A 54,879-nucleotide genomic window follows, 5' to 3' on the forward strand; every position below is an offset into this window, starting at 1 on the left:
CGGGCAGGCTGACCACGAACGCCGCGCCGTCGGTGTACCGCGGATCGTGGTCCACGTCCCCGCCGGCGGACCGGGCCAGGCGCCGCGCGAGCGGCAGACCCGGCTCTCCGGAGAGGGGACTCCTGGGTGGAGAGGCGAGCCCTCAGCCCGCGGGCAGGCTGACCACGAACGCCGCGCCGTCGGTGTACCGCGGATCGTGGTCCACGTCCCCGCCGGCGGACCGGGCCAGGCGCCGCGCGAGCGGCAGTCCCAGGCCCGCTCCGCCGTGTCCGTCCCCCGGATCGGCCCGGCGGCCGGGCTGGAACAGCTGCGCCACGAACGACGCCGGTACGCCGGGACCGTCGTCGGTGACCTCGACGCGTACGCCGCCGGGCTCCCCGTGGGCCAGGATCCCGACCCTGGTGCGCGCGTGCCGCAGCGCGTTGTCGAGCAGGGGGCTGACGATCCGCTCCAGAAGGGCGTCCGGCACCCCGGCCGACAGGGCGGCGTCCGGAGCGGTGACGACGACCTCCACCCGCTCGCGCGCACTGCCGAGACGGTCCACCAGACGTCCGAGCACCGGCGCCACGGCGGCCGTGCCGGGCGCGGTGGCCGCGCTGTCGCGGGCCTCGTCGAGCAGGGTGTCGCAGATCGTGCGCATCGACAGGGCCGCGTCGGCGATGGCCGCGTGGACGGCCAGGGTGTCCTCGGCGGAACGCGGACGGGCCTGCCACCAGTCGAGCTCGGCGACGATACGGGCGAGCGGATTGCGCAGCTCGTGCGACAGCTCCCGGGTGAGCTGGCGCTCGTGGCGCAGCAGTGCCCGGATGCGGTCGAGGAGCGCGTCCAGCGAACCGCCCAGCCGCGCCAGTTCGGTGGGGCGGGGCACGCCGCCGAAACGTTCCTCGGAGGTGATGGCGCTCCACTGGGTGGCCTGCTCCGTCATCGTGCGTACGGGGCGCAGCGCGCGTCCCACCGCCAGCCGGGTCAGCCCGTACGTGCAGGCGAGCATGGCGGCGTCGAGGACCAGGGAGGCGAGCAGCAGGGTGTCGGCCGAGCCGCGGTAGGGGGACAGGTCCAGCGCGGTGACGACGGCCGCGGTGCCGTTCCCGCCGGGCACCGGCTGCGCGCACAGCCGGACGGCGTCATGACCGGAGGCGGTCTCGCAGTGCCGGCCGCCGCGCGCCGCGAGCCGGCCGGCCGCACGGGTCAGCGGACCGGTGACGGTGGCGGACGAGGGCTTTTCGAGCAGCCTGCCGTCCGCGTAGATCCAGACGTTCGCGTCGAGGAGCTCCTCGCCCGGGGTCTCCAGGACCCGTACCCGCGAGGTGCTGGTGTCGACGGTCGCCGCGACGGCGGTGGCGCGGGTGCGCAGCTCGTCGTCCGCCTGGTGCTGGAGGTGATGCCGTACGACCGTGTTGAAGGCGACGGTGAGGATCACCATGAGGAGCGTCGCGGTGGTGAGCGCGACCAGCGAGAGCCGGCCGCGCAGGGTGCGCGGCCACCAGCGGGAGACGACGTCCCTCATGAGAGACGGTGGCCGATGCCGCGCGCGGTGGTGACGGTCAGCGTGCTGCCGCCGTCCCGGAGCTTGCGGCGCAACCGGGTCAGATACTGGTCCAGCGTGTTGTCGCTGACCTGGGCGCCCTCGGGCCAGCCCGCCCTGATCAGCTCCCGCCGCCGCACGATGTCCCCGGAGCCCGCCATCAGCGCGGCCAGCAGCCGGAACTCCGTCGGGGTGAGGGCGACCCGGGTACCCCGGACGGTGAGGCCGTGCCGGACCGGGTCGAGGACGACGTCGCCGGCCGTGGGCGACGGGAGGGTGCCTCCGTGCGAGGCGCCGCGCTTGAGCGCCGCCCGCAGCCGGGCGGCGAGCTCCGTCAGATGGAACGGCTTGGGCAGGTAGTCGTCGCCACCGGCCGAGAATCCCGCCAGCCGGTCGGTGAGGTGATGATGAGCCGTCAGGAAGATCACGGGCCGGAGAAAGCCGTTGGCCCGGAGCGCCTGGCACACGTCCCGGCCGTCCGCGTCGGGCAGTCCCACGTCGAGCACAGCCGCGCCGACCTCGGCCCCGGCCAGCCGCAGCGCGGTCGCGCCGTCCGCCGCGGGCAGGGTGTCGAAACCCTCGTCGCGCAGGCCGCGCAGCAGGACGTCCCGCAGGGCGTGATCGTCCTCGACGACCAGGATCGTGTGACGCATGGTTCTCCTTCAGCGGTTTCCGTGCTGTCGGCTCGGCCCGTTCCCCTACGGCGTCGGGGCGGCACGGCGTCGCGGCGGTGCAGCGGGTGTCCGGCGGATTCACGCCGGTGGCCCGGGGTCGGCGGCGTCCCCGGCCGGTGGCGCTACGCGGGGACCAGCAGCGGTCGCAGCCGGGACCGCGCGAGCCGGCCCGCGAGCGGGTCGCAGACCCTGTCGAGGAACGCCGCCGACGCCCTCGCGATCAGCGTGCCGACCAGCACGCCGGCCACCACGTCGTGCGGGTAGTGGGCCCCCACCCAGACCCGGGCGACGGCCATCGCGCAGGCCGCCACCAGGGCGACGGTGCCGAGACGGCGGGAGACGAAGAGCAGCGCGACCGCGGCCGCGGCGGCGATGACCGCGTGATTGCTGGGGAACGACCAGTCACCCGGCGCCGGACACGCCTCCAGCGTCCTCACCCGCAGGCTCTGACAGGGCCGGTCCTCACGGACGAGCAGCTTGAACACCGAGTTCACCCCGTACGCCACCACGACGATCACCGGCACCATGAGCGCGGTCACCGCGGCGCGGGCGCTCCGGTGCCGCGCCCGCCACCAGCCCACCAGCATGAGGACGGCGAACACCGCGAGCCCGTACGTCGACCAGTCCCGTACCAGCGTGTCCAGCCACGACGGTGCGTCCTGGGCGAGGCCCACGACGTAGGTGTAGGAGGAGCCGTCGATCGACGACCCGTCGAACGCGAGCGTCATCCCTGGGCACCCCTCTCCGCGGCGGCCCTGCGCGAGCGGCGCAGCTCGGCGGCCAGCGGGATCAGCGACACGACGATGATCACCGCGATGATCGGCAGGAGGTACCGGTCGACGTTCGGAATGGACGAGCCCAGCGCGTACCCGGCGAGGGTGAGGCTGAGGCTCCAGACGAGACCGCCGGCGACCTGCCACAGGGTGAACGTCCGGACGGGCACCTGGAGCGCGCCCGCCATCGGGTTCAGGACCGTGCGCACCACCGGCACGAAGCGGGCCAGCACGATCGCCTTCGCGTGCCCGTACCGCTCCAGCAGCTCCTCGGCACGCTGAGCCCCCGCGTGCAACCGGGGCGAGCCGCTGCGGGCCAGCAGGGCGCCGCCCGCTTTGCGTCCGATGAGATAGCCGCACTGGGCACCTGCCAGCGCGCCGACGGCGGCGGCGACCAGGAGCGCGGGCAGGGAGAGCTTCAGACCGGCCTGGCCCGACCCCGTGCACAGCAGGCCCGCCGTGAACAGCAGCGAGTCGCCGGGCAGGAAGAAGCCGATCAGCAGACCCGTCTCCGCGAACATCACCACGCCGACACCCAGCACGCCGAAGGCGGCGAGCAGGGACTGGGCGCTGAGCACGTTCACCGCGAGCTCGGACCCGAGCTGTGCCCCGAGCTGTGATCCGAGATGTGTTCCGAGCTGTGACGCTGCGAACAAAGGTGCGGCCATCGTCGCGAGCCCTCTCATACTGGACAGGGACGGGTGTGGTCGTGACGACACCCGACTGACTACAATGTTGTAGACGGTCTACTGAACTGTAGACGATATCGGGGTGAGGATCGTTCCCATGACCAGCGCGAAGGACGAACGCCGGCCGGCGGGTGAGCTCGAGGCCTCCGTCATGGCCGCTCTCTGGGCCGCCGACGCACCCCTCACGCCCGGCGGGGTGCAGACGCGGCTGGGGACGGGCCTGGCCCGCACGACGGTGACGACGATCCTGTCCAGGCTGCACGAGAAGGGGATCGTCGGCCGGGAACGGCAGGGCCGCGGCTTCGCCTACTTCCCCGTCCAGGACCCGCACGGGCTCACCGCTCGCCGTATGCACACCGAGCTCGACCGGGACGAGGACCGCGAGACGGCGCTGGCCCGGTTCGTCGCCCAGCTCAGCCCCGACGACGAGCGTCTCCTGCGCGGCCTGCTGGAACCGGACGGGTCATCGGCACCGGCACTGGACGGGCTACCGGAACCGTCACTCGACGGGCGACGGGCACCGGCACCCTCACTCGACGGGCGACAGGCACCGTCACCGGCGCCCGCACCGGACGGACGGTCGGCGCCGGCCGAACCGCCGGCGGCAGGCGGACGCCCGGAACCGGAACGCGGACGCGGCGAGTAGGACGAGTGCCCGGAACCTGGCGCGCAACTACGATGGGTGGGTCATGACCGCACTGCTGCTCATCCCGCTCCTGGTGCCCTTCGCGGTACCGGCGGCGGCACGGCGCTGCCTCGACCGGTTCACGCCGGTCGCCGCGCTGTGGGCGCTGACCCTCACGGTCCTCGTGGTGGCCGGCTCCTCGGTGGCCGCCCTCGGCGCGCTGGTCCTCACCGGCCTGCTCAAGCTGCCGTTCCTCGCGGGCCTCGGCGATTTCGTCCGGCCGCTGCGCACCCCGTCCGACCTCGTCGTCCTGCCTCTGGCGACGGCCGCCACCGGCCTGCTGACCCTCGCCGCCGGCACACTCGTCCGCTCCGCCCTGCGACAGCTGCGCGCCTTCCGCGCCGCCCGCACCGAGGCCGACGGCCGCCCCGCCGCGGGCGACCTGTGCGTGATCGAGTCGCCCCACCCGGACGCGTACGCGCTGCCCGGCCGCCCCCACCGCATCGTCGTCACGACGGGAATGCTCCGCAGCCTCGGCGCCGACGAACGCGAGGTGCTCTTCGCCCACGAGCGGGCCCACAACGCCGGCGGCCACCACCGGTTCCTCGTCCTCGCCGAGCTCGCGGCACACTGCCATCCCGGGCTGCGCCCGGTCCGCGCGGCCATCGCGCTGGCCGCCGAACGCGCCGCCGACGAGGCGGCCGCCGCCGTGGTGGGAGACCGGCGGCTGACCGCGCGCGCCATCGCGCGTGCCGCCCTCGCCGCCTCCTCGGCCCGCTCCGGCCGCCCCGACTTCGCGCCCGCGGCCACCACCGGACCCGTACCCCAGCGGGTGGCGGCCCTCCTCGCGGCTCCCCGGCCGCCCCGCCGTGCCGCCCCCTGGATCGCCCTCCTGCTGGCCGCCTGCGCGACCGCCTCGGCCGGCACGGCGGCCACCGGCGTCCTCGCCTTCCACCACGAGGTGGAGGTCGCCCAGGGCGAGGAACCCCGCTGACGGTCCCGGCCGCGGCCGGGACCGGCGGAGGTCGCGGCGGGGGCGTGCCGCGGAGAGCGGCGTGGGTGCGTACGGTGGTCCGGGCGGCGATGGGGGAGACGGCCCGCCCGAGGCCCCGCGAGGTTGATGTCGGATTCTCGCCAGCCCCGCCCTCGCCCGTGCCCGATCCTTGAGACATGCGGAACGGGATGCACACCGACACCGAGCGCTGCGTACGCGCCGTCCGGTCGAAGGACGCGCGCTTCGACGGCTGGTTCTTCACAGCGGTCCTGACCACCCGGATCTACTGTCGGCCCAGCTGTCCGGTCGTGCCGCCGAAGCCGGAGAACATGACGTTCCACCCGAGCGCGGCGGCCTGCCAGCAGGCCGGTTTCCGGGCCTGCAAGCGCTGCCGCCCGGACACCAGCCCCGGCTCGCCCGAGTGGAACCAGCGCGCCGACCTGGTGGCCCGCGCGATGCGTCTGATCGGCGACGGGGTCGTGGACCGCGAGGGTGTCCCCGGCCTGGCCGGCCGGCTCGGGTACAGCACCCGCCAGATAGAGCGGCAGCTGCTGGCCGAGCTGGGCGCGGGGCCGCTCGCGCTCGCCAGGGCCCAGCGCGCCCAGACCGCGCGGCTGCTCATCGAGACCACCCCGCTCCCGATGACGGAGATCGCCTTCGCGGCCGGGTTCTCCTCGATCCGTACCTTCAACGACACCGTGCGCGAGGTCTTCGCCCTCTCACCGAGCGAACTGCGCGAACGCCTCCCGAGGAAACGGGCGGCGGCCGTCGCGAGGGAGAACCGGGGAGCGACGACGGGCGGGGTGGCCGGGGCCGGGACGGGCGGGGGAACCGGGGCGGGGACGACCGCACCCGCCGTACTGTGCCTGCGCCTGCCCTTCCGTGCTCCTCTCAACCCCGACAACCTCTTCGGCCACCTCGCGGCGACCGCCGTGCCCGGGGTCGAGGAGTGGCGCGACGGCGCCTACCGGCGCACCCTGCGACTGCCCTACGGCCACGGCATCGTCGCGCTCACCCCGCACGCCGACCACATCGGCTGCCGTCTCACCCTCAGCGACCTGCGCGACCTGACCGTCGCCATCAGCCGCTGCCGCCGCATGCTCGACCTGGACGCCGACCCGGTCGCCGTGGACGAACAGTTGCGCACCGACCCGCTGCTCGCCCCGCTCGTCGACAAGGCGCCGGGACGCAGGGTGCCGCGCACGGTGGACGAGGCCGAGTTCGCGGTACGGGCCGTACTCGGCCAGCAGGTCTCCACGGCCGCCGCGCGTACCCACGCCGCCCGCCTGGTTCTCGCGCACGGCGAGCCGGTCGAGGATGCCGAGGGCGGCCTCACCCATCTCTTCCCTTCACCCGGCGCGCTGGCCGCGCTCGATCCGGACTCCCTCGCCATGCCGCGCACCCGCCGCACCACGTTCATCACGCTGGTGCGTCAACTGGCGGACGGCACGCTGCACTTGGGGGTGGAGAGCGACTGGGCGCAGGCGCGGGCCCGGCTCCTCGCCCTCCCCGGATTCGGCCCCTGGACGGTCGACGTCATCGCGATGCGTGCCCTCGGCGACCCCGACGCGTTCCTGCCCACCGATCTCGGAGTCCGGCGTGCCGCCCAGGAGTTGGGGCTGCCCTCCACTCCCGCCGCCCTCACAGCCCGCGCGGCGGCATGGCGCCCGTGGCGGGCGTACGCGGTCCAGTACCTGTGGGCGACGGACAGCCACCCGATCAACTTCCTTCCCGTATGAGCCCGTCACGGGCCCGCACCAAGGACATCCAGTGAAACGACACACGATCACCGACAGCCCCTACGGTCCTCTCACCCTCGTCGCCGACGACGGCCTCCTGTGCGGCCTCTACATGGTCGGCCAGCGCCACCGCCCGCCCGAGGAGGACTTCGGCGAGCGCGACGACACGCTCCTGCCCGAGCCGAAGCGTCAGCTGGCGGCCTATTTCGCGGGTGACCTGAAGGAGTTCGACCTGCCGATGCGCCTCGCCGGCACGCCCTTCCAGCGCAGCGTCTGGGACCAACTGGCCAGGATCCCGTACGGCGAGATCCGCTCGTACGGGGAACTCGCCGACGCCCTCGGCAACCCCAAGGCATCCCGCGCGGTGGGCCTCGCCAACGGCAGGAACCCGGTCGGCATCATCGTGCCCTGTCACCGTGTGGTCGGCGCCGACGGAAGCCTCACGGGCTACGGCGGCGGCCTGGACCGCAAGCGGCGCCTGCTGGACTTCGAGCGGGGCTCAGCCCTGTTCTGACCCGTTCCGGCGTGCAAGCGCCGAAGCCACGGGCACACCGTCTCCTCGGCGGTCCGGGGAGTCGGCCTGCGAGGTGGCGCAGGTCTCGGAGGGGAAGGACGACGCGGGCCGGACGGACGCGTGAGACCGGGGCGAGGCGAAGCTCCCCGCCATGATCAGCCGCCCGCCGCGCTGACAGCACTGCCACAGCACCGGCGGCAGGCTTCCTCGTCAGCGAGCCCGGTCGCTCTTCGGCCCGACGCCTTCGATCCTGGTCGGAGTTCCCTCCGAGGCGAACGAGTGGTGGAAGGTGAAGGCGTGCGGCACGGAGCCGTGGTCGTGGAGGTGCTCCAGCCCGGAAACCCCGTCCCGCCAGGTGGGTATCACGCCGTCGGAGACCCACCAGCACACGTAACTCGGGTGCCCTGTCCTCTCGAACCAGTCGTAACGCCTGTTCAGCGCCTCACGGTGCGGACCGGTGTGGACGGCGTCGAACGCGGGGCGCAGGTCGGTCCAGAGCGAGAGGGTCGCGGCCAGCGCGGTGGTCTCCACCGTACGCCCCTTGTCGTACCAGGTCGGTACGGCGAACTCCCCCCATGCGCCCCAGTCCGCCTCGAAGAGCATGCCCCGGTCACCGTCCGCCGCTTCAGCACGCGCGAGGAACCCGGGGTGCTGACCGATCTTCCGGTAGACGGCCTCACCACTGTCGTAGAACTCGCGCGTGAGAGGTCCGGGATCGACGAGAGGTGACTTCAGGACGCCGAATGTGTACAGAGCAAGATGGGGCATGCGTCTCTCCCTGGTTGGGGCCGCCTGGCGTGGCTCCGATTCGGTGGCTCACGCACGGGGGCGGGGGTTCGTGGGGCATGACCGACTCATCCCGTCGCGGGTGGCCAAGCCGGAAGGAACCCCCGTGCGACCGTGGGCGATCGCCGAAGACCAGATGAAGGTAGCTGCCTCCGCGGGCCATGTCGAAGTTGCGTTTTCCCTGTCCAAGTGGCCTCTCGCACCGGTCATCGCGGGGGCCGGTGCGGTGACGGGCGGGGCGGGCCGCGGGGTACCAGTGATCCACTTCGGCCGATCGATTCACAGGCCGCCTAGGTCAAGGCGCCGGCCTGCCGGCTGAGCAGGCCAAGGAGATCGAGCCGGGTGACCCCGCCTGCTGAGCAGCCCGATGCCCTTGGCGGCGTTCCCGGCGTGCCTCAGTAGTCGGTCTCATCGGTCAGCCCGCGGAGAAGTGCGGGCAGGGCGGTGCCGATGGGTTCCCGTACGACCTCGTCGGCGATCTCGTCGTAGGGGGTGGGTTCGGCGTTGACGATGACGAGCCGGGCTCCGTGGTCGGCGGCGACGCCCGCGAGGCCGGCGGCGGGTTGGACCTGGAGGCTGCTGCCGACGGCGATGAAGACCTGGGCGGCCTTGGTGATGGCGGCGGCCTCACCGAGGACGACGGGGTCGAGGCGTTCGCCGAAGAGCACGGTCGCCGATTTCAGGATGCCGCCGCACTTCAGGCACGGCGGGTCCTCCTCACCGGCTTCGACGCGGGCGAGGGCGTCCTGCATGGGTGTCTTTTCGTGGCATGCGGTGCACACGACGGTCCGTGCGGTGCCGTGGAGTTCGAGGACCTTGCGGGCGGGCATTCCGGCGAGCTGGTGCAGGCCGTCGACGTTCTGGGTGATCACGCGCACGGGCACCCCGGACCGCTCCAACTCGGCCACGGCCAGGTGGGCGGCGTTCGGCTCGGCCCGCAGCGCCTGGTTCGTCCGCCGCAGCTGCCACGCCCGGCGCCTGATCTCGGGATCACCCATGTAGTACTCGTACGTCACGAGCTTCTCGGCCTCGGGATCCTTCCGCCACAGGCCGTTGGGCCCGCGATAATCGGAGATCCCGGAATCGGTGGAGATCCCTGCCCCACTGAGGATGGCGACGAGTGGCCTGTTCATGGCCCGAGAGTAGGGCCCCTGTCGGTCCGGAGCGACCGGATATCAGGGCACGACCTGCGCACGCGCTGTGCTGCTCGACCGGCGTCCGTACAACGGCTCGCCGACCGCCCTGAGGAAACCGGGCGCACCGGCTCCGACGCGCTCGAAATCGACGGCCGACGGGAGTCGCCCTGCCCACCCCGCGCGCCATGGAAGAACCGCAACGCGGGATCCGCGGGATCCGCGGGATCCACACGGAGCCCCCGACCACTGCTTCTCTAGTCCACCTCGATGCCGAAATCCCGCACGAGTTCCTCCAGGCCACCGGTGTAGCCCTTGCCACCCAGGACGAAGTCCCAGTCCCCGGTCGGCCTTCGACGGAACGAGCCGAGCACCAAGGCGGTTTCGCGGGACCGGCCGTCGGAAACCTCGAGTTGCCCCAGCTCGGTCAGCCGCGGGTCGAGCAGACGGATGCGGGCGTCCGTGAATTCGGAGAGGTCGGCGTCCGGGTTGACCTCCGGGTCGATCGCGGCCACAAGGACGAACCGGTCAGCCTCGTCCGGCAAGCCGTCGAACGAGACGCAGATCGCGGCCTTGTCAGGTGCCGTGGGGGCCAGAGCCCTCACGGAACCATCGGCTGTCTGTGGGTTGTTGAAGAAAACGAAGTGATCGTCACTGAGGACTCGGTCGCCACGGCAGACCAGAGCGCACACATCCAATGCCACGCCACCGGTCCACGACATGCCCAGGACGTTGTAGTCGTGGGGCAATTGCGTGTCAGGGGTCGTCGGCGTCGGCGCCGTCGCGGTTTGCCGGCCGCCCTCACCCAGGCGCCCGCGCAGCCCATGACGATGCAGCAGATCAACAAGCTCAGGGCCGGAGACCAGCTCCAGCGGCTTGCCGTTGGCGAAGGTGTGCGAGCCGGGGCCGAACCCCGACGTCGTCACGAGGACACCCTTGTTGGCGCCGGCGTCCTGCACCGTTCCGTACAAGTCCCGTACGGCAGTGGGCGGCACCGTGTTGCGGTAGCGCTTCACCTGAACGACGATCTTTCCGCCTCGGATCGGTGTCGGATCCAGCGCGTCGACGTCCACACCGCCATCGTTGGAGCGCTGGGTGGTGACCGCCTGCATCCCCATGGCCCGGAAGAGATCGGCGACGAGATTCTCGAAGGCGATCGGATCCATGTCGTACAGGTCAGGCTCCTCATCGCTGCCGTGCGCGACAACACGGTTCCCGACATCCCGAGGCCGACGACTCGGCCGTACCGGCGAGAGTTGGTCGGGGCGGGCCGAGAGCTGTCCGTGGAGTGCGTCGGCCAGACAACTCGTCGCGTCCACCTGCGCCAGGTGCAGGCCACGGAACGTCGAGACCGGGGCCATCACGGTCGCCAGGTGGATCTGGCCAGGCCGGCCCGTCGTAGGGTCATGGCCATCCACGAACCCGTTCAACGTCACCGACTCGAGCGCGCCCAACTCGTCCGCGGCGAAGAGCTCGTGCAGAACGAGAAGCATGCACTGCGCGAGCACCTCCCGGTACAGGGCGCGACGCCGGCCCACTGGGCGCGCGGTCTCCTTGTCCTGGTCGGTCCCGGACACGTATCGGACGGACTTGACGTCAGGGACGATGCCGTAGGAGGGCAACTCCCAGTCCAGCACCAGTTGTCGGGCCGCAGCGTCATAGGCTGCCGTCACCTGACGTGGAAATCCCTCCGGCCATGCCTCCGAGGCGTAGAGAGCGGCAGAGAAATACTCCATGACCGAGTCAGGATCATGACGTCTCACTCCGTCGGTCACCTGGACGATACCGGCGTTGTGCCGCCTGACCTCGGCCAGTTGTGCATCGGCCCACTGCTGGTGCTCCCGCTGGTAGGACGCCAGCTGTTGTCGTCGCCGGGCCTCCGCCGCCTGGGCCGCGTGCCAATCCCGCTCGAAGCGAGCCCGTGCTTCAGCCTGTGCCTGGGCGCGGCGGTTGGACGTCCACCCGCTCTGCGTTTGGTAGTGGCTGGAGTCAGGCATTGCCACCGGCTGTGCCAACGGTCCCGGAGCGAAGGGCTGGACCTCTTCACGCCTCAGGAGAGAGGAGACCCTGAAGGCCGGAGCCTGACAACCCGAGGAGAGAAGGCCCTGCAGCGAAGCAACTTGAGCGTCCAGCTCCTCCGTGCGGCGTAGCGCTTCCGCCTGCCTGTACTCGCGGTGGTCCTGGGCGGCCCGCCGCTGGTAGGCGCGTGCCTGCTGAGCTTCCTGTCTGCGCCGTCTGGTTTCCGCTTCCATCTGGCGCTGTTGCTGCCGTTGCATCTCTGCCCAGACGCCGACGAAGCCGGTTGAGCGACGACTCATGTGCTGCAGACCCTCCCCGATGCGCTCTGGTTGTCCCCACAACCAGGTGTGACGAGACGACTTTATCCAGCAACGGCCGTCCCGCATATCCGCCTGCCGAAGGCAACCGGATCCCGTCGTCCCCGCAGGTCAAAGCAAGTTGAGGGAGCGCCTCGGTGCGTCCGGCCGCAATATCCGGACTGTGGCGGTCCGGGGCTCGTTCCAGCTCGCCCACCCCGACCGAGAGGTCTGTGAGCGCGGCTTGACATGGATCAACAAGCCGCGCTCACAGACCTGAACCGTCGACTCCTGCCGGCACGTCACCTCAGGAGGGATCTGCTCCGTCACGCCGCTGTATGCGTCGACGATCTCCTCCAAGCGGCCCGTGAAGTCCTCCGGCGGCGTGGCGGGCGCGGGCGAGGTGGTGGCGGCGGGCCAGCGTGTCGGGATGCTCGGCACCCAGGATCCGTTCTGAATCCGCGAGGTTGGACTCCAGCAGGGGAACCGCCCGCCGAAGGTCCCCCGCGTCCCGGTAGGCGAGCGCCAGAATGTTGCGGCTGGCCAGGGTGTCGGGATGCCCGGCACCCAGGATGCGCTCGGCATCGGTGAGGTTGGACTCCAGCAGGGGAACCGCCCGCCGGAGGTCCCCGTCATCGTGGAGGGCGAGCGCGAGGTTGTTGCGGCTGACCAAGGTGTCCCGGTGCTCGGCACCCAGGATGCGCTCGGTATCGGCGAGGTTGGACTCCAGCAGAGGGATGGCCCGCTGAAGGTCCCCCGCGTCCCGGTAGGCGAGCGCGAGGTTGCTGCGGCTGGCCAGGGTGTCGCGGTGCTCCGCGCCCAGGAGCCGCTCGACAGCGGCGAGGTTGGACTCGAACAGAGGGATGGCCCGCTGAAGGTCCCCGGCTTCCTGGTAGGCGGTCGCGAGATTGCTGTAGCTGGCCAGGGTGCTGGGGTGCCTCTTTCCCAGCAGGCGTTCGTGGACTCGAGCCGCGCGGCTCCCGGCAGCAACACCGCGGGCCACGGCTCCCTGACGGTAGAGGAACCTTGAGGCCTGTCTCAAGAGCTCTCCGGTCGTGGCCGTTTCAGATCCCGACGCCTGTGGAGTGTGATCGGTGTGAGCGATGACGTGAGGCAATAGCGTGCGCCATGTCGGCCAAGTGGCGGGATCGTCCGCGTCCGCGGGGAGGCAGCGGTTCAGGGCATTTGCCGCGGTCCGCTGTGCGCTTGCGATGTCTTCGGCGCGGCGGTGCGGGTCCTTTCGATCGGATGTTCGGGCGAGGGTTTGCACAAGCCGGTGCACGCTGATCGTGCCGCCCTCCTGGCTGATCATGCTGTACGCGGCCAGTTTGCCGATGGCCGTGTTCAGCGTGAGGGGATCGGCAACCATCTCCAGGTGGGAATGGGCGAACCTCAGCAGCCTGGCGCCCAGCCCATGGGCAGCAGCGGGGCGTTGATCCCGTAGTCGTCGGACCCCCCTGCGTAGGTGGGTCGGGTAGGCGAGGTCGTCGAGGAGGTTGCGGGGGATGTTGTCAGGGCCGTACCAGGCCAGCACCCGCAGAACCTCACCCGCCAGCGGCGTGCCCTTGAGGTGGTCGAGGGTGATGCTCCAAATGCGGGCGATCGTGCGGTCCGCGTCCCCGCCTTCCGTGGTCGTGGCGAACATCTCAGCCGGCGTGTTGGCCAGAAGGTCCAGGTAGGCGCGCGGGAAAACCCCGGTTTCGGCGCAGTACGAGGCTGCTTGTTCGACCGCCAGGGGCAGATGGCCCACCTTCGCGCAGACCTCGGCGGCGCCGTCGCCGTCCCACTCATGCCCGTGAGTCAGGACCCGGGTGAACAACTCGACGGCTTCCGCTTCCTCCATGACGCCCAAGGGCACGGTGGAGGACAGTTGATGCCAGCCGGTGGCACGACGGCTGGTGACAAGAAAACGTCCGCCCCGACCGGCCCGTTCGATGACCGGCAGGACATCCTGGGGATGGTCGACGTTGTCGAGCACGATCAGCCAGTTCCGATGGGCGGCCAGCCACGCCAGGGCCCACTCCCGCAGCTCGTCGGCTCCCGTCCCCGCGCTCCTGAAAGCAGGTTGAAGGGCGCCCGCGAGGTCGGCGAGCCCGGATTCCAGGGAGGCCGGTGAATCGGCCGTGATCCACCATCTCGGGGAGCTCCGTGACCGTGTCCTCGCCCAGTGTGCTGCGAGCGTGGACTTGCCGACCCCGCCCAGCCCGTGGAGAGCGTGCACGACGACTTGGTCCGAGGGGGCGAACGCGGCGTCCAGCGCCTCCAGTTGGCGATCACGCCCGACGAAACCACGCAGCTTCGGTATGTTGATCAGGCCCGTCGGCGCCTTGATCGTGGACGCGCTTTTCAACACTCCGGCGCGCAATACCGTGTTGTGGGTGTGGAAAGACGTGGCGTTCTTGACGTCACGGCCCGCCACGATCGAGCCCTGGTCGGCGGACAGGTCCCATGTCCCACGGTCCTGCTGTGCGCGACGGGGCTTGCGGCGCCCCATCAGGAACCCCGCCGTGCCTCGGAATCATCGACATCGCCGCCGGCCGCGATCGACCCGCTGTCAGCCGACGGCCCCACGGCTCCCGGCTGCCCGGGCCAACCGGACGGCGCGGCACCCGAACCGGTGTCGAAGGCTGTCGAACCACGCACACTCCCACCCGCCGCGATGGACCCACCACGCGCCACCGGCAGTGGCTCACTCGCCGACCCTTGCCGCGAGTGACTCAGCACCGCCAGCACGAACCCGGCCACCGTGAAGAACAAGCTCAGCACGCTGCTCAACTGATCAGCCCGATCCAGCCCTACCAGAACGAAGAACACGATCAGAGCGCTCAGACCGACGGCAGCCCCCACCCAGCGCAATACCTGCCACAACGTCATACAGGCATCATTGCGAAACGTCCGGGCTCGCAAGCCCCTTTTCGGGCAACCAGATTGATAGCGTCGGGGAATGACCAGTCGCAGCCGTGACCGCGTCGCGGACGTCCGCGGCGTCGTGGGTGCGCACATGCCCGACTGTCGGATCGAGTCCGTCGTGGTGCTTGGCGAGGGCCTCGACAACGTGGTGTACGAGGTCAACGGTGAGCTGATCGTGCGCTTCAGCAAGGAGCCCGACCTGGCACGGCGGAGCGCCCTGGTGGGCCACGAGGCCCGCGTGCTCGCCGCCGTCGCAGACATCTCGCCGCTGCCCGTCCCCGAACCGGCGTTCATGGTCGCGGAGCAGGGGTGTCTGGCGTACCGCAAGCTCCCCGGCGCGCCACTGTTGGACATGCCACCGCACCAGCGGTCGGCCCACGGCACGTCGATCGCCGCCACGCTCGGCGAGCTGCTCAGTGCGCTGCACGCTGTTCCGGTCGATCGGCTGGGCGATCTGGTGGACGCGGACCACCAGCCGCTGGCCGAGTGGCGGCACGGGGCCACGGAGACCTATGTGACGGTGGCCGGGCAGGTACCGGCGGCGCACCGCCGCCCCGTCGAGACCTTCCTGGCCGCCGCGCCCCCGCGCGAAGGATGCGCCCCGGCCTTCTCCCACAACGATCTGGGGATCGAACACGTTCTCGTCGACCCGGCCACATGGACGGTGACCGGCATCATCGACTGGAGCGACGCGGCCGTCGTCGACCCGGCCCACGACTTCGGGCTGCTCTACCGCGATCTCGGCCCCGCCGCGACCCGCGCCGCCCTCAGCGCCTGTCGAACCGACGCCGAAGACCTCGCGGCTCTCAGCGAGCGCGCCGTGTTCTATGCCAGGTGCGGTGTCCTCGAGGACCTGGCGTACGGCATCGAGACGGAACAGGACAAGTACGTCGACAAGAGTCTTGCGGCGATGGAATGGCTGTTTCCGCTCTAGCCGCCTCGTCTCGGCGGGCCGGCGGCCGCCGTTCGGATCACCCGAGGCGGCCCTTCAGGTGATTGCCGGACGCCTCATGAGACGGGCAGCGGTCGCGGGGGTACGACGCCTCAGCAGGGGACGAACCCAGAACGCCGTGAGGAGCTTGGCGATGTACGCAGCGGTCCGGCGGTACGAAGGGGTGACCGATGCGACCGAGGTCGCACGCCTCGTGAACGAGGGGTTCGTGCCGCTCATGCGCCAGGTCCCCGGCTTCGTGGCCTACTACTGGATCGATGCCGGGGACGGGGTCATGGTCTCGACCAGCGTCTTCAGGAACCAGGCCGGTGCCGACGAATCGAACGCGAGGGCTGCGGACTTCGTGCGCGACACCCTTGCGTCACTGCTCCCCAACCCGCCCCGGATCACGGCCGGCGAGGTGGTGGCCTCCGCATGACAGCAGTCGGACCAACCGCATGAGACGACCCGCGAGAACGGGTGACGGCCGCTGTCCTGAGGACGTGCGTCGTGCCGATCGCCTGACCACGCCGGACCTCGGGTGAGGCCCAACCACCTTGCGGTCGGGGCACCTTGCGCGTGGGCGTGTGAGCTCCGAACGGTCCTCCGGGTCGGACCGGAGAGCTGTCCGTCCGGAGCCGGCGTCGTCGTCCTCCGCCTTCGTCGACCTGGGACTTCGCCCCACCGCGGCCGGAGCCGCTAGGGTGCGCCGGAGCGAGGGTCGCGGGGCCCCGAGGCCGTGATCCGTCGGTCGACGCGTATGAGGCCGCTGTGAATTCCTGAGGCACTTGAACGCACCCGGGCCCCTCTACGTATGGCATGGGGGATTTCCATGCCGGGCCTGTTACGAGGCGTAGGAGTACACACGTGAGACGGAACACGCGCAGACGCCCCACAGGGGCACGGCGTGCGACATTTGCCGCAGCCGCGCTGATATTGGGCGGAGGAGGGCTGGTGGCGGTGAACGTCTACGCGTCAGCCACCGAGAACTGGGGCGGTGCGTCCGGGCAGCAGAACGAGACCAAGGCGGCGGGGGCCGCCACGATCGACTGTCCGGACGTGGGCAGCAAGCTCACGGAGGTGCCGGAGGCTGCGAAGGCGGAGGTCGACAAGCAACTCGCCCTCCTCGACCAGCAGATCTCCGAGGCGTACGCACGCCTCGCCTCGGCGGAGCAGGCCCAGAAGCAGGACCCGAGCTTCGTGCAGAACGCGGTCCTCGGCCCGCTGAAGGAGAAGCGGGGCGCGGTCATCGACCGCATCAAGATCGGTTTCAAGAACGCGGGCGCCGAGGCCCCGGGCATGCTCGACGGTGCCGCCACCTGCACCGCGGTCCCCGCCACCCCGGTCCAGGGCGACACGGGTGACCAGAACGGCGGCGGCCAGCAGGGCGACAACGGCGGCGGTCAGCAGCAGAACGACAACGGCCAGCAGAACAACGGCCAGCAGGGCGGCGGCGCGGCGCCCGTCAGCGGGCCCGTCGCCGCGGACTTCGTGGACATCACGACGGTTCAGCCGAACGTGCAGCAGAAGCCGGGCAACGGCGGCGGCGCCTCGACGGGTACGTTCACGAGCACGTGCGGGGTGAACGCCAACAAGAAGTTCAACACCGACAACGTGATCGTCGCCCCCGGTGTCGCCAACGGCGCCCACCACCTGCACGACTACGTCGGCAACCAGTCGAACGACGCGTTCGCCAGCAACGACGACCTCGCGGCCGGCGAGACCACGTGCAAGAACCAGGGTGACAAGTCCACCTACTACTGGCCGGTGCTCCGCGTACAGGACGGTACGCAGGAGTTCGACGCCGACCGCAACGGTGGTGGTCTGGAAGGCAACATCGGCAAGGTCCTTCAGGCCAAGCAGGCGCAGATCGAGTTCGTGGGCTCTCCGCAGGGCAAGGTCGTCGAGATGCCGACCTTCCTGCGCATCATCACCGGCGACGCGAAGGCGTTCGTCAACGGACCCGCGAACGCCAACGCGCACTGGAGCTGCACCGGGTTCGAGGACAAGGTGCAGTTGACGGACAAGTACCCGATCTGCCCCCAAGGCAGCAGCGTGATACGGAAGTTCGCCTTCCAGAGCTGCTGGGACGGGCAGAACATCGACAGCGCCAACCACCGCACGCACGTGGCCTTCGCCGACGCGAACGGCAACTGCGCGGGCGGTTTCAAGGCGATTCCGCAGCTGACGATGCGGCTGGTCTACGACGTTCCGCAGCCGACCGTCGAGAACGGCCAGGTGAAGAACCCGTACGCCGTGGACGGGTTCCCCGAGCAGCTGCACAAGGCCATCACCGACCACGACGACTTCATCAACGTCTTCGACGCGAAGCTGATGCGGGAGATGGTGGACTGCATCAACTCCGGCAAGCAGTGCGTCGACGGTGCCGGTAACGGCAACGGCGGTGGTGACAACGGCAACGCCAATGGTGGTGCCGGCGGTAACGGTGGTGACAACGGCAACGCCAACGGTGGTGCCGGCGGTAACGGCGGTAACGGTGGTGACAACGGCAACGCCAACGGTGGCGCCGGTGGCAACGGCGGGAACGCAGGCAACGGCGGCAACGCCGGCGGTGGTTCCGACGAGCCGACCAAGGAAGCTCCGACCCCGAGTGCCGACCCCACCTCCGGCGGAGACGCCGGGGCCGACCCGGGTACTCCCGCCGCGACGCAGCGGCCGAAGCCCCCGGCCACCACGCGCGGTGCCGAACCGGAGGGCGGTGACCAGGGCGGCGTCGTACCCAAGGCGGACACGACGACCCCGGCCGCGGGCAACGACGCACCCGCTGGGACCCAGGACGGCGCGGCCGACACCGGGCAGACGCCGGCCGCGGGCGCGGACGCCCCGACCGCGCAGGTGTCGTCGCAGGCCCAGGCACAGACCGAACCGCAGACGGTCGCGAGCGGCGACCTGGCCGAGACCGGCACGAACCTGTGGCCGGCCGCGGGCGGTGGCGTGCTCGTGATCGCGGGCCTGGTGCTCCTGCGCCGGATCAGGCGCAGCGCCGTGTGACGTCGCCCCCAGGGTGACCGACGAGACGACGCCCGTACCCGCGACCAGCGGGTACGGGCGTCGTCGCCGTCCCGGGCGTCCGCCTGAGGCGCGTCGTGGAAGTCCCGCCCGCCTCGCGACGCCTGGCGCGCCCTAGCCCACCCGGTGGCCGTTCTCGAGCTCCGCCGTTCCCGAGCCCTCGGACAGGACGTCGAGCGCGACCAGCACCCGGCGGCCGAGTGAGCCCGGCAGGTGATCGGCGAGTTCCTCCCGCGCCACCAGCCGCCACGACAGCAACTCCTCCTCCTGCAGCCGGATCCCCTCGAGCTGCCGCTCGTCGAGGACTCCACCGTCGTACAGATAGGCGACCAATGGGGGTCGCCCGGCCCCGTGCACCCAGTCGACCGCGAGCAGTCGGCCCGGGGCGATGTCGAGACCGATCTCCTCCGCGGTCTCGCGGCGGGCACCCTGCCGCGGGGTCTCCCCGTCGTCCGACTCGACGGTGCCGCCCGGAAGGGCCCAGCCCTCACGGTAGTTGGGCTCGACGAGCAGGATCCGTCCGTCGGCGCCGCGGAAGAGTACGGCGGCACCGGCGAGGACGCGGGGAAGCCCCGCGATGTACGTGGCGAAGTCCGGGGTGGTCATCCACGAAGCGTAACGAGCCCGCGCGGCGGTCCCCGAAGCGCGCCGACCGGTCCGGACGCGCCGACCGGTCCGAACGTGCCGACCGGTTCGAACGCGCCGACCGGTCCGGACGCCTTGACCGCTCCGGCCGCCCTCTCCCACCGTCGCGTCAGCGGACGGGGAGGCGCGGGAGGCACGCGTGGGACGGTGCCGATGCCCGCACGTCGACCGGGGACGGCGCGCGGGCTCTGCTCAGGCTCCGGCTTCGGTTCCGGCTTCGGTTCCCGCTCCGGCTTCGGTTCCGGCCTCCGCGAGCGTGACCGTGCGCGCGGCCAGTTCACTGATCCGTACGCCGTCGAAGCCGAAGACCGCGCTGCGTACCGTGTCCTCCAAGGGGTCCTTCCACTGTGCGGGAACGGCCTCGGCCCCGCACAGGACCCCGGCGACCGAGCCCGCCGTCGCCCCGTTCGAGTCGGTGTCCAGGCCGCCGCGGACGGTCAGCGTGATGGTGCGGGTGAAGTCGCCGTCGCCGTACAGGAGTCCGGCCGTGAGGACGGCGGCGTTCGGGATCGTATGGATCCAGCCGAGCCCGGCGGTCTCCTCCGACACCGTGCTCAGCGTGTCCTCCCAGGTCATCCGGGTCTCGTGGAGCGTGAGCACCCTGCGCACGGTGCGGGCGAGTCGGCTGCCGGCGGGGATGACGGTCAGTGCCGTGTCGAGCGCCTGCCGGACGGTGGGCGCGGTGAAGGCGGCGGAGACCAGCGCGGCCGCCCACATGGCGCCGTACACGCCGTTGCCGGTGTGGGACAGCACGGCGTCCCTGCGGGCCAGGGAGGCCGCGCGGCGCGGCACCCCCGGACAGGTCCACCCGTAGATGTCGGCGCGGATCAGGGCGCCGATCCACTCCTGGTACGGGTTGTCGTAGGTGGCGGTCAGGGGAGGCTTGATGCCGGCCGCGAGGTTGCGGTACGCCGCCCGTTCCGCGGTGAAGGTCTGCAGATAGGGCAGGCGCAGCAGCCACAGGTCGCCGACCTGCTCGGTGCTGAAGCCGAAGCCGTGTGTCTCCAGCAGGTCGAGGCCGAGGATCGCGTAGTCGACGTCGTCGTCCCGGCAACTGCCGTGGATACGGCCGCGTACGCACTGCCGCCACTCGGGCCGCAGCGCGAACTCGTCGCCCGCGCCGTCGTCGCTGTCGGCGGGTCCGGGGAGGTAGTCGGTGAGCGGCAGGGCGGCGGCCCGTCGCAGATAGCGGTCGATGCGGTCCCGCGTCCAGTGGTCGCCCTGCTCGACCGGCTTGCCGAGCATGTTGCCCGCGATCCGGCCCAGCCAGCCCCCGAGGACGCGGTCCGCGAGCTCAGTGCCCACAGGGGTCATGGTTCCGGTCTACCCGATTCCGGCCGCCGCCGTGCGGTGTTCCGCGGGCCGGTCGCGGCATGACGGCGGGGTCGTCCTGCGGTTAAGGTCGCAGCGGCGCGACTGCCTCGACGTGTGCGAGGCCGGAAAGCAAGGGGAATGCAAGGTGGCGGACTCTGCCGAGAAGACGACACGCGCGGGCGGCCGGCGTGATCCGCGGGTGCTGATCGCCGCGGACAAGTTCAAGGGCTCGCTGACCGCCGTCGAGGTCGCGGAGCGGGTGACGGCCGGGCTGCGCCGGGTGGCGCCGGCCGCCGTGGTCGAGTCGCTGCCGGTGGCCGACGGCGGTGACGGCACCGTCGACGCGGCGGTCGCGGCCGGTTTCGAGCGCCGGGAGGCACGGGTCGCCGGGCCCCTGGGGGAAGAGGTCACGGCCGCGTTCGCACTGCGGGGCGACACCGCGGTCGTCGAGATGGCGGAGGCCAGCGGGCTGCAGCGGCTGCCCGCCGGGACCTTCGCGCCGCTCACCGCGTCGACGTACGGCTCCGGGGAACTGCTGCGGGCCGCACTGGACGCGGGGGCGCGCACGATCGTGTTCGGTGTCGGCGGCAGCGCCACGACGGACGGTGGCGCCGGGATGCTCTCCGCGCTGGGCGCGCGCTTCCTCGACGCTGACGGCGAGCGGGTGGCACCCGGTGGTGCGGCGCTCGGCGACGTGGTGACCGCGGACCTGTCCGGCCTCGACGCCCGGCTCTCCTCGGTCGATCTCGTCCTCGCCAGCGACGTGGACAACCCCCTGACGGGCCCCAAGGGCGCCCCGGCCGTGTACGGCCCCCAGAAGGGCGCGAGCCCCGACGACGTGGTGGTCCTGGACACCGCGCTCACCCACTTCACCGCCGTCCTGGAGAAGGCGATCGGTTCGCGGGCCGCCGAGTACGCGGCCGCGCCCGGTGCTGGAGCGGCGGGCGGCATCGGGTACGGAGCGCTCGTCGTGGGCGCGCGTTTCCGTCCCGGCATCGAGGTCATGCTCGACGTCCTCGGTTTCGCGCCTGCTCTCGACCGGGCCGACCTCGTCATCACCGGTGAGGGCTCGCTCGACGAGCAGACCCTGCACGGGAAGGCCCCGGCGGGCGTCGCGACGGCCGCGCGTGCGGCGGGTAGGGAGGTCGTCGCGGTCTGCGGACGGCTCGCGCTTCCCCCGGAGGCGCTCGGGCGGGCCGGCATCCGGCGGGCGTACCCGCTCACCGACGTCGAGCCCGACATCGCTAAGTGCATCGCGGACGCGGGTCCGATCCTGGAGCGCGTCGCGGAGAACATCGGACGCGACTTCCTCATCTGAGCGGTCGGGAGCCCTGCCGGCGAGGCGGGGGAGGGTGCCCGTCCCCGCGCCCCGGGAAACCGCCCCTGTCTCGCGCCCCGCGTCCCGGGAAGCTGTCCCCGTCTCGCGCCTCGCGCTCCGGGAAGCCGTCCCCGCCTCGCGCCCTGCGCTCCGGGAAGCCGCCCCCGCCTCGCGCTCCGGGAAGCCGTCCCCGCCTCGCGCCCCGGGAAGCGGTCTCCGCCCCACACCCGCGCGGCCGACACACGGCGGCCCAGGTGGCTCGGCCGCCCGTTCGACCTCGGCCGCCGCCCGCCGCGCCTACCCCCTGCCGTACGCCCCCTCACACCGCCGCGGTCCCGCCCCCCGACAACCGGTACGCGTCCAGGGCCAGCGTCATCTCGATCAGGTCCCGGGGCCGGGCCAGTGAGCGCGAGGTGAGTTGTTCCAGCCGTCGCAGCCGGTTGAAGACCGTGTTGCGGTGGCAGTACAGACGACCCGCGGCCCGCCCGGCGGAACCCTCGCACAGCAGCCACACGTCGAGGGTCTCCAGCAGCACCGCCCGGTCGGCCGGCTCCAGCTCCAGCAGCGCCCCGAACACGTCCGCCACCAGCCGTCCCGCCAGCTCCGGCTGGCTGACCACCAGCGCGGTCGGCATCCGCTGGTCGAGACGTACGACCTCCGTGGAGTCCGGCGTACAGGTGCGCAACGCCAGCTCCGCCAGCCGCCGCGCGCGCCCCAGTTCACCGAGGCCCGCCACCACCGGACTGATACCGCCCGGCCCCGAGCACCGGCCGTGGAGCAGTCGCACCACGCGGTCCAGGTCCCGGTCGGCGTCCAGCGCCACCACGCCGACCTCGCAGTCCGCCCGCATCCGCCAGATGAAGCGCAAACCCCCGCCCTGTACCGGCCGGGGGACCGCCTCCCGTAAGTCCCGCCGCTCCGGACGCAGGACCACCACCGCGTACGGTGCCTGTTCGGGCAGGTCGAGCCCCGCCGCGGCCCGCGCCGCGAGTCCGGGCGCCTCCTGCCCCTCCAGCAGGGCGTCGAGCAGTGCCTGCAACTGCTCGTCCGTGCGCCGCCGCAGCTCGCGCTCGGTGGTCCGGTACGCCTCCGACGCGGCGACCGTCTGGGCGTCCACGGCCGACCACACCATCGTCGCCGAACGCATCAGCACCGCCAGCCGCTCCGGCTCCCGGCCCACCGGGCCCTCCATGAGCGCGTCCCACACGAGATAGCCCGCGGCGCGGTAGGCGTGCACGAGCAGTTCCAGCGGCAGTCCCTGCAGAGCCCGCCGGCGCCCCGCCTGTTCGGCGTGCTCCAGATCGCGGCGCGGCGAGGCCCGTGGCGCCGAGATCGTCTCGATCCCGATGCGCATGGCCGTCTCCGCCTCCCGCCACTGCTGGTCCTGCGGCAGCACCTGCGCGTAGACGGGCGAGTACTCGGCGAGCTGTCGCAGGTGCTGGTCGACGAGCTCGGGCAGTCGTTCCAGCAGAGCCCCGCAGGACTCCGCGAGCAGCTTCCAGTCATGACCGGTCCGCGGTCTGCGCCCTCCCATGGCCGGAGGATGCCATCCCCGTACCGCCCCGCACAGGCCCCTGACACGCAGCGTTGTGCGCGCGCACAACGGGCGGCCACGACCTCTGGGCACCCGCCGCGATTCGCCCGCCCCCCGTGGACGGACGCTCCCCGCCGGTGCTGAGGTGAGCGCCACACCGAGCAAGGACAAGCACCGAGCAAGGACAAGCACCGAGCAAGGACAAGGGAGGTGCCATGGGCGGTTCCGCTCTGCTCGTACGGAACCTGTCGGTCGGATACGGACCCGTACGCGCGCTGCGCCAGGTGTCGCTGGACGTTCCGGAAGGTGCCGTGGTCACGGTCCTGGGCGGCAACGGCGCGGGCAAGTCGACGCTGCTGCGTGCCGTGTGCCGGACCCTCTCCTTCCACGCGGGGGCGGTGACCGGAGGGTCCGTCAGCCTGGGCGGCCGACCACTCGACCGGCTGCCGCCGGACCGGGTGGTCGCCGCCGGGGTGTCCCAAGTACCGGAGGGCAGGCGGGTGTTCGCGCGGATGACGGTCGCCGACAATCTGCGGGCCGGAGCCCTCGGCGCCACCGGTGGCAGGGCCGACCGGGTCCGGGCGCTGCGCCGCGTGCACGACCTGTTCCCCGTGCTGGCCGAGCGCGCCCAGCAGCGCGCCGGACTGCTGTCCGGCGGCGAGCAGCAGATGCTCGCGGTCGGACGGGCGCTCATGGGCGCCCCGAAGGTGCTCCTCCTCGACGAGCCCTCGCTCGGACTCGCCCCGCTGATGGCCGCCCGGATCGCCGACACCGTACGGGAGATCAACGCGCAGGGCACCTCCGTCCTCCTCGTCGAGCAGAACGCCGCCCTCGCCCTCCGGCTCGCCACCCACGCCTACGTCCTCGAGGTCGGCGAGGTGACCCTCGCCGGCCCCGCCGCCGAGCTGGCCGCCTCCGACGAGGTGCGCCGCCGCTACCTGGGTGTGGTGGACGAGGACGCCGCGGCCGACGCGTCACGAGCGCGCGGCGCGCTGCCGGCCCTGCCGCGCTGGAAGGGGTGAGCGCCCTCGTGGACAGACCCGAGACCGTGCCGACCGCCCCCGAAGCGCCCGGACTTGCCGCGGACTCCGCCGTCCCCCCGCTCCACATCGAGGAGTTGACGGTCCGGTTCGCCGGCCTGACCGCCCTGGACGCGGTGAGCCTCACCGTGCGCCCCGGCACCGTGCACGCCCTCATCGGACCCAACGGCGCCGGGAAGTCCACCTGTTTCAACGTCATGTCCGGTGTCTACCGGCCGGCGTCGGGAAGCGTCCGCTTCGGCGAACACGAACTGACCGGCCTGCCACCGCACCGCATCGCGGCCCTCGGTGTCGCCCGGATCTTCCAGAACCTCGCCCTGCCGCCGCGCGTCACGGTCGAGGACAGCCTGCTGCTCGGCCGGCACCGGCTGACCCGTACCGGATTCCTCGCCGCGGGGCTGCGGCTGCCCGCCGCCGCCCGCGAGGAACGCCGGCACCGTGAACGCGTCCGTGAGATCGCCGCGTTCGTCGGTCTGGAGCGGCAGCTCGGCCGGCCGGCCGGCTCGCTCCCGTACGGGCAGCAGAAGCTCGCCGAACTCGCCCGCGCCCTGTGCATGGAGCCACGGCTCCTGCTGCTGGACGAACCCGTCGCGGGCATGACCGCCGACGAGCGGCGCCGTACCGCCGAGGTCGTCGCGGGTGTCCGCGACAGCCTCGGCATCTCGATCGTGCTGGTGGAACACGACATGGGGGTGGTGATGCGGCTCGCGGACGCGGTGACCGTACTCGACTTCGGACGCCGGATCGCCGACGGCGCCCCCGCCGACGTACAGAACGACCCCGCGGTCGTCCGCGCCTATCTGGGCGAACGCCCCGACGCAGAGGAGACCGACCGATGAGCACGTTCGCCGAGCTCCTCCTCAACGGAGTCTCGCTGGGCTCCGTCTACGCCCTGATCGCCCTCGGCTTCGTCGTGATCTTCCGGGCCACCGAGGTCGTGAACTTCGCCCACGCCTCGCTGCTCCTCGCGGGCGGCTACATCACCGCGTCCCTGCACGACGACATCGGCTTCTGGCCCGCGCTGCTCGTCGGCATCGCGGGCGCCGCCCTGGTCGGTGCCGCCGTGGAGTTCCTGGTGATGCGCCGCTACCGCGGCTCCGACCAGAGTGTCCTCGCCATCGTCACCATCGGCGTCGACATCCTGCTCACCACGGAACTGACCCGCCGTATCGGCACGAACGTCCTGAGCCCCGGCGACCCGTGGGGAGACGCCGTGCTCACCATCGGGCCGGTCTCCCTCGCGCACACCAGGATCGCCGCGTTCGCCGCCGCGGCCCTGCTCATCACGGTGTTCCTGCTGGCCTTCCGCTACACGTCCTGGGGCGTGGCGATGCGCGCGGCCGCCGAGAGCCCCGAGACCGCGGCCCTGATGGGCGTGCGGCTGCGCCGGGTGTCGCTCGGGGCGTGGGCGGTCGCCGGGGCACTGGCGGCCGTCGCCGCGCTGTTCCTCACCGTCTTCCCGACGCCCGGCCTGGAACGCGCCACGTCCCTCGCCGCGCTCAAGGCGTTCCCCGCGGCGATCCTCGGCGGCCTCGACTCGACGACGGGCGCGCTGGTGGGCGGCCTGCTCGTCGGCATCACCGAGTCCCTCGCCACCGGCTACCAGAGCGACCTCAGCTTCCTCGGGCGCGGTCTCGGGGACCTCGCGCCCTACGTGGTGATGGTCGCGATCCTGCTCATCCGGCCCGCCGGGCTGTTCGGCACGAAGGAGCTCGCCCGTGTCTGAGGTCCTCGCCCGCGAAGAGACGGCCGGCGAGCCGCGGCCCACGCGCCGCCGCGTCCGGTGGCTGCCGCACGGCCGCGTGTACGTCCGGGCCGGATGCGCCGTCCTGCTGCTCGGCCTGCCCTTCTACCTCGAACGCTTCTGGCTCCAGGCGGGCCTGTTCGCGATGGCCGCGGCGATCGGCGCGATCGGCATCAACCTGCTGACCGGCGCGACCGGACAGCTCTCCATGGGCCACGCCTTCTTCCTCGCGGTCGGCGCGTACGGCTACTGCGTGTTCGCCGCCGACGGGAGCGACGGGCTCACCGGTCTGGGTCTGCCGACCTGGCTCGCCGCCGTGCTCGCGGTCGCCGTCGCCGGGGTCGCCGGGGGCCTCTTCAGCCCGATCGCCGGCCGGCTGCGCGGGGCCTACCTCGGCATCGCCACCCTCGCGCTGATCTTCATCGGCCAGCACGTGCTGTTCAACGCGCGCGATCTCACCGGGGGCTTCAACGGCCGCGACGTACCGCCGCTGAGCCTGTTCGGTCTCACCTTCGACGACCGGGAGACGGTCATCGCCGACGTTCCCTTCGGCTCCGCCGAGAAGCTCTGGTACGTGGGACTCCTGCTGCTCCTCGCGGGGGCGCTCTTCGCCCGCGGGGTGCTGCGCGGCCGTCCCGGCCGGGCCCTGAACGCGATCCGCGACCACCGGATCGCGGCCGGCGTGATCGGAGTCCCCGTCGCCCGGTTCCGCGCCGGGGTCTTCGTCCTGTCCTCGATGTACGCCGGCCTGGCGGGGGTGCTGCTCGCGCTGGTCTTCCAGCGCACGGTGCCCGACTACTTCGGGATCACGCTCTCGCTCGACTATCTCGCCATGATCGTCATCGGCGGCCTCGGTTCGGTCGCCGGGGCGGTGGTGGGGGCGGCCTTCGTCTCCCTGCTGCCCCAGCTGCTGACGCACTACAGCGACGCCCTGCCCCTGGTCTCGGACCCGGGAACCGGCGGCATCGCACCGGGCGAGGCGGCCCGGTACCTGTACGGCGCCGCCGTCGTGGCGGCGGTGCTCTTCCTGCCCGGCGGCCTGGTCAGTGTGGCCGCCCGGCGTCGCGGCAGGCCCAACCCAGGGGAGGAAAGATGACCATGAGCATGGTACGGAGGCCGGGGGCACCCGCGGCGAAGGCGGTCGCGGGCGCGCTCGCGGTGCTGCTCGTGCTGGCCGGGTGCAGTTCCAAGGTCAAGGACGACAAGGGGAGCGACAAGGAGGCGGCGGGTGGCGTCAAGACCGGTGAGGGCGTCTCCGGGAAGACCATCGCGCTCGGCGTGCTCACCGACATGACGGGCGTCTACGCGACCCTCGGCAAGAGTGTCACGCAGGCCCAGCAGCTCTATGTGAAGCAGACCAACGCGGCCGGCGGTGTGTGCGGCTACCGGTTGGCGCTCACGGTCCGCGACCACGGCTACGACCCGCAGAAGGCGGTCTCCGGCTACACCGAGCTGGAGCCGAAGGTCCTCGGGTTCACCCAGTTCATCGGCTCGCCGTTCGTGGCCGCCGTCAAGCAGCGCGTGGACGGCCGGGACAAGGGCCTGGTGCTGCCCCAGGCATGGTCGGGCAACCTGCTCGGCAGCCCGTACATCCGGGTCATCGGGTCCACGTACGACATCGAGACGATCAACGCCCTCGACTTCCTGATGAAGGAGAAGGGACTGAAGAAGGGTGACAAGGTCGGCCACGTGTACTTCGAGGGCGACTACGGCGAGAACGCCCTGGCCGGTTCGAAGTACATGGCGAAGCAGTCCGGGCTCACCATCGTCGAGCAGAAGATCAAACCGACCGACAACGACATGACCGGCCAGGTCGCCGCGCTGAAGCAGGCCGGGGTGAAGGCGATCGTGATCAGCGCGGGCCCGCGCCAGGCCGCCTCGCTCGTCGGGGTCGCGGCGGCGGGCAGGTTCGACGTGCCGATCATCGGGAACAACTCGGCCTTCGCGCCGCAGCTGCTCGCCACCCAGGCGGGCCCCGCCCTGATGAGGAACTACTACGTCGCCTCGCCCTCGCTGCCCATCGGCGCGGACACCCCGCAGGCCAAGAAGCTCGTCGAGGACTACAAGGCGGCCTATCCGAAGGACTCGCTGGACAACGGCGTGGTGGCCGGCTGGACCGCCGCTCTCGCCTTCGGTGAGGCCCTCAAGAAGGCGTGTGCCGGCAAGGACCTCACCCGGGAGGGCGTGGACAAGGCGCTGCTGACGATCAACGCCTTCGACCCGGGCTTCGGCATCACCCAGGACTTCACCGACCCGAAGGCCCCGTCCTCCAAGGAGAGCGTCATCCTGCAACCGGACAAGAGCGCCGTGGGCGGGATGAAGGTCGTCCGGCAGGCCGCCGCCTCGGCCGTGGCCGAGGGCTACACACTGGGCGGCTGACCGCGCCCGCCTACGCCGAAGGGCCCCGAACCGGATGGTTCGGGGCCCTTCGGCCTCGTACAGCGGGGGCTACGGCAGCTGTGCCGCTCGCGCCTCACGCCGGTTGTCGCGGAAGTTGTTCACCCTGCGGGCCGTGGCGAAGAGGGGAATCACCGCACCGAGGACCAGCTGGAGCGCACACCCGGTCTGGAGGAGCAGCTGCCCGCCCGGAGCGTCGAAGGCCCAGGCCGCCAGCATGCCCATGCTCAGGACGATCCAGGAGAGCATCGCCACCGCGAGACGTCCCCGCGGCTTCGGATACTCGACCCGGCTCACCATGAGCCACGCGGTCCCGATGATCGCCATGAGCGTGGCGACGAAGGGAAGCTCCAGCAGCACGATCGAGACCACCGTCAGCGCGCCGAACGGCGACGGCATGCCCTGGAACGTGCCGTCCTTGACCGTCACGCAGGAGAAGCGCGCCAGCCGCAGCACGACCGCCAGCAGCACCACGATCGCGCCGACCGCGGCCACTCTCTGGTGCGCGTCGTCCGCGACCATGCCGTAGACCAGCACGAAGTAGGCCGGAGCGAGGCCGAAGCTGATCAGGTCCGACAGGTTGTCGAGTTCCGCGCCCATGGGGGAGGAGCGCAGTTTTCTCGCCACCAGGCCGTCGAACAGGTCGAAGACCGCGGCGCAGAGCATCAGGATGACGGCCGTGGCGGCGCTGTGCCGCGCCATGCCCGACTCCTGGCTGCCGGTGAGGTGCGGGATCAGGATGCCGGTGGTGGTGAAGTACACCGCCATGAAGCCGCACGTGGCGTTGCCGAGGGTGAGGGTGTCCGCTATCGAGAGGCGAAGGGAGAGGGGCATCTCCTCCTCGTCGTCCACCTCGTCGGCCTCCGGCACCCAGCCGGCCTGAGTCTCAGGATCAATCACGGTCAATTCGAGTCACCCCAGCCACGGTCTTCTGACCGACTTCCACATCGACCTCGACACCCTCGGGGAGGTAGATGTCGACGCGCGAGCCGAAACGGATCAGGCCGATCCGGTCGCCCTGCTCGACCTTCGTGCCCCGGGGTACATAAGGAACGATACGGCGGGCGACGGCGCCGGCGATCTGGATCATCTCGATGTCGCCGAGCTCGGTGTCGAAGTGCCAGACGACCCGCTCGTTGTTCTCGCTCTCCTTGTTGAACGCCGGAACGAACCCGCCCGGGATGTGCTCGACCGAGGTCACCGTGCCGGAGAGCGGCGCGCGGTTGACATGGACGTTGAGCGGACTCATGAAGATCGCGACGCGGGTACGCCCGTCCTTCCACGGCATGATGCTCTGCACCACACCGTCGGCGGGCGAGATGACGCGGCCCTGGGCGATCTCGCGCTCCGGGTCGCGGAAGAACCACAGCATGCCCGCCGCGAGCGCGGTGGCGGGTACGGCCACGGCCTTCGCGACGCCGGAGCGGCGCGAGCGGGCGAGGCTGAGGGCTGCGGTGGCGACGGTCGGGAGGAGCCACGGCGATGCTCCGCGCGCGAGGCGTACGCCGACCAGGCTGTCGCGAGGTGCAGAGGTTTGGCTGTGGGGCATGGATGACCTTCGTAGCGGATGATGCCGCGCTGGAACGGGGGACGGCGGCTTTCCCGGGATCGTACCGGTCGTGGGCCACAACTGGGCAAGCCAGGAAGCCGAGTCGGCGGCCGAAGAGTGTTGACGGGGTGTGATCTTCTTCTCGAAGAAAACACCCCGAACCAGGACATCCAACCCCGGCTAGCCCTGGAGTCGATACTCTTCGAGCAGTCGGCGCCCGATGATCATTTTCTGGATTTCGGCGGTACCTTCACCGATCAGCAGCATCGGTGCCTCACGGTAGAGGCGCTCGATCTCGTACTCCTTGGAGAAGCCGTAGCCGCCGTGGATCCGGAAGGCGTCCTCGACGACTTCTTTGCAGTATTCGGACGCGAGGTACTTCGCCATCCCCGCTTCGAGGTCGTTTCGTTCCCCGGAGTCCTTTTTGCGTGCCGCGTTCACCATCATCGCATGGGCGGCCTCGACCTTGGTGGCCATCTCGGCCAGCTTGAACTGGATGGCCTGATGCTGCGCGATCGGCTTGCCGAAAGTGTGACGCTGCTGGGCATACGAGACACCGAGTTCGAAGGCACGCTGAGCGACGCCGCAGCCACGGGCCGCCACGTTCACGCGGCCGACCTCCACTCCGTCCATCATTTGGTAAAACCCTCGGCCGGTGGCGCCGCCGAGCACCCGATTGGCCGGAACGCGCAATCCGTCCATGATGAGCTCGGTGGTGTCGACACCCTTGTAGCCCATCTTGTCGATCTTCCCGGGGATCGTGAGGCCGGGGCGGACCTCGCCGAAGCCGGGCTCCTTCTCGACCAGGAAGGTCGTCATCGACTTGTGCGGCGCCGTGCCCTCGGGGTGACCCTCGTCGCTGCGCACGAGCACGGCCACCAGGGTCGACGAGCCGCCGTTCGTCAGCCACATCTTCTGACCGTTCAGGACGTACTCGTCGCCGTCCCGGACCGCCTTGGACGAGATCGCCGACACGTCCGAGCCGAGCGCCGGCTCCGACATCGAGAACGCGCCACGCACCTCGCCCTGCGCCATCCGGGGCAGGAAGTGGTCCTTCTGCTCCTGGGTGCCGTGCTGCTTGATCATGTACGCCACGATGAAGTGCGTGTTGATGATGCCGGACACCGACATCCAGCCGCGGGCGATCTCCTCCACGCAGAGCGCGTACGTGAGGAGCGACTCGCCCAGCCCCCCGTACTCCTCGGGGATCATCAGGCCGAACAGGCCCAGTTCCTTCAGGCCGTCGACGATCTGCTGGGGGTACTCGTCGCGGTGCTCCAGCTCGGTGGCGACCGGGATGATCTCCTTGTCCACGAAGTCGCGGACCGTGGAGAGGATCTCCTGCTGGACGTCGGTCAGACCGGCGGTCTGGGCGAGTCGCGCCATGGCTACTTCTCCGTCTTCTTCTCCGCGGGTGCGGTCGGCTCGGGGCGGCCGGGCTGCTCGCCGCCGCGCTCCTTGATGTACGTCTCGGTGGGGACCATCACCTTGCGGCGGAACACGCAGACCAGCGTGCCGTCCTGCTTGTAGCCCCTGGTCTCGACATGGACGATCCCGCGGTCGTTCTTGCTCCGGGAGGGCGTCTTGTCGAGGACGGTCGTCTCGCCGTACAGGGTGTCGCCGTGGAAGGTCGGCGCCACGTGCTTGAGCGACTCGATCTCCAGGTTCGCGATGGCCTTCCCGGACACGTCGGGGACCGACATGCCGAGCAGCAGCGAGTAGATGTAGTTGCCGACGACGACGTTCCGGCCGAAGTCGGTCGTCCTCTCCGCATAGTTCGAGTCCATGTGGAGGGGGTGGTGGTTCATGGTCAGGAGGCAGAAGAGGTGGTCGTCGTACTCGGTGACCGTCTTGCCGGGCCAGTGCTTGTAGACCGCGCCGACCTCGAACTCTTCGTACGTACGTCCGAACTGCATGGTGCTCAGGCCTCCGGAGCTTCGAACTTGCTGGTGCGCCGCATGCCGGCCGCCCGGCCCTTGCCGGAGATCACCAGTGCCATCTTGCGGCTGGCCTCGTCGATCATCTCGTCACCGAGCATCGCGGAGCCCTTCTTGCCGCCCGCCTCGGACGTGTAGTACTCGTACGCGTCGAGAATCAGCTCGGCGTGGTCGAAGTCCTCCTGCGAGGGCGAGAAGATCTCGTTGGCCGCGGCGACCTGGTCCGGGTGCAGCACCCACTTGCCGTCGAAACCGAGGGCGGCGGCGCGCCCGGCGACCTCGCGGTAGCCCTCCTGGTTGCGGATCTGCAGGTAGGGGCCGTCGATCGCCTGGAGGTCGTGCGTCCGCGCGGCCATCAGGATGCGCATCAGGATGTAGTGGTACGCGTCCGCCGGGTACCCCGGCGGCTGCTCGCCGACGACGAGCGACTTCATGTTGATCGACGCCATGAAGTCGGCCGGGCCGAAGATGATGGTCTCCACGCGCGGCGAGGCGGCGGCGATCTCGTCGACGTTCACCAGGCCCTTCGCGTTCTCGATCTGCGCCTCGATGCCGATCTTCCCGACCTCGAAGCCCATCGTCTTCTCGATCTGGGTCAGCAGCAGGTCGAGGGCCACCACCTGCTGCGCGTCCTGGACCTTCGGCAGCATGATGCAGTCGAGGTTCTGGCCCGCGCCCTCGACGACCGTGACGACATCGCGGTACGTCCAGTGCGTCGTCCAGTCGTTCACCCGTACGACCCGCGTCTTGCCGGTCCAGTCGCCCTCGTTGAGGAACTTCACGATGGTGTGCCGCGCGTCGGGCTTGGCCAGCGGGGCGCAGGCGTCCTCCAGGTCCAGGAAGACCTGGTCCGCGGGGAGGCCCTGGGCCTTCTCCAGGAAGCGCGGGTTCGAGCCGGGCACCGCCAGGCAGGATCGCCGCGGACGAAGGCGGTTGACGGGCGTGGTCATGCGGGGACCTCCAGGGGGTCGAGCTTGTTCGCTTTCCGGATCTCGTCGACGATACGGCCGATGATTCCCGTGATGTCGAAGTCCTTCGGGGTGAAGACCGCGGCCACTCCGGCGGCTCGCAGCTGTTCGGCGTCGGCGTTCGGGATGATCCCGCCGGCGATCACCGGGATGTCGCCCGCGCCTGCCTCGCGCAGCCGTTCCAGCACGTCCGGCACCAGTTGGGCGTGCGAGCCGGACAGGATGGACAGGCCGACGGCGTGCACGTCCTCGGCGATCGAGGCGTCCACGATCTGCTCGGGCGTCAGCCTTATGCCCTGGTAGACCACCTCGAACCCGGCGTCGCGGGCCCGTACGGCGATCTGCTCGGCGCCGTTGGAGTGACCGTCCAGACCCGGCTTGCCCACCAGGAACCGGAGCTTGCCCACACCGAGGTCGCGGGCGGTCTCCTCGACCCGGTGGCGCACCAGTGCCATCGCGGTGCCCTCCTCGGCGGTGACCGCCACGGGCGCCGAGGAGACGCCGGTCGGTGCGCGGAACTCGCCGAAGACCTCGCGCAGGGCCTCGGACCACTCGCCGGTCGTGACCCCGGCGCGGGCGCACTCCAGGGTGGCCTCCATGAGGTTGTCGGTGCCCTTGGCCGCCTCCTTCAGCCGCTCCAGCGCCTTGCAGGGGCGCGGGTGGTTGAACGGCGGCTGGTAGCGGGTGTCGCGCCACTGCTGGAGCGCGGTGACGACACGGGCCTCGACGGCCGGGTCGACCGTCTGGATCGCCGCGTCCAGGTCGGCGGTCAGCGGGTTGGGCTCCGTCGACTCGTAGATGTTGACGCCGACGATCTTCTCGGCGCCGCCCTCGATCCGGGCCCGGCGCTCGGCGTGCGAGGAGACCAGCTGCGACTTGAGATAGCCGGACTCGACGGCGGCCATCGCCCCGCCCATCTCGTCGATCCGGTCCATCTCGGTGAGCGACTCCTGAACCAGGGAAGCCACCTTGGCCTCGATGACGTGCGAGCCCTCGAAGATGTCCTCGTACTCCAGCAGGTCGCTCTCGTGGGCGAGTACCTGCTGGATGCGCAGCGACCACTGCTGGTCCCAGGGCCGGGGCAGGCCCAGCGCCTCGTTCCACGCGGGAAGCTGCACGGCACGCGCGCGTGCGTCCTTCGAGAGCGTCACGGCCAGCATCTCCAGCACGATCCGCTGGACGTTGTTCTCCGGCTGGGCCTCCGTCAGCCCGAGGGAGTTGACCTGGACGCCGTAGCGGAAGCGGCGCTGCTTGGGGTCCTGGATGCCGTACCGCTCGCGCGTGACCTCGTCCCAGATGCGGTTGAACGCGCGCATCTTGCACATCTCCTCGATGAACCGGACTCCCGCGTTCACGAAGAAGGAGATACGGGCGACGACGTCACCGAACTTCTCCGGAGGCACCTGCCCCGAATCGCGGACGGCGTCCAGCACCGCGATGGCCGTCGACATCGCGTACGCGATCTCCTGGACCGGCGTCGCACCGGCCTCCTGGAGGTGGTACGAGCAGATGTTGATCGGGTTCCACTTGGGGATGTGGGAGACCGTGTAGGCGATCATGTCCGTCGTCAGGCGGAGCGAGGGCACCGGCGGGAAGACGTGGGTCCCCCGCGAGAGGTACTCCTTCACGATGTCGTTCTGTGTCGTCCCCTGGAGCGTGGTGATGTCCACACCCTGCTCCTCGGCGACGACCTGATAGAGCGCCAGCAGCCACATGGCGGTGGCGTTGATGGTCATCGAGGTGTTCATCTGGTCCAGGGGGATGTCCTGGAACAGCCGGCGCATGTCACCGAGGTGCGAGACCGGAACCCCGACCCGGCCGACCTCGCCGCGGGCGAGGACGTGGTCGGGGTCGTAGCCGGTCTGCGTCGGCAGGTCGAACGCGACCGACAGGCCGGTCTGGCCCTTGGCGAGGTTGCGCCGGTACAACTCGTTGGACGCCTCGGCCGTGGAGTGACCGGCGTACGTGCGCATGAGCCACGGCCGGTCCTTCTGACGCTGACGCTCTGTCATCTGGTGACCTCAGACGTTCCGGAAGCGGTTGATGGCGTCGATGTGCTGCGCGCGCTTCTCCTCGTCGCGCACACCTAGGCCCTCACGGGGCGCCAGGGTGAGCACACCGACCTTGCCCTGGTGCAGGTTGCGGTGCACGTCGTAGGCGGCCTGCCCGGTGTCCTCCAGGGAGTAGACCTTGGAGAGCGTGGGGTGGATCTTGCCCTTGGCCACGAGCCGGTTGGCCTCCCATGCCTCGCGGTAGTTCGCGAAGTGCGAGCCGATGATCCGCTTCAGTGACATCCACAGGTAGCGGTTGTCGTACTCGTGCATGTAGCCCGAGGTCGAGGCGCAGGTGGTGATGGTGCCGCCCTTGCGGGTGACGTAGACGCTCGCGCCGAAGGTCTCGCGGCCGGGGTGCTCGAAGACGATGTCGATGTCCTCGCCCCCGGTGAACTCGCGGATGCGCTTGCCGAAGCGCTTCCACTCCTTCGGGTCCTGGGTGGACTCGTCCTTCCAGAACCGGTAGCCCTCGGCGTTGCGGTCGATGATCGCCTCGGCGCCCATCGAGCGGCAGATGTCGGCCTTCTGCTCGCTGCTGACGACGCAGATGGGGTTGGCGCCGCCGGCGAGCGCGAACTGGGTGGCGTACGAGCCGAGTCCGCCGCTCGCGCCCCAGATGAGCACGTTGTCGCCCTGCTTCATGCCGGCGCCGTTGCGGGAGACCAGCTGCCGGTAGGCGGTGGAGTTCACCAGGCCGGGAGCGGCGGCCTCCTCCCAGCTCAGGTGGTCGGGCTTCGGCATGAGCTGGTTGGACTTGACGAGGGCGATCTCGGCGAGGCCGCCGAAGTTGGTCTCGAAGCCCCAGATGCGCTGCTCGGGATCGAGCATCGTGTCGTTGTGGCCGTCCGAGGACTCCAGCTCGACCGAGAGACAGTGCGCGACGACCTCGTCGCCGGGCTTCCAGGAGTTCACGCCGGGGCCGGTGCGCAGGACGACGCCCGCGAGGTCCGAACCGATGACGTGGTACGGCAGGTCGTGGCGCTTGCTGAGGTCGCTGAGCCGGCCGTAGCGCTCCAGGAAGCTGAAGGTCGACACCGGCTCGAAGATCGAGGTCCACACGGAGTTGTAGTTGACCGAGGAGGCCATGACGGCCACCAGGGCCTCGCCCGGCCCGAGCTCCGGCACCGGCACGTCGTCCAGGTGGATCGACTTGCGGGGGTCCTTGTCGCGGGTGCTGAGCCCGGCGAACATCTCCGTCTCGTCCTTGTGCACGGTGATGGCACGGTAGGACTCGGGGAGCGGAAGAGCGGCGAAGTCGGCGGACGTGGAGTCCGGCGACTGGATCGCGTCCAGGATTTCCTTCACGGTGTTGCCTCCGGCGATACGCGTCCGAGGGGAGACGCTGAGGGTTACGTCGGTACTGCTGCTGAGGTGAGGGGTGTGCCGTCGGTTCGGCGGAGGTGGTGCTGTGGCAGCGCTTTGTCGGCGCGGGAGGGTGCCTGTGACGCAGGCGTCCGGGCGCGCTCACCAGTGGTGTGCGGGGACAGCCGGCGTACGAGGGATCTCTGCACGCCGGCCGCCCGGACAACATCAACGTATGGCACACCGTGCCACCTGGCAAGGCACGGAGTGCCATGAGTTGCGCTCAGGTGAAATCTTTACGCAACACGTGAGCGATGATCGATCAGGCCACTCGATGATCGATCAAAACCCCTGTTCGGAGGGGGTGTGGCCGGTTCTCGCACGGGAACGGGGGGCGCGGCGGGGTGGCGGTGAGGTGGCCGGCGGATGGCCCGGCCAAGCCGGATGGTGACCTGTCGGGTACGGAGAGTGTCGCCCCGGGGCCCGGAGTGCCACGCGGGTGAGGGAGTTTCCGCGGCGGCGAGCGGCCCGGACACCCGCTCCGGCGCTCCGCCGATCGAGTGACGGTGGCGGAGGCGGTGCGGGGTGCGGTGCGGGGTGCGGACGCCGCGGGGCGCGGCGCGCGACGTCACGGACCTCGGAGCACCGGACGCGGTCGGAGTCGACCACTGGAGGGGCGGGGAAAGGGCCGCCCCCGGAAGGGCGGGGACCCGCCTCTTCCACGGGTTCCGCTGGTTCCGCGAACCCTACGGGCGGTCGCGCAGTGCCTGCTCGATCGTTCGCATCACCTGGTCGAGCGGGGCGTCGACCCGGGCCACGGTCACCAGGACGTCCCCCTCCGTGAAGGAGGACGCGGGCGCCGTGCGCGGCGCGGCGTCCCGCCCGGCACCGATCCCGGTCCCGAACGTCCTGCGGACGATGGAGAAGGCGTGGTCGAGCTGGGCCTCGACGTCTCCCTGGCCGCCGGCCCGCAGCCAGCGCCGCAGGACGTGGTTGTGGGCCGTGACCACGGCGGACGCGGCGACCTCCGCGAGCAGCGGATCGTCGTTGGCGTCGTCGTCATGGGCGTGCTCGTCGAAGTGGCCGAGGAGGTAGCGGGTGAAGAGCCGCTCGTACCGGGCCACGGAGGCGATCTCGGCCTCCCGCAGCGTGGGCACCTCACGGGTCAGTTTGTAACGCGAGACGGAGATCTCGGGCTGGGCCGCGTACATCTTCATGACTTCCTTGATGCCGCGGCACACCGTGTCGAGCGGGTGCTCGTGCGCGGGTGCCGCGTCGAGGACCGCCTCGGCGCGGATCAAGGTGTCGTCGTGGTCGGGGAAGATCGCCTCTTCCTTCGAACGGAAGTGGCGGAAGAAGGTGCGGCGGGCGACCCCGGCCCGGGCCGCGATCTCGTCGACGGTGGTCGCCTCGTACCCCTTGGTCGCGAACAGCTCCATGGCCGAGGCCGCCAGTTCCCGTCGCATCTTGAGCCGTTGCGCGGCGGCGCGACTGCCCGCGGCACTCTCCGGTGCGTCGGGCGTGGCCGGTGTACGTGAGGACTTGGCGGGCTGGGACATGACCCGAACGTACTGCATCTGCGCAGGAGAACGTGCAAGTCCGGGGATCCCCCCACCCTCCACGGGCGGGGGGTTTCCGGTCGGGTCGAGCAGTCCGCCCCAGTCGGCGCTGTCCACGGACCGGTCGCCGGGACGCTCAGCGGCGGGCATATTCGCGGAAGCCGCGCCCCGTCTTGCGGCCGAGGCAGCCCGCGGCCACCAGATGCTCCAGGAGCGGCGCCGGGGCGAGGCCCGGGTCGCGGAACTCCCGGTGCAGCACCTTCTCGATGGCCAGGGAGACGTCCAGACCCACCACGTCCAGGAGTTCGAAGGGCCCCATCGGGTACCCGCCGCCCAGCTTCATCGCGGCGTCGATGTCGTCGAGCGTCGCGTAGTGCTCCTGGACCATCTTGATCGCGTTGTTCAGGTACGGGAAGAGCAGCGCGTTCACGATGAATCCGGCGCGGTCGCCGCAGTCCACCGGGTGCTTGCGGATCTTCTCGCACAGCTCGCGGACCGTGCCGTGCACATCGTCCGCGGTCAGGACGGTCCGCACCACCTCGACCAGCTTCATCGCCGGGGCCGGGTTGAAGAAGTGCATGCCGATCACGTCCTGCGGGCGTGAGGTGGCGCGGGCGCAGGCGACGACGGGCAGCGAGGAGGTGGTGGTCGCGAGGATCGCGCCGGGCTTGCAGACCTTGTCGAACACCGCGAAGAGCTGCTGCTTGACCTCCAGGTCCTCGGCCACCGCCTCCAGGGCGAGATCGACCTCGGCGAAGGAGTCGTACGAACCCGCCGGCGTGATCAGGTCCAGGGTGCTCGCGGCGGCCTCGGCGGTCATCCGGCCCTTGTCGACCGACCGTGCCAGCGACTTGCCGATCCGGGCCTTGGCGGCCTGTGCCTTCTCCTCGCTGCGGGCGGCAAGGACGACCTCGTACCCGGCCTTCGCGAAGACCTCGGCGATGCCGGACGCCATCGTTCCGGAGCCCGCGACGCCGACCGAGCGCACCGTACGGCCAGGGGTGGCGGGGCCGCCGGAGAGCGGTGTCAGCGCGTCCCGCACGACGCTCGCGCTGCCGGGGGCCTCGTAGGAGTAGAAACCGCGCCCCGACTTCCGTCCGGTCAGGCCCGCCTCGCTGAGCTGCTTGAGGATGGGCGCGGGTGCGTGCAGCCGGTCGCGGGACTCGGTGTACATGGCCTCGAGGACCGTACGGGCCGTGTCGACGCCGATCAGGTCGAGCAGGGCGAGCGGCCCCATGGGCAGGCCGCAGCCGAGCTTCATGGCGGCGTCGATGTCCTCGCGGGAGGCGTACTTCGCCTCGTACATCGCGGCCGCCTGGTTCAGGTAGCCGAACAGCAGTCCGTCGGCGACGAAGCCGGGGCGGTCGCCGACCGCGACGGGCTCCTTGCCGAGGTCGAGGGCCAGGTTGGTGACGGCGCTGACGGCCGCGGGCGCGGTCAGTACCGACGAGACGACCTCGACGAGCTTCATCGCGGGCGCCGGATTGAAGAAGTGCAGGCCGAGAACGCGCTCGGGGTGGGCCGAGTCGGCGGCCAGACGCGTCACGGAGAGGGCGTTGGTGCCGGTGGCCAGGATGGCGTCCGTGCGCACGATGCCGTCCAGCGCGCGGAAGACCTGCTGCTTGATGTCGTACGACTCCGGGGTCACCTCGATGACCAGGTCGGCGTCGGCCGCCGCGGTGAGGTCGGTGGAGGTGCGGAAGCGGCCGAGGATGTCCTCGCGCTCCTGCCCGGTGAGGCGTTCGCGCCGCACGGCGCGGGCGGTGGAGGCTTCGAGCGCGGTGACGGCCTGGACGGCCGCTGCCTCGCTGATGTCGATGCCGACGACGTCGCGGCCGGCCCGGGCGAGCACCTCGGCGATGCCGGTGCCCATGGTGCCGAGGCCGACGACGGCGACGGTCTTGAGAGGGGACAGAGGGATGTCGGACTGGGGAGCGGCCATCGCGGGACTCCAGATGAGGGTGACGACTGAGGAGCGCACACGGGTGCGCCGAGGAGCGCACGGGGTGCGGAGCATTGCGGGTGTTTCCGGGCTGACGAGCGCACACGCCCGGTGCCGTCCGGGCCGGAAAGCCCGCGAGGGCGTACCCGGTGAACGGTGAAGCCGACCGGCTCTGTCCCGGAGCCATGTCGTACTGCGGTGCCTGAAGCACCGAACCGACTGCTCTCACGGCGGCTGCGTCACCAGGCCGCCCTGAGGAAAACGCGAGTGGGTGACTCGCTCGTCTGAGCTTAACCCGCCGGTAACGAGCGCGCCAGCCCCTGAGTTCGTGATGTAGGTCCCCACGTCCCGCAGCCGCATCTAGGCTCGGCGGCATGGACGAGGAGTTGCGATCACTCACGGAGCGTTTACGGATCGAGGCGGGGGCCTCGCCCGCGTACGACCCACTCGTGGCGACCGAGGACCTCCACGTACTGGCCGCGGCGCTCACCGAACCAGGGCAACCGCTGTGGGCGCGGGAGCTGGCGGCCTTCCGGCTCGGGATCGCCGGTGACGGGCGGGCCTTCGAGGCGCTCGTCCTGCTGCTCAACCACCGCGAGCCACGGCGCTGCGCGTCCGCGGCCTACGCCCTCGCGCGGCTCGGCGATCCGCGTACGGCCCGTGCGGCGGCCGCGCTGGCCACCAACGAACTGCGCGTCGCCTACGCGCTGCATCCGGTGCGGCTGCTGGTCGAGCTGCGCGCTCCCGAGGCCGTACCCGCGCTGATCACCACGCTGCGGCGCAGGCTGCGCCCGCACGATCCGTACCGCGCCGTCGCCCTCGCCTGCGTGCAGGGGCTGGGCGCGCTGGGCGACGTCCGCGCGGGACCCGTACTGAACGACGCGCTCGCGCATCCCGTTCTCGCCGAGGAGGCGGTGCGCGCGCTGGCGCGGCTGCCGGAGTGACGCCTGCCCGGCCGCCCCTGCCGACCGCCGCGCGCCCCTGCGTGACTCCGGCGGAGCCGCTTTCCGGCGGGCCCCGCCGGGGAGCCCCGGGTCAGACCGTGGAAGCCGCGGTGCCGGCGCCGGCGTCCGCCGGGGTCGGCGGAGGGACACGGGTACCGGTGAGATCTCGGACGTAGCGGACCTCGGGCACCTCGACACCTCCCGCCTCGAACGGCTCCTCGGTGCCGTCGGGGCCGAATCCGGCGTGCTCGTAGAACCCGCGCGCCCCCGTGTTCCCCTTGACCACCCACAGCAGCATCCGCTCGTACCCGGCGGCGGCACAGCGCTCGGCCGCCTCCCGCAGCAGCGCGCGCCCGATCCCGGCCCCCGTCCGGTCGGGGTCGACGTAGATCGCGTACAACTCGACGTCCGTGGCGCGGACTTCGCCGTCCCGGTAGGGGCCGTGACAGGCCCAGCCGACCACCTCGCCCGCCTGTTCCGCGACCAGGTTCACCACCGCGCCGCCGCCCTGCCCGAAGTGCCGGCGCCGCCGCGCCGCGTCCTCCCGGGTGCTGAGCGCGTCGAGGTACGGCTGGGGCATCAGGCCCCTGTACGCGGCCCGCCAGCCGAGGACGCGGATCTCCGACACCCGGTCGCAGTCCGCGAGGGTCATCGCCCGGACCCGGAGGCCGCTCATCCGCCGAGCACCGCGTACGCCTCGATCTCCATCAGGAAATCGGGGCCGACCAGGGCCGCGACCTGGACCGCGGAGGCGGCGGGCAGACGGTCCGCGGGTATGTGCGCGTCCCGGGCGGCGCGGATGGCCGGCATATGGGCCATGTCCGTGACGAAGAAGGTGAGTTTGACGACGTCGTCGAAGGTCGCGCCCGCGGCGGCCAGGCAGCGGCGCAGGTTCTCGAAGACCTGGTGGGCCTGCGCCGCCGGGTCGCCCTCGCCGACGAGCCTGCCGTCCTCGTCCAGGGCGAGCTGTCCCGAGACCGCCACGAGGCGGCCCGTGCCGAGGACGACATGTGAGTACGCGGCGGCGGGGGCGACTCCGTCGGGGGCGGAAATACGGGTCAGTTCACTCATGCGTCCATGGTGGACCACGGGTGTGACAACGCCCCCGACGGGCGTGCGGGTGTGCTCAGCCGCGGGGGCCGAGCAGCCCGTGCAGGGTCGCACCCTGTGCGGTGGCGGAGGTCGCCCGGGTGCTCAGCGGCTCCGGGTCGGGCAGCTTCTCGCAGACCGCGTCGGCCTCACCGCTCCCGCGCGGCACCTTGCCGTCGGTCAGATACGTCGCCAGGTACTTGTCCAGGCAGGCGTTCCCGCTCAGCGTGATGCCGTGGTTGCCGCCGCCCTGCTCGACCACCAGGCTGGAGCCGAGCAGCTGGTGATGGACCGTCACACCACCCTGGTAAGGGGTGGCCGCGTCGTCGGTCGCCTGGAAGACCAGGGCAGGCGGCAGCACCGTGTTGGAGATGTCCACCGGCCGCAGCGTGCTCGTCGGCCAGAACGCGCACGGCGCGTTGTACCAGGCGTTGTTCCAGACCATGAAGGGCGCCTTGGCGTAGGCGGCCCAGTTGTCCTTGCGCCACTGGTTCCAGTCGCGCGGCCAGGACACGTCACGGCACTGCACCGCGGTGTAGATGCTGTAACCGTTGCCGTCCGAGGCGTCCTTGGAGCCGATCTTCTTGTACGCCGCGAGGAGCGGGGTCGTGTCCTTCTTGTTCGTGTACGCCGCGAAGGCCTCGGCGAGACGGGGCCAGTAGCCGTTGTAGTAGCCGCCCGGGATGAAGGTGTCCTCCAGTTCGGAGGCGCCCACCTTCTTGTCGGCGGGCTTCTGGGCGAGCGCCGTGCGCATCGCGTACCACTTGGCCTCGACCCCGGCCGGGTCGGTGCCGAGCCGGTACGTCGCGTCGTGCTTGGCGACCCAGGCCAGGAAGGCCAGATGGCGGTCGTTGAAGGCGTAGTCCTGCCCGATGTTGTCCTCGTACCAGACGCCGGTGGGGTCGACGACGGAGTCGAGCACCAGCCGGCGTACGCGCTGCGGGTAGAGCTTGGCGTATACGGCGCCCAGGTAGGTGCCGTAGGAGTACCCGAAGTAGTTGATCTTCTTGGCGCCGAGTGCGCCGCGGATCGAGTCCATGTCGCGGACCGCGCTGATGGTGTCGATGTACGGCAGCAGGCTCGCGTACTTCTCTCCGCACCCCTTCGCGAAGGACCGGGCGCGGTCGAGGTTGGCCCTCTCGATCGCGGGGGTGCTGGGCACGGTGTCCGGCCGGACCGGGTCGAAGTGGCCGGGCCTGCAGTCCAGCGCGGGCCGGCTCGCGCCCACGCCGCGCGGGTCGAAGCCGATGACGTCGTACTGCGCCGCCACCGCCTTGGGCAGCGTGGAGGCGACGAATCCGGCCATCGTGATCCCGCTGCCGCCGGGGCCGCCGGGGTTCACCAGGAGCGGTCCCTGATACTTCTTCGCGGTGTGCGGGACGCGTGAGAGCGCCAGCGTGATGAGCCGGCCGTCCGGCTTCGAGTGGTCCAGCGGTACCTTCACGGACGCGCACTGGAGCGCCGGATAGGTGTGGGTGCCGCACTTCTTCCAGGTGAGCTCGGCGGTCGGGACGGTGCGCGGTGCGGCCGCGGAGCCGGCGCTCGCGCCGGCGGGGATCGAGGTGATCATCCCGGCCACCACGGCGGCGGCCCCGCACAGAGCAGCTGCGCGTTTCTTCACAACGCCTCCCAGGACGGAGGATTTTGAGCCGTGCACGCCACGGCCTTCGCCGCATCGTCCCGGGGTGGGGGTCCGTAAGAACCCGTTCTGGCAAGACTTGACCCGATTGGGTCGCGGGATGCGCTCGGATGACGTCACAGAGGTTTCGGACGACGCGGCGCCGATGGGCGGGAGTTCGAACGCCAGTGCCTGGGCGGGCGACGCTCGGCCGCCGCGGCACGTTCAGAGCAGCGTGAGCTGTGTCGGTTCGGGCGCGGCCGGTTCGGCCGCGGCGGCCCCGGGTGCGGCGATCCTGCGCGGCGCGCCCCCGTGCGCGGGACCGATGCCGTACTCCTGGGCGAGCTCGTGGACCTGACGGGTGATCCGGCGCTGGTACCACTTGGGAGCGTACGCCCCCTCCGCGTACAGCCGCTCGTAACGGCGTACGAGAAAAGGGTGGTGGCGCTCCAGCCAGGCCATGAACCACTCGCGGGCGCCGGGCCGCAGATGCAGCACCAGCGGGGTCACGGAGGTGGCTCCCGAGGCCGCGATCGCGCGCACGGTGGCACGCAGTTGGGCCGGGTGGTCGCCGAGGAAGGGGATCACGGGGGCCATCAGGACCCCGCAGTCGATGCCGTGGTCCGTCAGGGTGCGGACGACGTCCAGGCGGCGTTCGGGCGCCGGGGTGCCCGGTTCCACGGTGCGCCACAGCTCGGTGTCGGTGAAGCCCACCGAGACGGAGATGCCGACGTCGGTGACCTCGGATGCCTGCTTCAGGAGGTCGAGGTCGCGCAGGATCAGGGTGCCCTTCGTCAGGATCGAGAAGGGGTTCGCGTGGTCGCGCAGGGCGGCGATGATGCCCGGCATCAGCCGGTAACGGCCCTCGGCCCGCTGGTAGCAGTCGACGTTGGTGCCCATCGCGATGTGCTCGCCGTGCCAGCGGTGGGAGCCCAGGTGGCGGCGGAGCAGGTCCGGCGCGTTGACCTTGACCACGATCTGGGAGTCGAAGTCGAGGCCCGTGTCGAGGTCCAGATAGCTGTGCGTCCTGCGCGCGAAGCAGTAAACACACGCGTGCGTGCAGCCCCGATAGGGGTTGACCGTCCATTCGAAGGGCATGCGGGAGGCCCCCGGCACCCGGTTCACGATCGAGCGGGCCCGGATCTCGTGGAACGTGACGCCGCGGAACTCCGGGGTGTCGAACGTGCGGGTGATCACCGCGTCCGCGCCGAACAGCACGGCGTTTCGGGCGCGGTCCCCGGCGGGGTCCGCTGTGAGGTTCTCCCAGCGCATGAGGCCTCCTCGGTAGCACTGACCAGAGAATAGAACACATGTTCCCTTGATCGTGCGACCGGGTTTCCCGGGCCCCGCGGCGGGCCCCCTCCGCACCCCCGCGGTGAACCCCCTCCGCACCCCCGCGGACCCCCTCCGCACCCCCGCGGCGGGCCCCCTCCGCACCCCGCGGCGTGTCCTCCCGCGCCCTCGCCGTGAACCCCTTCCGAGCCCGCGCCGCGAACCCCTTCCGCGCCCCGGTCGCAAGCCCCTCCCGCGCCCCGCGAGGACCCCGATTTGAGGGGGTGACCCGCGTGGTGGTTGGCTTGCCGCACACCCCGAGTCACCAAGTGCTGGAGGAAGTGCCATGGCGCAGGTCGAGGCCACGACGGAGCGGGTCATCGCGGCGGACGCGGAGGCGGTGTTCGACGCCCTGGCCGACTACACCGGCACCCGAGCGAAACTGCTGCCCGAACACTTCAGCGAGTACGAGGTGCGTGAGGGCGGCGACGGCGAGGGCACCCTCGTCCACTGGAAGCTCCAGGCCACCAGCAAGCGCGTACGCGACTGCCTGCTCGAGGTCACCGAGCCGACCGACGGCGAGCTCGTCGAGAAGGACCGCAACTCCTCCATGGTCACCACCTGGCGGGTCACCCCGGCCGGCGAGGGCAAGTCGCGGGTTGTCGTCAGCACCGTCTGGAACGGCGCGGGCGGCATCGGCGGCTTCTTCGAGAAGGCCTTCGCCCCCAAGGGCCTCGGCCGGATCTACGACCTGGTGCTCGAGAAGCTCGCCACCGAGACGGAGAAGTAACCCCGAGGGGGCTTTCGGCGCCCCGCGCCCCCAAGAGGCAACCCTCCAGGGCGCGTTGCCGCCCTCACCGGTTCGAGTGCATCTCCTCGCGACGCGACGGTACGCCGTAACTCGTCGCGCTTGCTCGCAGTTGTCGCGATAAGCGGGAATTGTGCAGTGGGTGCGACGAGGGGAACGGACCGTGGGCGGCATCACTCTGGTACAGGACGAACCGGCTGCCGCACCCCCGCAGCCCGCCGTTGCGGAGGTGGTCGGCTCCACCGGCCCCGACCGGCTGGGTCCGCGCCAGGTACGGCTCGTCTTCCTCGGGCTCATGCTCGCGCTGCTGCTCGCCGCACTGGACCAGATGATCGTCGCCACCGCGCTCCCGAAGATCGTCGGTGAGCTGCACGGCCTGGACAGGATGTCCTGGGCGATCACCGCCTATCTGCTCACCTCCACCATCGGACTCCCGGTCTACGGCAAGGTCGGCGACCTCTTCGGCCGCAAGGGCGTCTTCCAGTTCGCGATCGCGACCTTCGTGATCGGCTCGGCACTCGCCGGACGCGCGCAGACCATGGACCAGCTGATCGCCTTCCGGGCGGTCCAGGGCGTCGGCGCGGGTGGCCTCATGATCGGCGTACAGGCGATCATCGCGGACATCGTGCCGCCCCGGGAACGCGGCCGCTTCATGGGCCTGATCGGCGCCGCGTTCGGTCTCGCCTCGGTCGCCGGGCCCCTGCTGGGCGGCTACTTCACCGACCACCTCTCCTGGCGCTGGTGCTTCTACGTCAACGTGCCCTTCGGCCTGCTCACGCTGGCCGTCGTCACCGTCGTCCTGAAACTGCCGAAGCCCGCCCGCCGGGGGCGTGTCGACGTGCTCGGGGTCCTGCTGCTCGCCGCCGCCTCGACGTGCCTCGTCCTGCTGACCAGTTGGGGCGGTACGGAGTACGCCTGGGGGTCCCGGGTGATCCTCGGGCTCGGCGCGGGCGCCCTGGCCGCGGCCGTCCTGTTCTTCGTCGTCGAGCGCTTCGCCGCCGAACCCCTGATCCCGCCCAGGCTGTTCAGGGACGGTGTCTTCAACGTCAGCGCGCTGGTGGGCCTGGTGGTCGGCGTCGCCCTCTTCGGCGCCGCCAGCTATCTGCCGACCTTCCTTCAGATGGTCGACGGGGCCAGCGCCACCGAGTCCGGACTGCTCATGCTCCCGATGATGGGCGGCATCGTCGGAGCCTCGGTCGTCTCCGGCCAGCTCATCAGCCGCACTGGCCGCTACAAGATCTATCCGGTGCTCGGCGGTGCCCTGTCGGTGCTCGGCATGTGGCTGCTCTCCCGGCTGGAGGTCGACACCTCGCGGCCGGCCTACAGCGTCTACATGGCCATCCTCGGCGCCGGCATCGGGCTGGTGATGCCCGTGCTGGTCCTGGCCGTCCAGAACTCCGTGCGCCCCGCCGACCTCGGGACCGCGACCAGCGCCAACAACTACTTCCGGCAGATCGGCGGCAGCGTCGGCGCCGCGATCTTCGGCACGCTGTTCGCCCGCCGGCTCGCGGACGCGCTCGCCGAACGCGTCCCGGCACGGGCCGGCACCGCCCTCCCGGACCCCGAGTCGCTGACCCCGCAACTCGTCCACGCGATGCCCGCACCGCTGCGCGACGCGTACATCGCGGCCTACGCGGACGCCATGCCGCGGATCTTCCTCTACCTCGTGCCGGTGCTCGTCCTCGGCCTGTTCATCGCCTTCTTCCTCAAGGAGAAACCGCTGGTGTCCCACAACGCCCCCGCCGCCGACACCGATTCCGTGCCCCTCACCCAGGTCCCCCCGGCCCGCACCACGTACGCCGCCGGGATCCCCGTCTGCGGAACCGTGCAGCACCCCGACGGAACCGTCGTGCCACGCGCAGCGCTCACCCTCATCGACATCGCCGGACAGCAGATCGGGCGAGGCGCCAGCGGTGAGGACGGGCGGTACGCGCTGTCCACGCCCGGATCGGGGTCGTACGTCCTGATCGCCGCGGCCGGGGGACACCAGCCGCAGGCCGTCTCCGTGACGATCGGTGAGCGTCCCGTGGAACTGGACGTCGTGCTCGGCGGCGCCGGCCGCCTCGCCGGGAGCGTGCTGACCGCGGACGGCACCCCGGTGCGCGACGCGACCGTCACGCTGACCAACGTCCACGGCGAAGTGGTGGCCACCACCCGCAGCGGGCGCGAAGGAGGCTATGTCATCACGGAGTTGGTGGCGGGCGAGTACACCCTCGCCGGGAGCGCGCCCGCGTTCCGGCCGGCCGCGCTCCCCGTCAGTGTGCAGGCGTCCCGCGAGACCCGTCAGGACGTCGAACTCGCCGGTGGCGCCGTCCTGCGCGGCACCGTACGGGCGGGCGGCGGACGGCCCGTGGAGGACGCGCGCGTGACGCTCCTGGACGCCGCGGGCAACGTCGTGGACACCCTCACCACCGGCGCCGACGGCACGTTCCGCTTCGTCGACCTGTCCTCCGGCGAGTACACCGTCATCGCGGCCGGCTACCCGCCGGTGGCCACGGTGCTCCAAGTGGCCGGTGGGGGCCGCACGGAGCGCGATCTGCAGCTCGGCCACGAGGACTGACCCGGACTGACCCGGACCGACCCGGACCGACCCGGACCGACCGGGGCCACCTGCCGCACCGCGGACGGGTGGTGCGCCGGAGCGGCCCCGGAAAGGTCAATTCCCTTGTTGCCGCACATCGCGACAGGCCGCGGTCGTACGGTGGTGGGTGCGGCACAGATCTTGCCGAGCCGCGGGGAGAGGGGCCTGGGCCATGGAGAGCGGCACTTCGCGTGGCACCGAAGTGGGCACATCTCCCAGCCGCACAGCTGGGAACCGCGTGACGGAGCCCGCCGATGCCGGGCGCGTCCCGCTGGCCGTGGTCGCCGTGGACCGCGACGGCCTCGTCTCCCACTGGAGCACCGGCGCCCGACGTCTGTTCGGCGTCTCGAGACAGGACGCGGTGGGCCACCCCGCCGTCGACCTGCTCCCCGTCTCCGGTGTGCTGCCCGAGGAGGACGAGACGGCGCTGTACGCGGTCCATGCCGCGTACGACGGGCTCGGCCCCGACCTGGAGTCCTCGCTCGACGGGCGGCTCTCCTACCCGGCCGCCGGGCGTGCCCGGCTCACGGTGCCCGGCCGGGAGCGCGAAGAGGACCACGAGGGCGGCCGGGGCCGGGGCCGCGTCGATGTGTTGTGGTGGGCGTACCCGCTGGTGGGTCCGGGGCGGGAGCGGCTGCTGGTACTGGCCGCCGACGCGGGCGCGCTGCGCCACACCGACGACCGGGTGGCCGTGGAGCGCATCGCACCCGCCTTCGCGCTGCACACCGACTTCCCCGGTGCCGAGGAACTGGCCCGCAGACTGCCCGAGATCCTGCCCAGCATGAGTGTGGACGAAGGCGCCCGAGTCGTCGCGCAGATCCTCGAACTCGGGTATCCGGTGATGGAGTTCAGCCAGAACGACCGGGTGCCCGTCACCCCCGACTGGGGGGTGCCCCGGCGGGCCGGGCGCAAGGCCCGCCGAGAGCGGGCCGCCGGGGCCGAGGCGGCCGGCCCGCCGCTCCCACGGGGCGCACAGGACGCACAGGACACGTACGGCGCGCAGGACGACGGCGAGGACCTCGAGTACGTCGCCGTGCGCGAGCGCCTGGAGTTCCTCAACGAGGTCAGCGGACGCATCGGCACCTCCCTCGACCTGGCGCGGACCGTCCTGGAGGTGAGCCGGGCCGTCGTGCCCCGCTTCACGGACGTGGCGGGCACCTATCTGCGCGAACAGGTCGTCGCCGGTGAGGGGTTCCCCGACGGGGTGCCCGACACCACCACCATGTGGCATCGCGTCGCCCTCGAGCACACGGACGAGCCGGGCCGGTGGGACGACGTCGTGCCCGTCGGCGAGGCCATGCCGTTCCCCGCCCACACCCCGTTCTTCCAGTGCATGACCACCGGCGAGCCCGTCCTCGTGCCGCGCATCAGCGAGCGGATGGGCCACATGATCGCCGCGCAGTTCGAGAAGCGCGACATCAGGCCGCTCATCACCCACCGTTCCATGCTGGTCGTACCCTTGAAGGCCCGCAACGTGGTGCTCGGCTTCATGGTCCTGCTGCGTCACCCGGAGCGCGTCGAGTTCAACGACATGGACCGGGTCACCGGCGCCGAACTCGCGGCCAGGGCCGGCCTCGTACTCGACAACGCCCGTATGTACACGTACCAGGAGAGCGTCGCCGAGACGCTCCAGGACAGCATGCTGCCGCAGATAGCGCCCCGCATGGCCGGCTGCGACATCGCCACCCGCTATCTGCCGGGCACGCTCCTCGGCCGCGTCGGCGGTGACTGGTTCGACTCGGTGAAGCTGCCCGGCTCCCGCACCGCCCTCGTCGTCGGCGACGTGATGGGCCACGGCCTCAACTCGGCCGCGATGATGGGACAGTTGCGCACCGCCGTGCAGACCATGGCGGCACTCGACCTGCCGCCCGCCCAGCTCCTGCGCAACCTCGACGACCTGGCCCAGCGGCTCGGCGAGCACTACCTCGCGACGTGCCTGTACGCGATCTACGACCCCATCGCCGGTGAACTGCACATCGCCAACGCGGGCCACATCCCGCCCGTCCTGGTCCGCGCCGCGAACGGCCACAGCGATCTGCTCGACCTGCCGACCGGCGCGCCCATCGGGGTCGGCGGTGTCCCCTTCGAGACGGTGCGCGTACCGGTGGCGACCGGCGACCGGCTCGTGATGTGCACCGACGGCCTGGTCGAGGTGCGTGGCGAGGACATCGGTGTCGGCCTCGCCACGCTCTGCGAGTCGGCCGCCCATCCGGCCGCGTCCATGGACGACGCCTGCGACACGATCATCAGGGCCCTCAACACCCGCGGCGGCCGCAAGGACGACGTTGCCCTGCTGATGGCCCGGCTCAACGGCATCGGACCCGAGGACATCGCCGAATGGCGCCTCACGTCCGATCCGGGCGAGGCGGGCCGGGCCCGCGCCGCGGTCCGCGAGCAGCTGCACGACTGGGGTTTGCAGCGGCTGGCCGACCCCGCCGAACTGATGGTCGGCGAACTGGTGGCGAACGCCGTCCGGCACACGCACAGCCGCCGGGTCGAACTGCGCCTCGTGCGCGGTGACACCCTGCTGTGCGAGGTGGCCGACGACGACCACACCCTGCCGACACTGCTCAGCGCGGGCCAGGGCGACGAGTTCGGACGCGGTCTGCGCGTCGTCAGCACGCTGGCCCGGGAGTGGGGCGCGAGCCGCACCAGCGGCGGCAAGACCGTGTGGTTCGAACTGACGTTGCCGCGGCGCTGACACACTCCCGGGGCTCTCCCGCACACTTCGCGGGCTTTCAGGGGCGCGGGGGGCGTAGGGGGCGCGCAACGGCGTAGACGGATCGAAATGACCCGTGAAGGAATGCGCCGCATGCTTGTCGCCGCACTCCAGGCGCGATAGACCGATCTCGCCCGCCGTGCTCGGCGGGCGGCGGTGCTACCTGGGGAGCGGGCATGAGCGTGACAGGTCGGTACAGGGGAGCCTGGGAGGGCTTCTGGCGCGAGGCCCCCGCCGAACAGGGAGCCGTCTTCTGGGATGCGGAGCCCGCCCTGACCGCGGGCGTGCATCTCGCCCTCTTCGAACCGTACGTGACGTTCCACGGGCTGCCTCTCGTCGACCTGGGCTGCGGCAACGGCACCCAGACCCGATTCCTCGCCGACCGCTTCCCGCATGTCGTCGGCGCCGACATCTCGGCCGCGGCGCTCGACCACGCCCGCCATGCCGACGCCGCGGGGCAGGCGACGTACCGGCTGCTCGACGCCTCGGAGAAGAGCGAGGTGCAGCACCTGCACGCGGAACTCGGCGACGTCAACGTCTATATGCGGGGCGTGCTCCACCAGTGCGAACCGGACGACCGCCAGCCGCTGGTGGACGGCATCGCCACTCTGCTGGGGGAGCGGGGCCGGGTGTTCCTCGTCGAACTCTCCGAGGCCGCCCGTCCCGTCCTGATGGGGCTGGCGCAGGGCTCCGACGGCCCTCCCGCCAAGCTGGCACCCGTCTTCCGGCACGGCATCGCGCCCGGCGAGGTCTCCGACGAATCCGTCCCCGAGCACCTCGGCGCGGCCGGTCTCACCGTCCTCGCGAGCGGTGAACTCCCGCTCGTCACGGCGGAGTACACCGCGCTCGGCACCCGGATCGAACTGCCCTCGAAGTGGCTGGTGGCGGGCCGCACCGCGGACTGAGTCACGGCACGGGTACGGCGTCACCGGCCGGTCGGTGACGCCGTACCCCTCTCAGTGGCCCTGGTCGCATACGCGGTGGCCTCGGCCCGCGGGCCTGCTCAACGGCCCCGCGCACGCGCCGCGCCACGGCCTCGCGCGACGACCCCTGTCAACGGCGTTCGTCGACGGCTACGTCAACAGCCGTTCACGGACGCCCTGTTCAGTGACCGGGCCAGCCGTCCATGTGACGGTGCACCGCCACGGCCGGTTGGTCCGCGGCCTTGGGCGCGTTCGCCACCGCGTCGTGCAGGACTCCGGTGACCTCGGCGGCCAGCGCGTCGACCTTCGTCTTCAGGTCGGCGGCCGGGATACCGGAGCGGCTCAGCTCGTCGAGCCTGCGGTGGATGTCGGCCAGCCGGCTCTTCGTCGCACTGTCCAGAGTGATCGGACGCGCGGTGGAGACCACGAACTGGTAGGCGCCGGCCAGGGTCTGGCATCCGTCACAGTGCTGGTTCGCCGCGTCGCTGAGGTTCACCGCGTTCAGACGCGTGTGCTGGCCCGCGAGGGTGACGATCTGGAAGGACAGGGCCACCGACCGGCAGTGCGCGTCGACCGAGCAGCCGACGGAGACCGCGTTGGCCTGGTTGCGGATGCCCGCGGACTTCACCGTGCCGAACTGCCGGACGGTGAAGGAGTCCTTGACCTGGGTCGGATGGGCCCGGTCGGCGTGGCTGAAGGTGTGGTCCTCGGCGACGGCCGCGTTACGGCCCATGCTGCCCGCCGCGGCCGTGGCGGCCTGCGCCGGTACGGCGGTGGCGATACCGGCCGCGCCGGCCGCGAACAGACCTATGCGCATGGCCTTCCGGCCGAGTGTCTTGCCGACGTGATTCGGCTTTCGATGGGCGTTGGCATGCGTGCTCACATGGTTCTCCTGTGGTGTCGGTGCAGTGTGCGGCCGGTCACGGTGTGACCGGGGGCGGTTCGCCGGTCGTGCTCGGGCTGTCCGTCGGGGTGGGCGGATCGGTGGTCGGCGCCGCTGACGACGGAGCCTCGGACGTCGGCGGTTCGGCGGATCCCTCGGAGGGACCGGGCGGCGAGCCCGCCGGGGCCGTCCCCGTCGTGTTCTGGCCGCCGGTGGGCTCGGTCGGCTTCTTCGACGGGCCCACACTGGGTGACGCGGAGGCTCCCGCGTCCGCGCTGGGCGAGGCCGAGGCGCTCGCCGAGGCGGACCCCGAGGCGCCGGGGGACGCGGCGCCGGACGGCAGGGCCGCCGAGGAGCCGGACGGCGACGCCTGCGGTCCGGGCGCGGTCGCCTGCCGGGCGGGCGGCTGTGCCGTGGAGACGCCCGGCTGGAGGATCGGGGCGATCGGCGGCCGCTTCGGCAGCGGCTCGGGCGTCACACCGGAGACCCACGCGTAGCTCAGCGTGCCCAGACCGACCAGGGCCAGCGCGCACAGTGCCACCCGCAGGCGGGGCTTGTCGTCGGTCGAGCGCTTGGCGGCGCGGAAGACCCGGCCGCCCATCTTGACCGACAGGTAGACCACGCCGGCCATCGGGCACAGCAGCATGAAGCAGCCGATCACGCCGATCAGGCCCGCGGCGATCTGGCCGTTGACGAAGGCGTCGCCCGTGCCCACGACCTGCGCGGTGAGCGAGCGGACCATCGTGGCGACGATCCGCGGCAGGTTCCACAGCGCGTAGCCGAGCTCACCGATCAGCAGCGGCACCATCGTGAGGACCCACGTGGTGATGATGGTGCGGGACGACTTCTTGAGCCCGACGACCTCGGCGCGGGCAGCCTTGCCGCGCCGTCCGGGGACGGTGCTGAGCAGGATCGGTTTGATCTTGCCGTAGAGATCCGGGACGCCGGCCAGGTCACCGAGGATGTAGTAGCCGTCCAGCCGGACGGCCGGCATCAGCTGCTCCAGGATCTCGAAGTGCCCGAGATACACCGTGGCCAGGAAGAACTGCTGACCGGTGGCGAAGTACGCGCCCGTCATGGCGAGCATGAAGACGAGGTTGAAGTACACCCCGCCCAGGTCCGTGCGGAGCCGTCCGGCGCGCCCGATCCGGTAGATGTCCGTCACGTCGGTGTACATGGACGGCCAGATCAGGAAGAGCCCGCAGCCGATGCACCCTGGCCGCGCGCCTCCGTATCTGCACGCCGAGGCGTGACCGAACTCGTGGAAGACGAGCGAGGCCACGGTGAGCCCGAACACGACGAGCATCAGCACCGGCTGGTCGAGGACCTGCAGCACGGGTTCGACCGCGCCGAAGAAGCCGAACAGCCAGACGTCCATGGCCACGGCCGCCGCCAGCATCAGCACGACCACCGTGGGCCGGTGCAGCCAGGCCAGCGAGCGGGCGATGCGGGCCGCCCGGCGCTCGTTGAAGATGATCCGGTGCCCCTTCAGGGCGAGCAGCAGATCGGACCGCGGCGCGGTGATCTCCTCCTCGTCCTGCCCCTCCGGCACCGTGACGCCCAGCGGGTCGAGCTTCTCCTCGACCAGGTAGCGCACGTTCTCGGCGCTGAGCTCGCGCCCGTAACGGGCGCTCACCCGGTGCGAGATGGTCTCGATGTCGTGCACGCCGTCGATCGCGGAGGCGACCAGGTACAGCAGCCGGGACAGCTGCACGACCTGGCCGTCTCCGCGGCGCGCGATGTACTTCGGGTCGGTGAAGCCCGAACCCTGATACTCCCCGTGCAGTTTGAGCCCGGAGCTCAGTCGGGGTACCGGCAGTACCTCGACACCGGCGCCGACAACCGGCAGCGTCCCCGTGGCGAACTGCTCGTAGGTGACCGGGATTCCCCCCGGCCCCGGCACCGGCGACCCGGTGTCGTACAGCAACGCGGGCCCGTCCCCCAGTGCCGTCATGTGTGGTCCTTCCCCCCCAAGGGCGGACCGCGCCCGCCCCGGGCGCGGTCCGCCGAACAGCCGTTGCGCGGCGGGTGTTACTGCGAGACGTTGATCGCCTGGCTGGCGCTGGACTCGGCCACCGACCAGCTGGAGTGGTCGTTGAGC

The 54,879-nt window shown here is 71.2% G+C and carries 44 protein-coding genes and 2 pseudogenes; 18 read left to right on the top strand and 28 right to left on the bottom strand.

What is annotated here, in order from left to right:
- The 5 genes and pseudogenes from ACFVTC_RS16835 to ACFVTC_RS16855 all read right to left on the bottom strand — a co-directional run.
- Window positions 1-100, bottom strand: a pseudogene (locus ACFVTC_RS16835) (ATP-binding protein); the annotation flags it as partial.
- 42 nt (window positions 101-142) lie between these two features.
- The gene (locus ACFVTC_RS16840; RefSeq protein ID WP_390127554.1) at window positions 143-1,507 is read right to left on the bottom strand and encodes a sensor histidine kinase; all 1,365 of its coding nucleotides are present in this window, start codon (window positions 1,505-1,507) and stop codon (window positions 143-145) included.
- A complete protein-coding gene (locus tag ACFVTC_RS16845; RefSeq protein ID WP_390127556.1) occupies window positions 1,504-2,178 on the bottom strand; it encodes a response regulator transcription factor in 675 nt (224 codons plus the stop codon). Before ACFVTC_RS16845 ends, ACFVTC_RS16840 begins: the two co-directional genes overlap by 4 nt.
- 143 nt (window positions 2,179-2,321) lie before the next feature.
- The gene (locus ACFVTC_RS16850; RefSeq protein WP_390127558.1) at window positions 2,322-2,927 is read right to left on the bottom strand and encodes a phosphatase PAP2 family protein; all 606 of its coding nucleotides are present in this window, start codon (window positions 2,925-2,927) and stop codon (window positions 2,322-2,324) included.
- Complete coding sequence (locus ACFVTC_RS16855) at window positions 2,924-3,640, bottom strand: DedA family protein (protein ID WP_390127560.1); 717 nt, start codon at window positions 3,638-3,640, stop codon at window positions 2,924-2,926. Before ACFVTC_RS16855 ends, ACFVTC_RS16850 begins: the two co-directional genes overlap by 4 nt.
- A 118-nt stretch (window positions 3,641-3,758) precedes the next feature.
- On the opposite strand from ACFVTC_RS16855, the pseudogene ACFVTC_RS16860 reads away from it, so the two are divergent.
- The 4 genes and pseudogenes from ACFVTC_RS16860 to ACFVTC_RS16875 form a co-directional block, all read left to right on the top strand.
- Window positions 3,759-4,121 (top strand): annotated as a pseudogene (locus ACFVTC_RS16860) (BlaI/MecI/CopY family transcriptional regulator); the annotation flags it as partial.
- Between the two features lie 229 nt (window positions 4,122-4,350).
- Window positions 4,351-5,280 carry a M48 family metalloprotease gene (locus tag ACFVTC_RS16865; protein WP_390127562.1) on the top strand — a complete coding sequence of 310 codons (930 nt, stop codon included), beginning with the start codon at window positions 4,351-4,353 and terminating at the stop codon, window positions 5,278-5,280.
- Window positions 5,281-5,456: 176 nt separating this feature from the next.
- The gene (locus ACFVTC_RS16870) at window positions 5,457-7,019 is read left to right on the top strand and encodes an AlkA N-terminal domain-containing protein (protein WP_390127564.1); all 1,563 of its coding nucleotides are present in this window, start codon (window positions 5,457-5,459) and stop codon (window positions 7,017-7,019) included.
- A 31-nt stretch (window positions 7,020-7,050) separates the two neighbouring features.
- Window positions 7,051-7,533 carry a methylated-DNA--[protein]-cysteine S-methyltransferase gene (locus tag ACFVTC_RS16875; RefSeq protein WP_168530897.1) on the top strand — a complete coding sequence of 161 codons (483 nt, stop codon included), beginning with the start codon at window positions 7,051-7,053 and terminating at the stop codon, window positions 7,531-7,533.
- Between the two features lie 210 nt (window positions 7,534-7,743).
- Here the strand turns inward: ACFVTC_RS16875 and ACFVTC_RS16880 are convergent, their stop codons facing one another.
- The 5 genes from ACFVTC_RS16880 to ACFVTC_RS16900 form a co-directional block, all read right to left on the bottom strand.
- Window positions 7,744-8,301 (bottom strand): DUF3291 domain-containing protein, encoded by a 558-nt coding sequence (locus ACFVTC_RS16880; RefSeq protein ID WP_390127565.1) that lies wholly within the window; start codon window positions 8,299-8,301, stop codon window positions 7,744-7,746.
- A 413-nt stretch (window positions 8,302-8,714) separates the two neighbouring features.
- Entirely contained in the window at window positions 8,715-9,452 is a 738-nt protein-coding gene (locus tag ACFVTC_RS16885; RefSeq protein WP_390127567.1) for an NAD-dependent deacetylase, read from the bottom strand.
- Between the two features lie 257 nt (window positions 9,453-9,709).
- Window positions 9,710-11,770 carry a restriction endonuclease gene (locus ACFVTC_RS16890; RefSeq protein ID WP_390127569.1) on the bottom strand — a complete coding sequence of 687 codons (2,061 nt, stop codon included), beginning with the start codon at window positions 11,768-11,770 and terminating at the stop codon, window positions 9,710-9,712.
- Between the two features lie 304 nt (window positions 11,771-12,074).
- The gene (gene fxsT / locus ACFVTC_RS16895; protein ID WP_390127571.1) at window positions 12,075-14,186 is read right to left on the bottom strand and encodes an FxSxx-COOH system tetratricopeptide repeat protein; all 2,112 of its coding nucleotides are present in this window, start codon (window positions 14,184-14,186) and stop codon (window positions 12,075-12,077) included.
- Window positions 14,187-14,260: 74 nt separating this feature from the next.
- Window positions 14,261-14,641 carry a hypothetical protein gene (locus ACFVTC_RS16900; protein WP_390127573.1) on the bottom strand — a complete coding sequence of 127 codons (381 nt, stop codon included), beginning with the start codon at window positions 14,639-14,641 and terminating at the stop codon, window positions 14,261-14,263.
- 70 nt (window positions 14,642-14,711) lie between these two features.
- Here ACFVTC_RS16900 and ACFVTC_RS16905 point away from each other — a divergent pair, with 70 nt between their 5' ends.
- From ACFVTC_RS16905 to ACFVTC_RS16915, 3 genes are all read left to right on the top strand, one after another.
- The gene (locus ACFVTC_RS16905; protein WP_390127575.1) at window positions 14,712-15,611 is read left to right on the top strand and encodes a phosphotransferase family protein; all 900 of its coding nucleotides are present in this window, start codon (window positions 14,712-14,714) and stop codon (window positions 15,609-15,611) included.
- A 151-nt stretch (window positions 15,612-15,762) separates the two neighbouring features.
- A complete protein-coding gene (locus ACFVTC_RS16910) occupies window positions 15,763-16,047 on the top strand; it encodes a hypothetical protein (protein WP_390127577.1) in 285 nt (94 codons plus the stop codon).
- A gap of 380 nt (window positions 16,048-16,427) precedes the next feature.
- On the top strand, window positions 16,428-18,620 hold the full coding sequence (locus ACFVTC_RS16915) for a DUF1996 domain-containing protein (protein ID WP_390127578.1): 2,193 nt from the start codon (window positions 16,428-16,430) through the stop codon (window positions 18,618-18,620).
- A 132-nt stretch (window positions 18,621-18,752) separates the two neighbouring features.
- On the opposite strand, the gene ACFVTC_RS16920 is transcribed toward ACFVTC_RS16915, so the two are convergent.
- Window positions 18,753-19,244, bottom strand: coding sequence for an NUDIX domain-containing protein (locus tag ACFVTC_RS16920; protein ID WP_390127580.1), 492 nt, complete (start codon window positions 19,242-19,244; stop codon window positions 18,753-18,755).
- Between the two features lie 231 nt (window positions 19,245-19,475).
- Complete coding sequence (locus tag ACFVTC_RS16925) at window positions 19,476-20,597, bottom strand: ADP-ribosylglycohydrolase family protein (RefSeq protein WP_390127582.1); 1,122 nt, start codon at window positions 20,595-20,597, stop codon at window positions 19,476-19,478.
- Between the two features lie 199 nt (window positions 20,598-20,796).
- On the opposite strand from ACFVTC_RS16925, the gene ACFVTC_RS16930 reads away from it, so the two are divergent.
- Window positions 20,797-21,915, top strand: a complete 1,119-nt coding sequence (locus tag ACFVTC_RS16930; protein WP_390127879.1) for a glycerate kinase — start codon at window positions 20,797-20,799, stop codon at window positions 21,913-21,915.
- A gap of 319 nt (window positions 21,916-22,234) precedes the next feature.
- Here the strand turns inward: ACFVTC_RS16930 and ACFVTC_RS16935 are convergent, their stop codons facing one another.
- The gene (locus ACFVTC_RS16935; RefSeq protein ID WP_390127584.1) at window positions 22,235-23,449 is read right to left on the bottom strand and encodes a PucR family transcriptional regulator; all 1,215 of its coding nucleotides are present in this window, start codon (window positions 23,447-23,449) and stop codon (window positions 22,235-22,237) included.
- 215 nt (window positions 23,450-23,664) lie between these two features.
- Between ACFVTC_RS16935 and ACFVTC_RS16940 the strand changes: the two genes are divergently transcribed.
- The 5 genes from ACFVTC_RS16940 to ACFVTC_RS16960 all read left to right on the top strand — a co-directional run bounded on the left by ACFVTC_RS16940 (window position 23,665) and on the right by ACFVTC_RS16960 (window position 28,612).
- The gene (locus tag ACFVTC_RS16940) at window positions 23,665-24,471 is read left to right on the top strand and encodes an ABC transporter ATP-binding protein (RefSeq protein WP_390127586.1); all 807 of its coding nucleotides are present in this window, start codon (window positions 23,665-23,667) and stop codon (window positions 24,469-24,471) included.
- Between the two features lie 86 nt (window positions 24,472-24,557).
- A complete protein-coding gene (locus ACFVTC_RS16945) occupies window positions 24,558-25,328 on the top strand; it encodes an ABC transporter ATP-binding protein (RefSeq protein WP_390127881.1) in 771 nt (256 codons plus the stop codon).
- The gene (locus ACFVTC_RS16950; RefSeq protein ID WP_390127588.1) at window positions 25,325-26,215 is read left to right on the top strand and encodes a branched-chain amino acid ABC transporter permease; all 891 of its coding nucleotides are present in this window, start codon (window positions 25,325-25,327) and stop codon (window positions 26,213-26,215) included. The genes ACFVTC_RS16945 and ACFVTC_RS16950 overlap by 4 nt, the downstream gene beginning before the upstream one ends.
- On the top strand, window positions 26,208-27,329 hold the full coding sequence (locus ACFVTC_RS16955; RefSeq protein WP_390127590.1) for a branched-chain amino acid ABC transporter permease: 1,122 nt from the start codon (window positions 26,208-26,210) through the stop codon (window positions 27,327-27,329). Before ACFVTC_RS16950 ends, ACFVTC_RS16955 begins: the two co-directional genes overlap by 8 nt.
- Window positions 27,330-27,331: 2 nt before the next feature.
- On the top strand, window positions 27,332-28,612 hold the full coding sequence (locus ACFVTC_RS16960) for an ABC transporter substrate-binding protein (RefSeq protein WP_390127592.1): 1,281 nt from the start codon (window positions 27,332-27,334) through the stop codon (window positions 28,610-28,612).
- 69 nt (window positions 28,613-28,681) lie between these two features.
- On the opposite strand, the gene pssA is transcribed toward ACFVTC_RS16960, so the two are convergent.
- The 9 genes from pssA to ACFVTC_RS17005 form a co-directional block, all read right to left on the bottom strand.
- Window positions 28,682-29,500 (bottom strand): CDP-diacylglycerol--serine O-phosphatidyltransferase, encoded by an 819-nt coding sequence (gene pssA, locus ACFVTC_RS16965; protein WP_168534203.1) that lies wholly within the window; start codon window positions 29,498-29,500, stop codon window positions 28,682-28,684.
- 22 nt (window positions 29,501-29,522) lie between these two features.
- Window positions 29,523-30,179, bottom strand: coding sequence for a phosphatidylserine decarboxylase (locus ACFVTC_RS16970; protein ID WP_390127593.1), 657 nt, complete (start codon window positions 30,177-30,179; stop codon window positions 29,523-29,525).
- A 180-nt stretch (window positions 30,180-30,359) separates the two neighbouring features.
- A complete protein-coding gene (locus tag ACFVTC_RS16975) occupies window positions 30,360-31,565 on the bottom strand; it encodes an acyl-CoA dehydrogenase family protein (RefSeq protein ID WP_390127595.1) in 1,206 nt (401 codons plus the stop codon).
- A gap of 2 nt (window positions 31,566-31,567) precedes the next feature.
- Window positions 31,568-32,095, bottom strand: coding sequence for a MaoC family dehydratase (locus ACFVTC_RS16980; protein WP_390127597.1), 528 nt, complete (start codon window positions 32,093-32,095; stop codon window positions 31,568-31,570).
- 5 nt (window positions 32,096-32,100) lie between these two features.
- Window positions 32,101-33,066 (bottom strand): CoA ester lyase, encoded by a 966-nt coding sequence (locus tag ACFVTC_RS16985; protein ID WP_153287845.1) that lies wholly within the window; start codon window positions 33,064-33,066, stop codon window positions 32,101-32,103.
- Window positions 33,063-35,096, bottom strand: coding sequence for a protein meaA (locus tag ACFVTC_RS16990; RefSeq protein ID WP_390127599.1), 2,034 nt, complete (start codon window positions 35,094-35,096; stop codon window positions 33,063-33,065). Before ACFVTC_RS16990 ends, ACFVTC_RS16985 begins: the two co-directional genes overlap by 4 nt.
- Window positions 35,097-35,105: 9 nt before the next feature.
- Complete coding sequence (gene ccrA, locus ACFVTC_RS16995; RefSeq protein WP_390127601.1) at window positions 35,106-36,443, bottom strand: crotonyl-CoA carboxylase/reductase; 1,338 nt, start codon at window positions 36,441-36,443, stop codon at window positions 35,106-35,108.
- A 743-nt stretch (window positions 36,444-37,186) separates the two neighbouring features.
- The gene (locus ACFVTC_RS17000) at window positions 37,187-37,999 is read right to left on the bottom strand and encodes a TetR family transcriptional regulator (protein WP_248002140.1); all 813 of its coding nucleotides are present in this window, start codon (window positions 37,997-37,999) and stop codon (window positions 37,187-37,189) included.
- Between the two features lie 136 nt (window positions 38,000-38,135).
- Window positions 38,136-39,941, bottom strand: a complete 1,806-nt coding sequence (locus ACFVTC_RS17005) for a 3-hydroxyacyl-CoA dehydrogenase family protein (RefSeq protein WP_390127604.1) — start codon at window positions 39,939-39,941, stop codon at window positions 38,136-38,138.
- Between the two features lie 374 nt (window positions 39,942-40,315).
- Here ACFVTC_RS17005 and ACFVTC_RS17010 point away from each other — a divergent pair, with 374 nt between their 5' ends.
- Window positions 40,316-40,885, top strand: coding sequence for an adenylosuccinate lyase (locus ACFVTC_RS17010; protein ID WP_390127606.1), 570 nt, complete (start codon window positions 40,316-40,318; stop codon window positions 40,883-40,885).
- Window positions 40,886-40,976: 91 nt separating this feature from the next.
- Here ACFVTC_RS17010 and ACFVTC_RS17015 read toward each other — a convergent pair whose 3' ends face one another.
- The 4 genes from ACFVTC_RS17015 to ACFVTC_RS17030 all read right to left on the bottom strand — a co-directional run bounded on the left by ACFVTC_RS17015 (window position 40,977) and on the right by ACFVTC_RS17030 (window position 44,864).
- Entirely contained in the window at window positions 40,977-41,561 is a 585-nt protein-coding gene (locus ACFVTC_RS17015; RefSeq protein ID WP_390127608.1) for a GNAT family N-acetyltransferase, read from the bottom strand.
- On the bottom strand, window positions 41,558-41,956 hold the full coding sequence (locus tag ACFVTC_RS17020) for a RidA family protein (protein ID WP_390127610.1): 399 nt from the start codon (window positions 41,954-41,956) through the stop codon (window positions 41,558-41,560). The genes ACFVTC_RS17015 and ACFVTC_RS17020 overlap by 4 nt, the downstream gene beginning before the upstream one ends.
- Before the next feature lie 55 nt (window positions 41,957-42,011).
- Window positions 42,012-43,595 carry an alpha/beta hydrolase gene (locus ACFVTC_RS17025; RefSeq protein ID WP_390127612.1) on the bottom strand — a complete coding sequence of 528 codons (1,584 nt, stop codon included), beginning with the start codon at window positions 43,593-43,595 and terminating at the stop codon, window positions 42,012-42,014.
- A 222-nt stretch (window positions 43,596-43,817) separates the two neighbouring features.
- Window positions 43,818-44,864: an Rv2578c family radical SAM protein gene (locus tag ACFVTC_RS17030; protein ID WP_390127614.1), complete on the bottom strand. Its 1,047-nt coding sequence runs from the start codon at window positions 44,862-44,864 to the stop codon at window positions 43,818-43,820.
- 346 nt (window positions 44,865-45,210) lie between these two features.
- Here ACFVTC_RS17030 and ACFVTC_RS17035 point away from each other — a divergent pair, with 346 nt between their 5' ends.
- From ACFVTC_RS17035 to ACFVTC_RS17050, 4 genes are all read left to right on the top strand, one after another.
- Window positions 45,211-45,654 carry an SRPBCC family protein gene (locus tag ACFVTC_RS17035; protein WP_390127616.1) on the top strand — a complete coding sequence of 148 codons (444 nt, stop codon included), beginning with the start codon at window positions 45,211-45,213 and terminating at the stop codon, window positions 45,652-45,654.
- A gap of 181 nt (window positions 45,655-45,835) precedes the next feature.
- Window positions 45,836-48,232 (top strand): MFS transporter, encoded by a 2,397-nt coding sequence (locus ACFVTC_RS17040; RefSeq protein ID WP_390127618.1) that lies wholly within the window; start codon window positions 45,836-45,838, stop codon window positions 48,230-48,232.
- Between the two features lie 193 nt (window positions 48,233-48,425).
- Complete coding sequence (locus ACFVTC_RS17045; protein ID WP_390127620.1) at window positions 48,426-50,954, top strand: SpoIIE family protein phosphatase; 2,529 nt, start codon at window positions 48,426-48,428, stop codon at window positions 50,952-50,954.
- 194 nt (window positions 50,955-51,148) lie between these two features.
- Window positions 51,149-51,877: a class I SAM-dependent methyltransferase gene (locus ACFVTC_RS17050; protein WP_390127622.1), complete on the top strand. Its 729-nt coding sequence runs from the start codon at window positions 51,149-51,151 to the stop codon at window positions 51,875-51,877.
- Between the two features lie 199 nt (window positions 51,878-52,076).
- Here the strand turns inward: ACFVTC_RS17050 and ACFVTC_RS17055 are convergent, their stop codons facing one another.
- Both ACFVTC_RS17055 and ACFVTC_RS17060 read right to left on the bottom strand, forming a co-directional pair.
- Window positions 52,077-52,778, bottom strand: a complete 702-nt coding sequence (locus ACFVTC_RS17055) for a hypothetical protein (protein ID WP_390127624.1) — start codon at window positions 52,776-52,778, stop codon at window positions 52,077-52,079.
- Between the two features lie 37 nt (window positions 52,779-52,815).
- Entirely contained in the window at window positions 52,816-54,732 is a 1,917-nt protein-coding gene (locus tag ACFVTC_RS17060; RefSeq protein ID WP_390127626.1) for a hypothetical protein, read from the bottom strand.
- Between the last annotated feature and the right edge of the window lie 147 nt (window positions 54,733-54,879).

This window comes from Streptomyces sp. NPDC057950, from assembly GCF_042887295.1.
Classification (GTDB): domain Bacteria; phylum Actinomycetota; class Actinomycetes; order Streptomycetales; family Streptomycetaceae; genus Streptomyces; species Streptomyces kaempferi.

Bases quoted from the DNA above. Each gene is read 5' to 3' on its own strand.
- ACFVTC_RS16840 (WP_390127554.1), bottom strand. From the start codon at position 1,507: ATGAGGGACGTCGTCTCCCGCTGGTGGCCGCGCACCCTGCGCGGCCGG.
- ACFVTC_RS16845 (WP_390127556.1), bottom strand. From the start codon at position 2,178: ATGCGTCACACGATCCTGGTCGTCGAGGACGATCACGCCCTGCGGGAC.
- ACFVTC_RS16850 (WP_390127558.1), bottom strand. From the start codon at position 2,927: ATGACGCTCGCGTTCGACGGGTCGTCGATCGACGGCTCCTCCTACACC.
- ACFVTC_RS16855 (WP_390127560.1), bottom strand. From the start codon at position 3,640: ATGGCCGCACCTTTGTTCGCAGCGTCACAGCTCGGAACACATCTCGGA.
- ACFVTC_RS16865 (WP_390127562.1), top strand. From the start codon at position 4,351: ATGACCGCACTGCTGCTCATCCCGCTCCTGGTGCCCTTCGCGGTACCG.
- ACFVTC_RS16870 (WP_390127564.1), top strand. From the start codon at position 5,457: ATGCGGAACGGGATGCACACCGACACCGAGCGCTGCGTACGCGCCGTC.
- ACFVTC_RS16880 (WP_390127565.1), bottom strand. From the start codon at position 8,301: ATGCCCCATCTTGCTCTGTACACATTCGGCGTCCTGAAGTCACCTCTC.
- ACFVTC_RS16885 (WP_390127567.1), bottom strand. From the start codon at position 9,452: ATGAACAGGCCACTCGTCGCCATCCTCAGTGGGGCAGGGATCTCCACC.
- ACFVTC_RS16890 (WP_390127569.1), bottom strand. From the start codon at position 11,770: ATGAGTCGTCGCTCAACCGGCTTCGTCGGCGTCTGGGCAGAGATGCAA.
- ACFVTC_RS16900 (WP_390127573.1), bottom strand. From the start codon at position 14,641: ATGACGTTGTGGCAGGTATTGCGCTGGGTGGGGGCTGCCGTCGGTCTG.
- ACFVTC_RS16905 (WP_390127575.1), top strand. From the start codon at position 14,712: ATGACCAGTCGCAGCCGTGACCGCGTCGCGGACGTCCGCGGCGTCGTG.
- ACFVTC_RS16910 (WP_390127577.1), top strand. From the start codon at position 15,763: ATGTACGCAGCGGTCCGGCGGTACGAAGGGGTGACCGATGCGACCGAG.
- ACFVTC_RS16915 (WP_390127578.1), top strand. From the start codon at position 16,428: ATGGGGGATTTCCATGCCGGGCCTGTTACGAGGCGTAGGAGTACACAC.
- ACFVTC_RS16920 (WP_390127580.1), bottom strand. From the start codon at position 19,244: ATGACCACCCCGGACTTCGCCACGTACATCGCGGGGCTTCCCCGCGTC.
- ACFVTC_RS16925 (WP_390127582.1), bottom strand. From the start codon at position 20,597: ATGACCCCTGTGGGCACTGAGCTCGCGGACCGCGTCCTCGGGGGCTGG.
- ACFVTC_RS16935 (WP_390127584.1), bottom strand. From the start codon at position 23,449: ATGGGAGGGCGCAGACCGCGGACCGGTCATGACTGGAAGCTGCTCGCG.
- ACFVTC_RS16940 (WP_390127586.1), top strand. From the start codon at position 23,665: ATGGGCGGTTCCGCTCTGCTCGTACGGAACCTGTCGGTCGGATACGGA.
- ACFVTC_RS16950 (WP_390127588.1), top strand. From the start codon at position 25,325: ATGAGCACGTTCGCCGAGCTCCTCCTCAACGGAGTCTCGCTGGGCTCC.
- ACFVTC_RS16960 (WP_390127592.1), top strand. From the start codon at position 27,332: ATGAGCATGGTACGGAGGCCGGGGGCACCCGCGGCGAAGGCGGTCGCG.
- ACFVTC_RS16970 (WP_390127593.1), bottom strand. From the start codon at position 30,179: ATGCCCCACAGCCAAACCTCTGCACCTCGCGACAGCCTGGTCGGCGTA.
- ACFVTC_RS16975 (WP_390127595.1), bottom strand. From the start codon at position 31,565: ATGGCGCGACTCGCCCAGACCGCCGGTCTGACCGACGTCCAGCAGGAG.
- ACFVTC_RS16980 (WP_390127597.1), bottom strand. From the start codon at position 32,095: ATGCAGTTCGGACGTACGTACGAAGAGTTCGAGGTCGGCGCGGTCTAC.
- ACFVTC_RS16985 (WP_153287845.1), bottom strand. From the start codon at position 33,066: ATGACCACGCCCGTCAACCGCCTTCGTCCGCGGCGATCCTGCCTGGCG.
- ACFVTC_RS16990 (WP_390127599.1), bottom strand. From the start codon at position 35,096: ATGACAGAGCGTCAGCGTCAGAAGGACCGGCCGTGGCTCATGCGCACG.
- ACFVTC_RS17000 (WP_248002140.1), bottom strand. From the start codon at position 37,999: ATGTCCCAGCCCGCCAAGTCCTCACGTACACCGGCCACGCCCGACGCA.
- ACFVTC_RS17005 (WP_390127604.1), bottom strand. From the start codon at position 39,941: ATGGCCGCTCCCCAGTCCGACATCCCTCTGTCCCCTCTCAAGACCGTC.
- ACFVTC_RS17010 (WP_390127606.1), top strand. From the start codon at position 40,316: ATGGACGAGGAGTTGCGATCACTCACGGAGCGTTTACGGATCGAGGCG.
- ACFVTC_RS17015 (WP_390127608.1), bottom strand. From the start codon at position 41,561: ATGAGCGGCCTCCGGGTCCGGGCGATGACCCTCGCGGACTGCGACCGG.
- ACFVTC_RS17020 (WP_390127610.1), bottom strand. From the start codon at position 41,956: ATGAGTGAACTGACCCGTATTTCCGCCCCCGACGGAGTCGCCCCCGCC.
- ACFVTC_RS17030 (WP_390127614.1), bottom strand. From the start codon at position 44,864: ATGCGCTGGGAGAACCTCACAGCGGACCCCGCCGGGGACCGCGCCCGA.
- ACFVTC_RS17035 (WP_390127616.1), top strand. From the start codon at position 45,211: ATGGCGCAGGTCGAGGCCACGACGGAGCGGGTCATCGCGGCGGACGCG.
- ACFVTC_RS17045 (WP_390127620.1), top strand. From the start codon at position 48,426: ATGGAGAGCGGCACTTCGCGTGGCACCGAAGTGGGCACATCTCCCAGC.
- ACFVTC_RS17050 (WP_390127622.1), top strand. From the start codon at position 51,149: ATGAGCGTGACAGGTCGGTACAGGGGAGCCTGGGAGGGCTTCTGGCGC.
- ACFVTC_RS17060 (WP_390127626.1), bottom strand. From the start codon at position 54,732: ATGACGGCACTGGGGGACGGGCCCGCGTTGCTGTACGACACCGGGTCG.